Source organism: Paenarthrobacter sp. DKR-5 (assembly GCF_018531425.1).
Classification (GTDB): Bacteria; Actinomycetota; Actinomycetes; order Actinomycetales; family Micrococcaceae; genus DKR-5.
In genome coordinates this window covers 113,598-159,620 of record NZ_JAHBOI010000008.1, presented here as the reverse complement: position 1 = coordinate 159,620, position 46,023 = coordinate 113,598, and the positions used below count along the sequence as shown (strand labels likewise).

The window sequence follows — 46,023 nt, the reverse complement described above, 5'->3', positions numbered from 1 at the left end:
ACGGGCGCCTCGAACACCTCCGCGGCTCAGCCCTCGGATTCAGGAACCTCACCAACTACATCGCGAGATCACTCCTGGAATCCGGCGGCTTCCGATCCCGACTACACCCTTAATTACGATGAGCCAGATAAGGCAAGCGGATGGTCATGGTCGCCCCGCCGCCGGCCGTCTCGCTGTGCCGCACGGTGCCGCCGTGGGCTGCCACCAGGGCGGAGACGATGGCCAGGCCGAGGCCGCTGCCGCCGGTGTCCCTCGTCCGGGAGGAGTCGGCGCGGTAGAACCGCTCGAAGACGCGCGGGGCCTCCTCCTCGTCGATGCCGGGGCCGTGGTCCCGCACTTCGAGGACGGACTGGCGGCCCTCATCCGTCTCCTCGACCCCCACGGCGATTTCGATCGGGGAGCCGGCCGGCGTGTACCGCAGGCAGTTGCCGACCAGGTTGGAGACCACCTGCCGCAGCTTCGCCTGGTCGCCGGAGACGGGTGCGTTCCGGCCCGGGCCGCCGTCGAGCCCGATCACCTTGATGGGACGGTCCGGGGCCGACGCGCGGGTATCGACGAGGGCGTCGTGGCTGAGGAGCAGCAGGTCCACCGGCTGGAGCTGAAGCGGGCGCTGCTCGTCGATGCGGGCCAGCATCAGCAGGTCCTCGACGAGCTCGCCCATCCTTTTGGCTTCGCTCTCGATCCGGCCCATCGCCGTTCCGACGTCGTCCGGGGTGGCCAGCGCCCCGTGCCGGTACAACTCCGAAAAGCCGCGGATGGTCACCAGCGGCGTGCGAAGTTCGTGCGAGGCGTCGGCGACGAACCGGCGCATCCTCTTCTCCGAGGCCGTGCGGGCGGCGAAGGCGGCCTCGATGTGCGTGAGCATCGCGTTCAGCGACCCGGAGAGCCGGCCGATTTCGGTGGCAGGGTTTTCGACGTCCACGCGCCGGGAGAGGTCCCCGGCGGCAATGGCCGCAGCGGTCTTCTCCACCCTGGCGAGCGGCCGGAACGCGCGCGTCACCGTCCAGTACGCGGCCACAGTGGCGAGCACGATGGTGAGGAACCCGCCGCCGAACACGATCAGGCCCACCTGGTCCAGGGTCCGGTTCATCGGTTCCGTCGGCAGAGCGACGACGACGGAACCGACGAAGCGGGACTGCACGACGCCCCCGCGGTAGACCGAGACGTTGGCCGGCGCCGCGATCGCCACCCGCCAGTCGTCGCCGCCGTCGGTGCTGGAGGCATCGAAAGGCTTCCCGGTCCGCGCAGTGGCGTTCTCAAGGTCCATCGTGCCCAGCACCGGTTTGTCCGCAGTGTGCCGGTTTTCCGACACCAGCCGGCCCGAGCCGTCGTAGTAGGCCACGTAGAACTCGACCGGCGCCGGACCGCTGGCCTCCGACTGGGAGGTGCCGGTCTGCAGGATGGTGCGCTGCTGCTGCACCAGCTGGTTGTTGATCGTGTCCGAAAGGTAGGAGCGCAGGAGCGTGAGCGTGGCGAAGCCGATGGCCGCCAGCGAGGCCACCAGCAGGATCACGATGGTGGCCACCAGCTGCGAACGCAGCGAGGCGGACTTCCAGGCGCGCAGCAAGATCAGCGCTTCTCCGCCGTCCGCAGGACGTAGCCGACGCCGCGCTTGGTCTGGATAAGGGCGGGCGCCTCGGGGTCGATGTCGACCTTGCGCCGGAGGTAGGAAATGTAGGACTCGACGATGGAGGCGTCCCCGTTGAAGTCGTACTCCCAGACGTGGTCCAGGATCTGCGCCTTGGAAAGCACCCGGTTCGGGTTGAGCATCAGGTAGCGCAGCAGTTTGAACTCGGTCGGGGACAGGTCGATGGTGTGGCCGCCGCGGCGGACCTCGTGGGCGTCGTCGTCGAGCTCGAGGTCATCGACGCGGATGACGGCGTCGTCGTCGAGCAGGGGCTGGGTGCGGCGCAGGACGGCGCGGATCCGGGCCACGACCTCGTCGAGGCTGAAGGGCTTGGTGACATAGTCGTCCCCGCCGACGGTCAGGCCGGTGACCTTGTCCTCGGTGTCGTCGCGCGCGGTCAGGAACAGCACGGGGAAGTGCCGCCCTGCCGACCGCAGCCGGCGGGTTACAGTGAAGCCGTCCATGTCCGGAAGCATGACGTCCAGGACCGCGAGGTCCGGATTGTGTTCCTCGGCGGCCTGGAGGGCGTCGCGGCCGTTCGCTGCGGCGACGACGTCGAACCCGGCGAAGCGCAGCGAGGTGGAGAGAAGTTCGCGGATGTTGGGCTCGTCGTCGACAACGAGCAGCTTGGCTTCGGGTCCGTTCTTTTTCACCATTTCAGTGTCCGTCCGCAGGCTGGGAATTAGCTGGAGGAACCTTGTGAGTCTACTGTCAGCATACGCCCAGCTTGCGTACGGCGGGCCGCCAGGGCCGCGGGATTGCGGGCCGACGGCGCGGAAAGGCACCCTCCGGCTTGTATCGTGTGGACTGCGGGAACGCGGGCCCCGGACGGGCCGCGCCGGCTTGTGGCCGACGAACAGAGGAGAGAACCAGACTTGCTGCGCACGTCACTGATGCACGGGGTGCAAGCCTCCCACCTGCGGCGCATCAACGAGCGGGCCGTGCTCGAACACCTGCGGACGGGTGCCTTCACGGCTCCGGAGCTGGCGGACCGGACGGGGTTGTCCAAGCCGACCATCGGCACTGCTTTGCGCACACTGCAGTCCGCGGACCTGGTGCGTGACCGGGGGTTCCGGGTGGGCCGTTCGGGACAGGCGCCGGTCGAGTGGGGTATTAACGAAACAGCAGGCTTCGTCCTGGCGGTCGACGTCGGCACGCAGTGGGTCCGGCTCAAGCTTGGCAACCTCGCCGGCGAGACCGTCGCCGCTCGCCGCGCGGGCTCGGGTTCCGCAACCGCCGCAAGCATCCTCGCGGCGCTGGACCGCTCGCTTGCGGAGCTGCTGGCGGAGGCCGGCGTCGCCCGCAGTGCGATTGTGTTCACCGTGGTGGGAAGTCCCGGCGTCGTCGATCCGGTGACCGGCAGCATCAACCACGCTTCCAACCTGCCCGGCTGGGATGATCCGTCGACGCTCGGGGAGCTGCGGGCGCGGTTAGGGGACCGTTGCGTGATCATGAAGGACGTCTACCTCTCAGCGCTCGGGGAAACAGCCCGGCGCGGCGGACCGGCTGCGGAATTCGTGCTCTTCTCGATTGGCCGCGGCGTGGGGTCCGCCGTCGTCCACGAAGGGCGGCCGCTGACAGGCGCCCGCGGCGCCGCGGGGGAAATAGCGTTCCTGCCCATGACGAGCGGCACCGCGGGAGGGGCGCCGTCCGTCCGCGGTTCGTTCGAGGAGGCGACGTCGGCCGATGCGATGCTCGAGCGGGCGGCCGAGCTGGGGGGCGCCTTTTCGACCGTCGAGGAGCTGGTGGACGCCTGGGAGGCAGGCGACGGGACCGCCGAGGCTGTCATGCAGAGGGAAGTCGAGCTCACCACTTATGCGCTGAGCGCTTTGGTTGTCGTCGTGGATCCGCCGCTGGTGGTGCTCGCCGGCAGCGTGGGACTCCGCGGCGGCGCGCGCTTCGCCACGGCGGTGCGGCAGGCCCTCGGGCGCGTGCTTCCCTTCGGACTGCCTGCCGTGGAGCCCAGCCTGGCCGGGGAGGATGCGACACTCGACGGTGCGCTTGACCGGGCTCTGGACCTGGGATGGGCGCGGCTGCTCGATGTGCTCTGACTGAGCGGACCAGCCGCGGGCCCCGCCCCGCTTTGACCCGATCGGAAAAGTCTTTTACTATCGCTCTATCAAGCCGCGAGAGTGAACCTGATCACCTGCGCACGCAGCGGCCGAGCATCAAAGGATTTTCAATGGCGTCAATTCCCACGAACTCCCCGCAACTCCGCCGGAGGATCGGTTCTTTCCAAGCCACGGCCCTGAACATGTCGCAAATGGTCGGCATTGGGCCCTTCATCACGATTCCTGCCATGATCGTCGCCTTCGGCGGCCCCCAGGCCGTCGTCGGATGGATCGCCGGAGCGGTCCTGGCCCTCGCGGACGGCCTGATCTGGGCCGAACTTGGAGCCGCGATGCCGGGTTCGGGCGGAACGTACGTGTACCTGCGCGAGGCCTTCAAATACCGCACCGGCCGGCTCATGCCGTTCCTCTTCGTCTGGTCCGCCGTGCTGTTTATCCCCTTGGTGATGTCCACGGGCGTGATTGGCTTCGTGCAGTATCTGGGCTTCCTCGCCCCGGACCTGGACGGGACGGCCGGCACCTTCATCGGCCTCGGCCTCATCGCCCTCATCGTCGCGGTGCTCTGGCGCCGGATCGAATCCCTGGGCAAACTCACCGTCGTGCTGTGGGCCGTCATGATCCTCACCGTGCTGACGGTGATCATTGCCTGCTTCACTCACTTCAATGGCGGCCAGGTGGTGGACTTCCCGGCGGGTGCGTTCGACATAACTTCCGGCGGCTTCTGGGTGGCGTTCGTCGCCGGGCTGACCATCGGCATCTACGACTACCTCGGCTACAACACCTCCGCCTACATGGGGGCCGAGATGAAGAACGCCGGACGCACCATCCCGCGCTCGGTGGTCTTCTCCGTACTCGGCATCATGGTCATCTACCTGCTGACCCAAATCGGGGTGCTCGGAGTCGTGAAGTGGCAGGAGATGCTCTCCACTGACTCGCTGGCGTACACCTCCGTGGTCTCGCTCGTCCTGCAGCGCACCTGGGGCGCGGCCGCCGCGAACGTGGTAACGGTCTTCATCCTGGTGACAGCCTTCGCCTCGCTCATGGTCGGCCTCCTGGCCGGTTCGCGGGTGCCGTACGACGCCGCCCGGGACGGCGTGTTCTTCCGCGTGTTCGCCAAACTGCACCCGCGCAAGGAGTTCCCGGTTGCCGGGCTCGTGACGATGGGACTGATGACCGCTGCCGGCTTCCTCATCGGCCGTGCGACCAACATCGGCGCCCTGATCCAGCTGCTCACGGCCGTGATGGTGCTGGTTCAGGCGATTGGGCAGGTCGTCGCCGTCGTGGCGCTCCGCCGGCGCCGGCCGGACATGAAGCGTCCCTACAAGATGTGGCTCTACCCGGCTCCGCTCGCCGTGGCCGGCATTGGGTGGCTCGTCATCTATCTCTACTCGGACATCAACGCGCCCGGCCTGCACCCCATGGAACTCTCGCTCGCCTGGGTGGCGGCCGGAGTGGCATGCTTCCTGGTCTGGGCCAAGCGCGAGAAGACCTGGCCGTTCGGGCCGCTGCCGGTGGAACGCAACGAGGTCGACGAGGAGATTGCCGTCGAGGCGGCTGAAGAGGTCCACGTCTGATGCATCCCGCTACAACGGCGACGCCGGTGGCCGTCGGAGTGGACATCGGCGGCACCAAAGCCAAGGTGTGCGTCGCGGACCTGGACGGCACGGTTCTGTTCCTGGAACGTCTCTCCACGACGGAGGCGGCGACGACATCAGCCCTGCTGGGCGACGTGGCCGCTTCCGTCGAGCGGTTCCTGCGCTCCAGGGAGCGGCTCACCGGCGCCACCGCGGCCCTCGTCTGTGCAGGACTGGTGACGCCCGGGGTGGTGACGGACGGGCTGATCGGCCTGGCTCCGAACAACCCGGGGATGGAGGCGTCCAACCCGGCGCAGGAACTCGCCCGGCTGCTGGGGCTGCAGCGGGTTGCCTGGGCGAACGACGTCAAGGCCGCGGCCATGGCAGACCACCGCTGGGGCGAGCTGCGGGGCGCCCGCTGCGGCCTCTACATCAATCTGGGTACCGGCTTCTCGGCCGGCGCGGTGATCGACGGCGTCCCGCTTGGCGGGGCGCACGGGGCAGCGCTGGAGGTCGGGTATCTGCTGCCGTCGACCGCGCTCGGCCCCGGCCACCGCAGCGGAGCCGCGCCGCTGGAGGACCTCATCTCCGGGAGCGCGCTCAGCCAGCGTGCCAAGGACGTTGCCGGAACGGAGCTGAGCGCCTCGGACGTGCTCTCGCTCCTGCTGGAACCGGTGGCCGTTCCGCCCGGGGGACCCGCGCTGCGGGACCTGGCCGAGCAGGCTGTGGAACAGCTGTGCCGGGCGGTGGTGAATCTGGCAGTCACCCTGGACCCCGACACGATCTCCGTCGGCGGCGGCGTCTGCGCTGCGGCGCCCGCGTTCATTCCGGCCCTGCGCAGCGCGCTGGACGAGTACGTCCCGTACCCTCCCCGGCTGGTGCTCTCCAGCACTCCCGATGACCTGTCCATGCTCGGTGCCCTGCTGCTGGCCTACCGCGACGCAGGCGCCGACGTCGGCTCCCTGACATTTCCCGGAACCGATTTCCCGCACGCCGGGCTTCCGCTCGGCTCCCTTCCCGCCGCCTGATCGAGGTTTCTGTCCGTGGACATCATTCTTGTTGAAAATGCCGAGCAACTCGGGGCGCAGGCCGCAGCCCTGATCACCGCCCGGGTGCAGGACAAGCCGAACCTGGTGCTCGGCGTCGCGACCGGCTCCTCGCCAATGCCCGTCTACGCCCGGTTGGCTGCCGAGCGCTCGGCGGACTTCAGCTCCGTCTCCTGCTTCGCCCTGGATGAATATGTGGGCCTGGCGCCGGCGGACCCCAACAGCTACGCCGCGTTCGTGCGGCGGCTGGTGACGGAGCCGCTCGGGATCGGAAGCGCGAACACCCACCTCCCGGACGGCGCGGCGCCCGACGTGGCAGCGGCCTGCGCCGGCTATGAGGCCCGGATCAAGGATGCCGGCGGGATCGACCTGCAGATTCTGGGCATCGGGCGGAACGGACACCTCGCCTTCAACGAACCCTCCTCACCGCTGGACTCCCGCACGCGCGTGGTCGAGCTCACGGAGGACACGAGGACAGCCAACGCGCGCTTCTTCCGGGCTCCGGAGGACGTGCCCCGGCAGGCGATCACCCAGGGGCTGGGCACCATCCGTGAGGCGCGCGAACTTCTGCTCGTCGCCAGCGGGCGTGCCAAGGCGGCGGCTCTTCGCCAGGCGCTGTCCGGCCCGGTGGATGCGTCCTGCCCTGCGTCGCTCGTCCAGCTGCATCCGCGGGTGACGGTGATCGCGGACCAGGCGGCGGCGTCGCACCTGGACGCCGGCGGCTTCGGCCGCAGCAACGGCGGAGCCCTGCGCCGTACCCTGCGGACGCTCGCCGAATACCGTCAGGCCGCGGGCTTGATGTCCTTCGCGTCCAGGATCGTGTACGCGTAACCCTGCTCGGCGAGGAACCGCTGGCGCTTCGCCGCGAAGTCCTGGTCGAGCGTGTCCCGCGCCACCAGAGTGTAGAACCGGGCCGCGCGCCCGTCCTGCTTGGGCCGCAGCAGCCGGCCCAGCCGCTGCGCCTCCTCCTGGCGCGATCCGAACGAGCCGGACACCTGGATGGCCACGGAGGCCTCGGGCAGATCGATGGAGAAGTTCGCGACCTTGGACACCACGAGGGTGGTGATCTCACCGGCGCGGAACGCATCGAAGAGCTTCTGCCGCTGCTTCACGGAGGTCTCGCCCTTGATCACCGGGGCGTCCAGCCGTTCGCCGATTTCGTCCAGCTGGTCGATGTACTGGCCGATGACCAGCAGCTGCTCGCCGGCGTGCTGCCTCACCAGCTGCTCGACGACGCCGGACTTCGTCTCGCTGGTCGCGCAGAGCCGGTACTTGTCCGCGTCCTCCGCCATCGCGTAGGCGACCCGCTCGTCCTTGGGCAGGTCCACCCGGACCTCCACGCAGTCCGCGGGAGCGATGTAGCCCTGCGCCTCGATGTCCTTCCACGGGGCGTCGTAGCGCTTGGGGCCGATCAGCGAGAAGACCTCCCCTTCCCGCCCGTCCTCGCGGACGAGTGTGGCGGTCAGCCCCAGCCGGCGCCGGGCCTGCAGGTCCGCCGTCATCCGGAAGATCGGGGCCGGGAGCAGATGGACCTCGTCGTAGAGGATCAGGCCCCAGTCGTTCGCGTCCAGCAGCTCCAGGTGCGGGTAGAGGCCCCCGCGCTTCATCGTCAGCACCTGGTAGGTGGCGATCGTCACCGGCCGGATCTCCTTCACGGCGCCGGAGTACTCCCCGATCTCCTCCTCGGTCAGCGATGTGCGCTTGAGCAGTTCGTCCTTCCACTGCCGCGCCGAGACGGTGTTGGTGACCAGGATCAGCGTGGTGGTCGACGACGTCGCCATCGCCGCCGCGCCCACCAGCGTCTTTCCCGCGCCGCAGGGCAGCACGACGACGCCGCTGCCGCCGGCCCAGAAGTTCTCGGTGGCCACCTTCTGGTAGGGCCGCAGCGCCCAGCCGTCCTCGTTCAGGGCGATCGGATGCGGCTGGCCGTCGACGAACCCGGCGAGGTCCTCTGCCGGCCAGCCGATCTTCAGCAGCAGCTGCTTGAGCTGGCCGCGCTGCGAGGAGTGCACGACGACCGTCTCGCCGTCGATCCGCGGGCCGAGCAGCGGCTGGATCTTCTTGGCGCGGATGACCTCCTCGAGCACGGGGTAGTCGTCGGTGCGCATGACCAGGCCATGCTGCGGGTCCTTTTCCAGCCGCAGGCGGCCGTAGCGCGACATGGTTTCTTCGATGTCGATGAGCAGGGCGTGCGGAACCGGGAAGCGGGAGTACTTGAGCAGCGTGTCCAGCACCTGCTCGGCGTCGAGCCCGGCGGCGCGGGCGTTCCACAGGCCCAGCGGAGTCAGCCGGTAGCTGTGCACATGTTCGGGGGCGCGCTCCAGTTCGGCGAATGCCGCGATGGCATGCCGTGCCTCGGTGGCCAGGTCGTGGTCCACCTCCAGCAGGATGGTCTTGTCGCTTTGGACGATGAGCGGTCCGTCGTTCATTCTCTTGTCAGTTCCCTGGCTGTTCGTCGATCAGTTCCACGTCCATCACCCGGTGCACGGAGACGACGCGTTCGGTGTCCCTGCGCGGGTCGAACACCCGCACCCTTCCCCCGGCCACTGCTAAGGGAACAAGGACTTCCTGCCGGTGATTCCCCTGGCCGTCCACAATGCGCATCCTGACCTCCTTTTTCTGCCGGATCGCCCGGCGCAGGGTCTCGATGCCCAGTTGGGGGCCGCCCTCGGCCGAGGCGGGGCTGACGGCCGGCCGGCTGCGCAGCACCGCCAGCTGGGCTGCGACGGATTCGTCGTCGGGCACGCGCGGGCCGGCCGCCTGAAGGCTGGGCCGCAGGGCGGCGGCTGCTGCGGGACGGCGCAGCCGAAGCAGCTGCTCCTCGCCGTCCCGCAGGGCGGCGGCTGCTGCGGGACGGCGCAGCCGAAGCAGCTGCTCCTCGCCGTCCTCGAGCGCAGGGGAGTGCCCGAGTTCGCGCAGGACGGCGGCCACCTCCCGCGAGGCCGCCCGGGCAATGAGCACCGTCGGCGCCAGGCGGCGCAGGCCCAGCTGCGCGGAGCGGGGGTGGTGCAGCAGTTCCGCCAGGGCCGCTTCGTCGTCCCCCGCGAGGTAAGAGCCGGCCGCGCCCACATGCAGCCGTCCGTAGCGGCTGGCGGTGTCCTCGACCAGGTACGCCAGAGGCTGCGGAATGGCCGTGGCGGCGTGCCGGCCGAGGAAGTCGAGGATGCTGGCGGCGTCCCGGCCGGCGTCCAGCGCGCGCCTGATGGAGGCGGCCGAGAACCGATAGATCGTAGCCGGGCCCTGGCCTTCCGCGTCGGCCAGCGTCAACAGCTCGTTGCTCAGCTCCGGAGCCAGGTAGCCGGGGGCGACGGCGGTCAGGTCCGCCTGCAGCAGGACACGGTCCACGGCCGCGGGGAGGCTCTCCTCGAGCAGGCTCCGTGCCCGGCTGCCGTCGCCCTCCGCCACGGCCAGCCCCGCCGGCGTGAGCGCCCCGGAACCGGTGAGGCCGAGCAGTTCCGCCTCGGCCAGGATCCCGGGCACCAGCCGCCGGAACCGGCGCAGCAACCGCGGGTTGGACCATTCAGCGCGGGCCAGCACGGCCTCTGCGGTAAGGACCGGCGCCGTCGCCGCGTCGCCGCCGGCCTCCTCGGTGAGCTCCCGCATCAGTCCGAGGGTCTTCAGGCGGATCAGCGGGGCGTCCGGCCGCTGCGCCTCGCCGGCCAGCGGGTTGATCGTGGCGGGCGCCCCGCTGCGCACGGCCGGCAGCGGCTCGCCCACCAGGGACGGCGCGCGGTCGCTGCCAAGCCAGGCTGCCACGACCCAGAGCCACTGTTCCGGCCGGGGCAGGCCCCGCCACTCGTCGTCCTCGGCCACCCAGTGCGAGGTGTCCACATCCAGCCGGAGCAAACCGGCGAGGGCGGCTATTTCGAGCAGCACGGCCGCGGCCTGCGGTTCGATCCGGAGCCCGTCGCTGAGCCGGCGCAGCTCCCGCACGCCGACGCCACCCGCACGCAGGGTGGCCAGCGGGGCGGCACGGACGAGTTGCACAAGGTCCGTCAGCAGCCGCAGCGTCTCGGCGATCGATCCGAGGGCAGCGTTGCGGCGCAGCGACGCGCGGGTGAACGCCAGCTCGGCGCGCGGCGGGGTCAGCCGGAAGTCGGTGACGATCGCGCCGCGCAGGCCCACGCCGACGCCGAAGGGGAGCTCGACGTGCTCGCTGTCCAGCGGCACGAGCAGTCCGCGGGCCAGCAGCCAGTCCACCGGCGACTGCTCAGCGCTGTCGGAGAAGGACACGATGCGCTGGGCGTTGGGCAGCGCTCCCACCGCCCAGCTGCTGAAGCGGCGGAGCAGGTCTACCGTCTTCGGGGGTGCCCCGGCGAGCAAGGGCTCCAAGGCGCCGCCGGACCTCAGCCACTCCTCAAGGGCATCGGCAGCCTCCGCCGGCGAGGAAGCCGCGGCGAGGGGATGGCCCGCAGCCGCCAGCTGCGCCACCAGGGCAACGGAACGTTCCGCGAAGGCAGGCTGCGCCCGCACCAGCTCCGCGTAGCGCCGGCCCAGCCCTGCGGGATACAGCCCGATGACCTCCTTGAGCGTGCTCACCGGGTAATAGGATGCAGGGGCCGAGGTGCCCGCCCGGTAGAGCAGGGCCAGTGCCTGGAGCTTCTTCAGGATCGAATCCAGGGCGGTGAGGCTGCTGCCCGCGATCAGGGGCTTGAGGCTGCGGGAGGAGGCGGAGCGGCCGGCATCCTCGTCCGTGGTCAGATGGACCGCCTCAAGGACCTGCAGGGCGGGTTCGTCGAGGGTCTCCAGGGCCCGCTGCACGCTGACCCGGGCGCAGCTGCGCGCCGCGAGGGCGGCGAAATCCGGGACGGGCGGCTGCAGCAGATCCGGCCGGGCCGTGAAAAGCCCGCGCAACGACTCGTCGCTGCGCGCCGCCAGTTCGGCCGTCAAGGCGCGGATCGAGGACACTCTTCCTACGGTACCGCCTGCCGCGCCGCCGCCGGGGCGGTGGACCCGGGGGCGGCTCACGCTGTCAGCATAAGGGGTGCCGGCACCGCCTGTTTGGGGCAGGGGCACGATAATCTAATGGCAGCAGACCCTTCGCCGTGCGCCCGCCTGCCCTCCTGCAGGGCATCGGCGTGCGCGGCAGAATCCCAACGAGTGACGAGGTAAGTCCAGTGCCCATTGGCAAGGTCAAATGGTATGACAGCGAGAAAGGCTTCGGCTTCCTTGCTACCGAAGACGGGCAGGAAGTGTTCCTGCACGCGTCGGCACTCCCCGCCGGCACCACCGACGTCAAGGTCGGCACCCGGATGGAGTTCGGCGTTGCCGCCGGCCGGAAGGGCGCCCAGGCGCTTTCCGCCCGGATTCTCGACGCCGCTCCGTCCGTGGCCAAGGCGACGCGCAAGCCTGCCGAGGACATGGCACCCATCGTCGAGGACCTGATCAAGCTCCTTGACGGTATGTCGCAGTCCTTCCGCAAGGGCAAGTACCCGGATAAGGACAAGGGCGCCAAGGTGGCCGCCCTGCTGCGCAAGGTCGCGGACGACCTCGACGCGTGATGTCCGACCCCGTGATGTCCGATCCGGACCAGACCATTCCGGCCGCCGACGCAGTCCCGGACGCCGAGGAGCAGATTCCCGGCGCTCCCGCTCCCGTGCGCCGGCAGAAGCCGCCGGCGGGCGTTCCCGTCTGGCGGACCGGCCGGCCGGACGCCGTGCTGGCGGCCGCCGTCGACGCCGCGCGTGCGGGCGTGGAGACCATCGCCGAGCCCGCCCAGGTGGGCACGCATGTGGCAGCGAAAAGTGAAGGCGACCGGCTGGTGACGCACCTGTTCGAGTCGAAGCTGCCGGGCTACGGGGGCTGGCTGTGGTTCGCCACCGTCACCCGGCTGGCCCGCTCCAAGGCCGTGACGGTCAGCGAGGTCGGCCTGCTGCCCTCGGAGAAGTCACTGCTGGCTCCCGAGTGGGTGCCGTGGGCGGAGCGGGTGCGCCCGGAGGACGAGCAGCAGGCCACGGACCAGGACCAGCCGCAGGCCGAGGACCAGGACCAGCCGCAGGACGCGACCTCGGAGGAGGGTGCCGGCGCGGACAACACCGAGGCCGGGGAACCGTCCGGCAGCGGCGAGGACGAATAGCCAGTCCGGCTGGCCGCCTGGGCCTTACCGGAACCTGAACGGGAAATGGTCCGGCACTACCGCACCGCGGTAATGCCGGACCATTTGTTTGCCCCGGTGCCTCTCAGGAGGCCAGTTCGCCAATCACGTAGTCAATGCACTTCGTCAGGGCCGTGATGTCATCGGGCTCGATCGCGACGAAGGTGGCGACTCGCAACTGGTTGCGGCCAAGCTTGCGGTACGGCTCGACGTCGACCACGCCGTTGGCCCGCAGGACCTTCGCGACGTGGGCGGCGTCCACGGCGTCGTCGAAGTCGATCGTGACGATGACGTTGGAACGGTCCGCCGGATCCGCCACGAACGGCGTCGCCAGTTCGGAGGCCTCGGCCCAGCTGTACAGCCGGCCGGCGGACTCGGCGGTGCGCGCCGTCGCCCAGGCCAGGCCGCCGTTGCCGTTCAGCCACTTGATCTGCTCGTTGAGCGTGACCAGTGTGGATAGCGACGGCGTGTTGTAGGTCTGGTTCAGCTTCGAGTTCTCGATGGCCGTCTGCAGATCCAGGAAGTCCGGAATCCAGCGTCCGCCGGCTTTGATCCGCGCTGCCCGCTCGAGCGCCGCGGGGGAGAAGAGGCCCAGCCACAGGCCGCCGTCGGAGGCGAAGTTCTTCTGCGGGGCGAAGTAGTAGACGTCCGCCTGGCTCACGTCGACGTGCAGTCCGCCGGCCGCGGACGTAGCGTCGATGAGCACCAGGGCATCCTCATCGGCCCCGGCCACGCGCTCGACGGGCGCGGCGACGCCGGTTGACGTTTCGTTCTGCGGCCACGCGTACACATCCGTGCCCGCTTCGGCAGCGGCCACCGGCCGGGTGCCCGGCTCGCTCTTGATGATGGTCGAGTCCTGCAGGAACGGAGCCTTGTTGGTGGCAGCGGCAAATTTCGATCCGAACTCGCCGAAGGAGAGGTGCTGTGCCTTCTGCTCCACGAGCCCGAAGGCCGCCACATCCCAAAATGCGGTCGAGCCGCCGACGCCGAGCACCACCTCGTAGCCGTCCGGCGCCGCGAAGAAGGAGCTCAGGCCCTCGCGGACCTCTCCGACCAGGTTCTTCACCGGCGCCTGCCGGTGCGAGGTGCCCAGCAGGGTCAGGCCCGCGGCTGCCAGCGCGTCGATCTGCTCCTTGCGCACCTTGGAGGGCCCGGCGCCGAACCGGCCGTCACGGGGCAGCAGGTCGGCAGGGATGGTGATTTCTTGATCGCTCACGTCAGGCTCCAAATGTCATAGTTGCTACAGGCGTACGCTGGGGCTTGCTTTTATTCTGCCCGACGCCGTCCGGCGCCCCCAACCCGGCAGCGCGGATCCCAGGGAATGAGATGCCGGCGGTTCGCCGCCAGCAGCTGCGGCCGATTATCTGCACTCTGTACAAACAAGCTAGTCTTGAGGCCCGTGCAGAACGTCGCCGCCGGCCCGGGCGGAGAAGACAGCCCCGTGCTCAAGGAGAAGATTCGTGACCGATCTCATCGATACGACTGAGATGTACCTGCGCACCATCCTTGAGCTCGAAGAAGAGAAGATCGTGGCGCTGCGGGCGCGGATCGCCGAACGGCTGCGCCACTCCGGGCCGACCGTATCGCAGACCATCGGCAGGATGGAGCGGGACGGCCTCGTGGTGGTTTCGGGTGACCGGCACCTGGAGCTCACTCCGTACGGGCGCACCCGGGCCACCGAGGTGATGCGCAAGCACCGGCTGGCCGAACGGCTGCTGGCGGATGTGATCGGCCTGGAGTGGGCCTACGTCCACGATGAAGCGTGCCGATGGGAGCACGTGATGAGCGAGCGGGTCGAGCGCAGGCTGTTCGAACTGCTCGGCAGGCCGAATGTCTCGCCCTACGGCAATCCGATCCCGGGACTGGAAGCTCTTGGCGGGGAGTCGTCCGACGCGTTCACCGAGGGCGTGATGAACCTCCCGGCTGCGATGGCGCAGTACACGGAGGCTTCGGAGGTGGTGATTTGCCGCCTTGCCGAGCCGATCCAGGTGGAGCCGGAGCTGCTTGCCCAGCTGGACGAGGGCGGCCTGCGGCCCGGCGCGCGAATCCTGCTGGCCCAGGCCGGGGACTACATCTCGGTGCGGGTGCCGAACATCGACGGGGCGCTCGAGCTGCCGCCTGAGGTCGCCGCGCACGTGTTCGTTTCGGTGGGGTAAGAGCCCGAACCTCCCGCCGGCTGAAGCGGGCGGCTGAAGCGGGCCGCTGGCGGCGCAACGTCAGACATCCGATTCGCTGTCCACAGGGAACATCACGGATTCATATCACCCTGGGCGATCATTTATAGTGTTGTGCGGACGCTGATACCAAAGCGTTACCCGTTCCGATGCCGAGCCCTGCCAGCGGAACTGCGAAACAATCCCACCTGGCAGGGGCGGGGGACCCACCATCCGGCGGCTGCGCAAGCCGTCTTGGGGTGAAGCCCGGCAGTCTCGTCTGAAGTACCTCCGTGGAAGGCCCTGGGGCCGTCTGCGGGCCGGTGCGGCGGGCAACTCCCGGGCCGAGTCAGCATCTCTCCGACTCGAATCCGACAGCTAACTCCGCAGGCAGCCACAGAGAGGGAAAGCTGTTGTCCACGCACAAACTGCATGGGCGCCGCCGGGCTGCCGCACCGGCAGCCGTCGCCGCGCCCGTTCCGCAAGCGCGTCCCCGCGACGCCGTCCGCGCTGAGCGCCGCGGGCGCGGCCCCGTCCGTCAGGCCGCCGGCCTCGCCGGGGTAACCGGCGCCGGCCAGAAGGCCGGCATGGCCCTTGCGGCCACCGGGCTCGTGCTCGCCGTCGCCATCCCGACCACCGGCGCGGCGGTCGCGGAGGAGCCGGCGAAACCCGCCAAGGCGCCGTTGGCGCTGGTCAGCACGCCATTGTCCGCCAAAGTGGAATTCAGCCGCACCGGCTTCTCCACCACAGCGGACCCGGACGGCCGGCTCAAGCAGATCATGTCCACCGCGTCCGGGTCCGTGACTCCGGCCTCCGCCAAGGGCTCCCTTGCGGCTCCGCTGGCGCACATGACCGAGACATCGCCCTTCGGCCAGCGCATCAGTCCGATTACCGGCGAGCTCGGCGAGTTCCACCGTGGCGAAGACTTCGCCGCCGGTTGCGGCACCGATGTCCATGCGGCGGCTTCCGGCAAGGTCACTTTCGCCGGGTGGCACCCCTACGGCGGCGGCAACCGTGTGGTGATCGACCACGGCAACGGGCTCGAGACCACGTACAACCATCTCTCGTCGTTCAGCGTCCACGTGGGCCAGGAAGTCAGCCGCGGCGAACTCATCGCCCTCAGCGGCACGACCGGCGCCTCCACGGGCTGCCACCTCCATTTCGAAGTGATGGTCAACGGCGACGTCGTCGACCCGGCTGGCTGGCTCTAGGGGTGCAGGTCACATCCGAAAACGCCGGTCGTGATCGGAATGTGACATTGGGCCCTATCTCATGTACCGTCGTTTGTGCGCCAACTTTGTTCAAGTTGGCGTCCTCGAGTGGATTGCCTAGCTCTGCCACCGCTCGAGGTCCGTTCGCAACATTCGCATGGCAGGGGCGGGGGAACCAATTAGTTGGGCTTCGCAAGAAGTCCTAGGGGTTAAGTCGCAAGAAGTCCACGGATTCCGTGGAGGACGAGCGGCCGGGTGACTCCCATCCGAATCCGACAGCTCACCTCGCAGGCATTGGGAGAGGCTACAACTGTGTCTTCACACACGCTTGCCCGCCACCGCGCGGATGCGGTTCGCACGAACCCGCTCAATGTCATTTCCAAGGCCGTGTCGTCGAATGCCGGATCTGTCGGACGCCAGGCAGCCGTGCTCGCCGCAGCATCCGGCCTGATCGTCACGATGGGTCTTCCGGCCCAGGCTGCCGACACCCAGACCCCCAGCAAGGCCATCGAGGCCTCCGCCGACATGACCCCGGTCGCCGTCAGCACCCCGCAGGGCACGAACGTCAAGTTCGAGCGCCCCGCGGTGACCTCCACACCGGCTCCTGCCGTTGCCGCTCCGGCCGCGCAGGCTCCCGCGGCCGCCGCACCCGCGGCCGGTGTCACGGTCCAGGCCGAGACGATCACCGCGGCAGCCACTCCGGCTGCAGCCAAGACCGACAAGGTCTCCGGCGGCAACGCTGCCGTGGCCGCCGCGGCCTACGCCGGCATCGGCCACCCGTACGTGTGGGGCGGCACCAGCACCTCCGGCTGGGACTGCTCGGGCTTCGTCCAGTGGGCCTACGCCCAGGCCGGCATCAGCATCCCGCGCACCAACCAGTGGGTCGGCATGACGCAGACGTCCGCCCCCGCTCCTGGCGACCTCGTCGTCCAGAACGGTGGCGTGCACGTGGGCATCTACGTCGGCAACGGCATGATGATCAGCGCCCTCAACCCGTCACAGGGAACTTTGCTTCTTCCGGTCTCCGCGACCGGAAGCTCGGTGTTCTACACCCTTCGCTAGGCACCCCCAGCGGGCCGGCGGCTCGCGCAACAAAAACCGCCGAGCCCCCCGAAAGAAACCAAAGGGCCGAAATCCGGCTTGAGGAATTTGAAAGAGAGCAACCATGACTCAGCGTGCACCTATTGCACGACACCGCGCCGAGGTCACCAAGACCAACTCGCTTGCTGTCATCGCCAAGGCTGTCGGGTCGAACGCTGGTGGGATGGGCCGTCAGGCCGCCGTTATCGCCGCTGCTTCGGGCCTGGTCCTGACCTCCGGCATCGCGGCCAACGCGGCCGAGGCACCGGCCCAGCGCGACTCCTCCACCAACACGTCCACCCTTGAGGTCCAGAAGGCCGGATCGGTCGACGTCAGCACCGACTCGCACGTCGCGATCTCCTTCGAGCGTCCCGCCGTGAAGTCGGAGGCCGCCCCGGTCGTCGCCAAGCCGGTCGCCCAGCCCGTCGTGACGGTGCAGGACTCCAAGCCGGCCGCGCCGATCGCCGCACCGGCCGCCCCGGTGCAGGCCGCCGTCGCCACGCCGGTCGCGAACGTCACCGTGCAGTCTGCCCCGGCCGCTCCGGCTGTCGCCTCCGGTGCCGGCGCCAAGATCGTCGCTGCCGCTTACGCGCAGCTCGGCGTCCACCAGGACTGCACCGCCCTCGTCAGCAACTCGCTGGCCGCCGCGGGCATCTTCTTCCACGGCTGGCCGGCCGGCTACAAGTCGCTGGGCCACGCCGAGAGCGCAGCCGAGGCACAGCCCGGCGACGTGATCTACTACGACAACGCCGGCGCGGGCATGCCCCACGTTGCCATCTACATCGGCAACGGCCAGGCCATCCACGGCGGGTTCGACGGCGGCAACACCGTTGTCTTCAGCGCCTACCTCGGCTCCGGCCCGCAGTTCATCGCCATCGGTCACTGACCACCGGCAACGCGAAGGGCCCCCACCTTTCCCGGTGGGGGTCCTTCGCTTTAACCGCCCATCGGGCGGATACGACACGTACCACCCGGGGACCGGGATTCGCTGAAAAGCAAATCCGGCGTTTATCCTTCTCTTGTCGATCCAATGATCGGACCCGTTACAGCCTGTAACAGGACCGCGGTCAGGTGAAGAGGTACGTGCATGCGCACTCTCGTTCTGAATGCTGGATATGAACCGCTTGCGGTAGTGACCTTCCGCAGGGCGCTGGTGCTTGTGCTTACGGGCAAAGCGACGGTGGTCGCCGAGGGCGGGGAGCCTGTGGTCGGCCCCAACGACATCCTTGGCCGCCCGACGGTCATTCTGCTGCACCGCTACATCCGCCTGCCGTACAGCCAGGCGACGCCGGTGAGCCGCCGCGGAGTCCTCCGGCGGGACGGGCACAAATGCGCCTACTGCGGCAAGTCCGCCGAAACCGTTGACCATGTGCAGCCCAAGTCCCGCGGCGGGGCGGACAGCTGGGAGAACCTGGTGGCCTGCTGCCTGCGCTGCAACAACGTCAAGGGGGACCACACTCCGGCCGAGATGGGCTGGAAGCTGAGGATCGCGCCGTTGCCGCCGCGCGGCACGACCTGGCAGATCAAGGAGCTGGAGAAGCCCTTCCCGGACTGGGACCAGTACCTGGCCGGTTCGGCCGCCTGAGGCCGGCCCGCCCTGTTTGACGCCGCCCTGTTGCACGCCGCCCTGTTGCATCCGCCCCAACCATCGACGGGTTTCCCATGGATTACACCGCCATCATCCTCGCCGGCGGCCGCTCCTCGCGGCTTGGTGGTGTCCCCAAAGCCTCGCTGGCGGCGGCATCGGGCAGGACGCTGCTTGAGCACGCGCTCGACGCTGCCGCAGGAGCCTCGGCCCGGGTCGTGGTGGGCCCCCCGCCTGGGCGCCCGTTGCCGGACGGGGTACTGCTGGCACGGGAAGAGCCCGCGTTTGCGGGCCCGGCCGCAGCGCTGGCTGCGGGGCTCGCCGCAGTGCCGGCGGCGGAATTCACGCTCGTGCTCGCCTGCGACATGCCCCGCTCGGCGTCCGGCGTGGCGGCCCTCCTGGAGGCGGCGGCCGGTTCCGCGGGCGACGGAGTGATCCTGGCGGATGACGGCGGGAGGGTTCAGCCGCTGGCTGCGCTCTACCGCACGGACCCGCTTCGGCGGCAGGTTGCGCAGGCGGCGGCGCGCGGCCGGCTCGAAAACGGCTCGGTGTTCGCCCTCGTTGCTAGTCTTGAACTGGTGACGGTGCCGGCGCCCGCCGGATCCACCGACGACGTCGACACCTGGGCGGATGCGCAGGCCCTGGGCGTGGCTCCGCTGCCGGCGGAGCCGGGCACCGCGGCGAATGACCTGACGAAAGGACGCCTCATGAAGAGCCAGGAAGAGACGCTTGAGGAATGGTGCCGCGCTGTGCTGAAGACCCTCGAACTGGAGGACGTCGACGTTGACATCAACGCCGTCCTGAAGCTGGCCGGCGTGGCAGCCCATGCGGTGGTGCGGCCGGCCGCGCCGCTGACCACATTCCTCGCCGGCCTCGCTGCGGGGATGGCCGCCGGCAGCGGCCAGGCCGATGAGCACACCGCGATGCGCTCGGCAATTGCCGTCTGCCAGCAGCTCGCCCGCGATTACAGCGACGGCGAGGCCGCCCCGGCCGGACCCGGACCCCGGTAGTGTCCGGCCACCAGCTGGCGCACACCTGGGACGAAGCCCGCACGGTTTCCTTCGACAGTGCCCAGCCGGTCGCGGTCCAGCGCGTTCCGCTCGAGAAAGCCTCCGGCCGCACCCTCGCCGAGGACGTCGCGGCGGCCCAGGACCTGCCCCACTATGCCTCCTCCGCCATGGACGGCTGGGCGGTGGCGGGCAGCGCGCCCTGGATCCTGGCCGAGCCGGGGGAACGGCTCACTGCGCACCAGGCCAGCCCTGTCGTCACCGGAGGGGTGCTGCCGCCGGGCACGAAGGCCGTGCTGCGCAAGGAAAGCGGGCGGATCACCGAGGACGAAGACGGCTACCCGGTGCTGGTGCACAGCGAGAATGCCAAGCCCGGGGAGCCGCGCAACGGCCAGCACATCCGCCCGGCCGCGGAGGAAGCAGCGGCCGGCGATGTGCTGATCGCGGCGGGCACCACTCTCAACCCCGCGCATGTCGCCCTGGCGGCGCTGGCTGGCCGCGATGAGCTTACTGTGGTGGGCAGGCCGCAGGTCCGGCTGGTCTTCACCGGCGGTGAGGTGGTCACCTCCGGTCTCCCCGCCCCCGGGCAGGTGCGTGACACCTTCGGGCCGCAGCTGGGCACAGTGGTGGGCCTGCTCGGCGGTGAGGTCGCCGGCGCCGACCGGGTGGGGGACAGCTTGGCGGACTGGATGGAGGCCCTCGAGGCGCCCGGGCATGAGAGCGCCGACGTCGTCATCACCACCGGCGGAACAGGGCTCTCCGACGCGGACCACCTGCGCGAGGCGATCGACAAGCTTGGCGGCCGCCTGCTGGTGGATGGTGTCGCAATGCGCCCGGGGCACCCGGTGGTGCTCGCCGAACTTCCCGGCAGCCGTTTCCATATTGGGCTGCCCGGCAACCCGCTCGCCGCGATGATGGCCATCCTCACGATCGGCGGCCCGCTGCTGGCCAAACTCGCCTCGCGCCCGGCCCCCGCCACGGCCGAGGTGCCGTGCGGGGCCGTGCTCGAGGCGGATCCGGGCCGCACGCGGCTGGTCCCGTACCGGCTGGTCTACGGACTGGCTTCCCCGGCAAAGCACGCCGGCCCGGGCATGCTCCGGGGCCTCGCCGGAGCGGACGGGGTGATGGTGGTGCCCCCGCACGGGGTGCAGCTGGGCGAGCCCGTGCCGGCCATGGAACTGCCCTGGAAACCGGGCGCGTTCAAACCTCCGCCGCCCGTCCCGCGGACCGCGGGGCGCAGCCGGCGCTAGCTGGCCTTCACACAAGGACTACGACCTCGAAGGGGGCACACGATGGCAAGGATGACCCAGCGGCGGAAGGTGCACCGGTTCGGCTACGGCGACGACGGGACCTTGATTGAGCGTCTGCGGGAGGACGTACTGGCCGCGGAGGAGCCGCTGGAGATCCGGCTTGGGCACAAGCCCTTCACCGTCACCATGCGCACTCCGGGCGACGATTTCGACCTGGTGGCCGGCTTCCTTGTCTCCGAGGGAGTCCTCTGGCGCGACGACCAGCTGGTGTCCATGCGCTTCTGTGCGGGCGAGGACGAGGACGGCAGGCAGACCTACAACGTGGTCGAGGCGGCCCTCGGCGCCGGCGCCGTGCTGCCGGACACCTCGATGGAACGGCACGTCTACACCAGCAGCTCCTGCGGTATCTGCGGCACGGCCTCGATCGACGCCGTGCGCAAGTCCTCCCGGTTCGACGTCGCGGAGGACGCTGTGCAGCTTCCGCTGCGGCTTCTGCTGCAGCTGCCGGAGAAGCTGCGCGAAGCCCAGGCGGTCTTCGACCGCACCGGCGGCGTGCACGCGGCCGCGCTCTTCCGGGTGGCGGGCGACGACGTCGAACTGCTGTGCGTGCGCGAGGACGTCGGCCGGCACAACGCTGTGGACAAGGTGGTCGGCTGGGCGCTGCGCAACAAGATGCTGCCGCTGGAAGGGACAGTGCTGCAGGTCTCCGGCCGGGCGTCGTTCGAACTCGTCCAGAAGGCGGCGATGGCAGGCATCCCCGTGCTCTCCGCCGTCAGCGCGCCGTCCTCCCTCGCCGTCGAGCTGGCGCAGACCGCCGGGCTCACTTTGGCAGGGTTCAGCCGCGGCACTAGCCTGAATGTCTACAGCCACCCGCACCGCGTGCTTCGCTGACGGCCCCTGAGCCCGGCGGCAGCGCCGAACGTCAGGAGCCCGACAGTGCACGATGACCGCTTGCTCACCGAGGCGCGCCTGACCAGGTTCGTCCAGGACACCCTGCTCCCGGCCCGCTACGCGCGCACGGTCCCGCTCGCCGCCGAAGCATGGGATGCGCCCGGGGAGCCGGTCAGCTTCACGGAAGCGGCGGGGCAGACCTACGCCCCGGTGGCCGAGGGCGACCCGTGGGGCGCGGCCTGGGCCACCCGCTGGCTCCGGCTGACCGGGACTGTCCCCGAGGGCTGGGGCGAGGCCGAGGCGCGCTCGGTTGAACTGCTGGTGGATCTGGGATTCACGGGGGAGTGGCCCGGCTTCCAGTGCGAGGGCCTCGCCTACAGCGGCACCGGCCGGATCCTCAAGGCGGTCTCCCCGCGCAACCGGCACGTGCCGCTGAAGCTGCTCGGCGCGGAACGGGACGTGCTGTTCTACGTGGAGGCCGCCGCGAACCCGGACATCGCGCAGGACTTCAGCTTCGCGCCCACGCCCCTGGGCGAGCGCTCGACAGCCGGACCGGCCCCGCTGTACCGGCTCGGGCCCATCGTGATTGCCGAGCTGGACGAGCACGTCCAGGGCTTGATCCAGGACGTGGTCGCGCTCAGCGGCCTGATGCAGGAGCTGCCGGAGGACCAGCCGCGGCGCTACAACATCCTCGCCGCCCTCGAGCGCATGATGGACCGGGTGGACCCCGACGACGTCGCGGCCCACGCCGCGGCCGGGCGGCAGGAGCTCGCGGAGGTCCTTGCGCGGCCGGCCAATGCCTCCGCGCACCGGATTGTGGCCACCGGCCATGCGCACATCGACTCGGCCTGGCTCTGGCCGGTGCGCGAGACCATCCGCAAGTGCGCCCGGACCTTCGCCAACGTGCTGCAGCTGATGGAGGAGCGCCCCGACTTCGTGTTCGCCTGCTCCTCGGCGCAGCAGCTGCTGTGGATGAAGGAGCACTATCCGGAGCTCTTCGGCCGGATCAAGGAGCGGGCCGGACAGGGCCGGTTCGTCCCGGTCGGCGGGATGTGGGTCGAATCGGACACCAACATGCCCGGCGGGGAGGCGATGGCCCGGCAGTTCGTCGAGGGCAAAACCTTCTTCCAGGAGGAGTTCGGGGTGGATTGCCGGGAAGCGTGGCTGCCAGATTCCTTCGGCTATTCGGCTGCCCTGCCGCAGATCGCCCGCTCGGCAGGCATCGGCTGGTTCCTGACGCAGAAGCTGTCCTGGAACCAGGTCAACCGGCTGCCCTCGCACACCTTCCTCTGGGAGGGCATCGACGGCTCACGCCTCTTCACGCACTTCCCGCCGGCGGACACGTACAACGCGGAGATGACGGGGGCGGAGCTGGCCAAGGCGGAGCGCAGCTACCGCGACCACGGCCGGGGCAACGTGTCCCTGCTGCCCTTCGGCTACGGCGACGGCGGCGGGGGTCCCACCCGCGAGATGATCGCCGCCGCCGAGCGGACCGCGGACCTCGAAGGGTCCCCGAAGGTGCGCCTGGGCAGCCCGCGCAGCTTCTTCGAAGAAGCCGAAGCCGAATATGCGGCCCCCGCGGTCTGGGTGGGCGAACTCTACCTGGAGCTGCACCGGGGCACCTACACCAGCCAGGCCCGCACCAAGCAGGGCAACCGGCGCAGTGAGCACCTGCTCCGTGAGGCCGAGCTGTGGGCGGCGACAGCTGCGGTGCGCACCGGCGCCTCCTATCCGGCCGAGGCGCTGCAGCGGCTGTGGCGGCTGGTGCTGCTGCAGCAGTTCCACGACATCCTCCCCGGCAGCGCCATCGCCTGGGTGCACCGGGACGCCGAACGCAACTATGCCGCCATCGGCCGCGAACTGGAGGAGCTGATCGGCTCAGCCCAGTCGGTGCTCGCCGGCGAGGGCACGGCCGACCTCGTGTTCAACGCCGCCCCGCACGAGAGGGCCGGGGTGCCGGCCCTCGGCGCGGCGCCGGCCTCGGCCGCGGAGGCTCCCGTCGAGGTCAGCGAACATGACGGCGGCTACATCCTGGACAACGGCATCCTCCGGGTCCGGATCACGGCCGACGGGCTGATCGATTCGCTCATCGACTACGCGAGCGGCCGCGACGCGATTGCGCCCGGCGAGTTCGGGAACGTGCTCGAACTGTTCCGCGACACCCCCATTGCCTGGGACGCCTGGGACATCGACGAGTTCTACCGCCGCAACGTCACGGTGCTGGGCGAAGCGCGCTCGGTCACGCTCGAACGCGGCGGGTGGGACGCCGTCGTCGTGGTCGAACGGCTCGCCGGCGGCTCCCCGGTGACACAGCGCCTCGAACTGGCTGCCGGTGCCGACGCACTGACCATTCACACCAGCGTGGACTGGCAGGAGAAGCGCAAGCTGCTCAAACTCGGCTTCGCGCTGGATGTGCACGCTGACAGGTCCGCCTCCGAAACCCAGTTCGGGCACGTCTTCCGCCCCACGCACGTGAACACCTCCTGGGAGTGGGCCAAGTTCGAAATCTGCGCACACCGCTGGATTCACGTGGGCGAGCCGGGCTACGGCGTCGCCATCGCCAATGACTCAACCTACGGCCACGACGTGACCCGCGCCGTCCGCCCCGGACGCGGCACGACGACGAAGGTGCGGCTGTCGTTGCTGCGCTCGCCCACGTTCCCGGATCCGGCCGCGGACCGCGGCGTGCACGAGTTCACCGTGTCCGTCCGGCCCGGCAGCGGGATCGCCGGCGCGGTCGAGGAAGGGTACCGGACCAACGTGGCCCCCCGGCGGCGGCGCGGGTCCGGGCCGGTGGAACCGCTGGTGTCCGTCTTCAACCCGGCGCTTGTGGTGGAAGCGGTGAAGCTGGCGGCGGACGGCAGCGGCGACGTCGTCGTGCGCCTGTACGAGTCCCTCGGGGAGCGCTCGACCGGCATCGTGAAGGCGAATTTCGACGCCGTGGAGGTGGCGGCGGTCGACCTGCTGGAACGTGAGCCGGACCCCGCGGTGGACCTGGTGCCCGGCACGGACTCCGCAGAGCTCACGCTCCGGCCGTTCCAGCTGGTCACCCTGCGCTTCCGCCGGGTCTGAACCTTCCGGTTCCCCTCCGAACGGCCAGTTGTGGCGGCCTCCCGCCGGAAAAGCCCGCCGCAACTGGCCGTTCGGGAGGAACGCGGCGCCGCAGGGAATATGCATACGCATCTACAGGTTGGGCCGGGTATGGAACTAGGCATCTTCAGCTTCGGCGACATTCACCGCAATCCGGTGACGGGGGAGCAGGTCTCTCCCGCGCAGAACACCGCGGACCTGCTGGAGCGCGCCCGGCTCGCGGACGAGGTCGGGCTGGCGTACTTCGGCGTGGGCGAGCACCACCGGCCGGACTACTCGGTCAGCTCGCCGTCGACGATCCTCGCGGCCGCGGCGGCGCAGACGACGAACATCCATGTCGGCAGCGCCGTGACAGTGCTCAGCACCGAGGACCCGGTGCGCGTGTTCCAGCAGTTCGCCACGATCGACCTCATCTCGCAGGGCCGGGCGGAACTGACGGCCGGCCGCGGCTCGTTCATCGAGTCCTACCCGCTGTTCGGAGCCCGGCTGGAGGACTATGACGCCTTGTACGAGGAGAAGATCGGGCTGCTCCTGCAGCTGAACCGGCAGGAGCGCATCACCTGGCAGGGCAACTTCCGGCCCTCGCTGATGGACGCGCAGGTGCTGCCGCGGCCGTTCGGCAAGGAACTGGACATCTGGATCGCGACCGGCGGAACGCCGCAGTCCACGGTGCGCGCGGCGCGGCTGGGGCGGAACGTGATGTACGCCGTGCTCGGCGGAGCGGTGGACGGCTTCGCCCGGCATGCCGCGCTCTACCGGCAAAGCGCCGCCGAGGCCGGCCATGACCCGGCCGCGCTCCGGGTGGGGGTGAGCACGCCCGGGCTGGTGTTGCGGCGGAACGCCAAGGACACCTACCAGCCGTACTGGATGGATTCGATGACGCGCATCGCGGAGGAGCGCGGATTCCACAAACCGGGCAAGGTCAGCTACGACGCGCAGGTGGCCCCCGCCGGCGGACTGTTTGTGGGCAACGCGGAGCAGGTCGCGGAAAAAGTGGTTCGGATGCACGCGGCGCTCGGCCACGACCGGCAGATCTTCCAGCTGGACTTCTCGTCCGTCCCGCAGCAGCTGGTGCTCGAGGCGATCGAACTGCTCGGCACGGAGGTCCTCCCGCTGGTGCAGCAGGAGCTGGGGCAGCAGCCGGCCTAGAACGGGTTCAGCAGCCGGTGCACGAACTGGCGGGTGCGTTCCTCCGCGGGGTCCCGCAGCACCGTGTCCGGGTGCCCGCGTTCGACGACGACGCCGCCGTCCATGAAGATCACCTCGTCCGCCACCTGGCGCGCGAAGGCGAGCTCGTGCGTGACGATCACCATCGTCCAGGCCTCGTCCGCCAGCTCCTTGATGACCGTCAGCACGTCCCCGACCAGTTCCGGGTCGAGGGCCGAGGTTGGCTCGTCGAACAGCAGCAGCTGCGGCTTCAGCGCCAGCGCCCGGACGATCCCCACGCGCTGCTGCTGGCCGCCCGAGAGCTCGAACGGGTAGCTGCCGCTGCGTCCCTCGAGGCCGACGCGGGCGAGCAGCTGCTCGGCTTCGGCAATGACCTCCGCGCGCGGCCGCTTCTGCACCTGGACCGGCCCTTCGATGACGTTCTGCAGCACGGTCATGTGCGGGAACAGGTTGTAGTGCTGGAACACCATGGCGCTGCGGTCCCGCAGGGCGGCGAGTTCCTTCCGGGACACCTTCGCGCCGAAGTCCACGCTCAACCCGCCGCCCACCGCGACCGTTCCGCCGTCGGGGGTCTCCAGACCGTTCAGGCAGCGCAGCACCGTGGTCTTGCCGGAGCCGGACGGGCCGATCAGAGCGAGCACCGAACCGCGGCGCACGGTCAGATCGATGTCCTTGAGCACCTCGTGGCCCCCGAAGGCCTTGCGCAGGCCGCGGACTTCCAGCAGGGCGGCGTCCTCAGTGGGCGACATAGCGGTCAAGCCTCTTTTCCAGTGCTGACTGGCCGGCGGAGAGGATGGTGCAGAACACCCAGTAGACCACCGCGGCCTCGACGTAGAGGACCATGAACTCCTGGCTGAACGCGGCCACCTGCTGCGCCTGGCGGAACAGTTCGGTCACCAGGATCAGCGACGCCAGCGAGGTGTCCTTGACCAGGCTGATGAAGGTGTTGGACAGCGGCGGGACGGACACCCGGGCCGCCTGCGGCAGCACGATCCGCCGCAGCGTCTGGCTCCCGGACATCCCGATGGTGTGCGCAGCCTCCCATTGGCCCTTGGGCACCGAGAGGATGGCGGCCCGGATGATCTCCGCCGCGTAGCCGCCCACGTTGAGCGAGAAGGCGATGATCGCGCTCGGCCACGGATCCAGCTGGATGCCCACGGAGGGAAGGCCGAAGAAGATCACGAACAGCTGAACCAGCAGCGGGGTGCCTCTGATCACGGAGACATAGAACCGGCCGACGGCGGAGAGCACCCGGTTGCGGTTCAGTCGCATCAGGGCCACCGCCAGTGCGATCACCAAACCGATCACGAAGGAGGCCAGCGCCAGCGGCACCGTTCCGGTGAGCCCGCCCTGCACGATGGGCCAGAGCGAGGACCACACCAGGTCCCACTTGTTGTCCATGTTCCTCGAGCCTATCCGTTGGGGTTCGGGTCCGCTGCGGGCGGCCGGCTACTTGGTGACGCCGTTACTTGGTGACGTCGGCCGCGAAGTACTTCTGCGAGATCTTCGCCAGCGTGCCGTCGGCGCGCAGCGACTCGAGGGCCTTGTTCACGGCCGTCTCCAAGGCAGTGGCCCCCTTGCGCATCGCGAACGCGCTGGAGGACTTGTCCTTCGTTTCGGCAGCGATCTTGATGCTGCTGTCATTGGAGGTCTTCTGGTAGTCCAGATAGGTGAGCTTGTCGTTGATCGTGGCATCCACGCGGCCCTGCTTCAGCAGCGTCACAGCCTGCGCCCACCCCTCGACCGCCTGCACGTTGGCACCCGACTGCTGGGCCAGCTTGTACCAGTTGCTGGTCAGGGACTGTGCCGTGGTCTTGCCCTTGAGCGTGTCAAAGGAGGTGATGCTGTTGTTGTCCGCCTTGGTCACGATGACGCCGGGGCTCACCGTGTAGGGGGCGGAGAAGTCGTACTTGGCCTTGCGCTCATCGGTGATGGAGACCTGGTTCGCGATCAGGTCGAAGCGCTTGGACTCCAGCCCCGCGAAGATCGCGTCCCACTGGGTCTCCTGGAACTTGACCTTCACACCCATCTTGGCGGCGACGGCGTTGATGATGTCGATGTCGTAGCCGGTCAGCGGGCCGTTGCCGGCGCTGTGGAAGCTGAACGGCCGGTAGGTGCCCTCGGTGCCGACTGTCAGGGTGCCGGAGGACTGCACGTCGCTTAGCGAGGTGTCCGCCCCGCCGGAGCCCTGCGCGCTTCCCGACGACCCGGAAGCACCACATCCGGTGACGGCCAGCACTGCTGCAGTGGCGGCGCCGAGGAGGGCAAGGCGGATGTGCTTCATGGAATTCCTAACTAGCGACAGGGAGGCGCTTCGCCGCTTCAGCGGGCGGGCCGTGGGTCAACAGGAATTACAACACGGCCTCTTCGGCGGGTTATTCCCCGGCGCAACACGGCGAAACATTGTGGCGCACGCCGCAGAAGTGTGCTTAAACGTGCGTGGTGGCGGGCCTTGGCCCGCCACCACGCATCCCCCAAAAGAATGCTCCCCTCGACCCCCGCACAGCCACCGCAGGGGTGCTGCCCGGTCCTTCGGCCGTGCCCCTCGCCGGTTCCCCGACCGAGCCGGGGAATGACTCGAGGATGCCGGCCGGCGTCGTCGGTTCACATAATCATCATTGTGCCACGAGCTAATGAATTTGTGAAAGGGTGGATTCGCAGATTACGGGAAACGTCTCCTGCGGGGGCTCGCGCGGCGGGACGGAACCGGGAAGACCGGGAAGAATTGGTGCCGAGGGGAGGAACCGGATGACTCCGACAGGCAGCGCGGCGGCGGCGCGGCGGCTCGCCCGTGCCGTCACCGAGGTGTGTGCGCCGGCGGTGCTGCTTTCGCTCCTGCTGGTCGGTGTGGCGCTGGGGGAGGGCGGCTGGCCCGCAGGCGTGCTCCCGGCTGTGGTCTGCCTGGTCTTCGTCACCGGCGGTCCCTTCGCGGCCCTGGAAGTGCTCAGCCGGTCCGGAAGGATCAGCGACCATCATGTTGGCAACCGGGCACAGCGCCGGCCCGTGTTCGCGGGGGCTTTGGTATCGGTGCTCGCCGGGACAGGGCTGCTGGCGCTGCTCGGGGCGGGGCCGCAGCTCGCGGCGGTTCTCTGGGCGACACTGTTCGGCCTGGTCCTCGTCGGGGCGGTCAATCTCGGCTGGAAGCTCTCCGCGCACGCCGCCGTCGCCACCTTTGTCGTGCTCGCCGTGGTCCGCTTTGCCGGCGACGGATGGCTGCCGCTGCTGCTGCTGGTGCCGCTGGTGTGCTGGTCCCGGGTCGAGCTGGGGGACCACACCACCGCCCAGGTCGTCGCGGGCGCGGCTGCCGGGGCCCTGACGGCCGGGGTGCTGGTGCTACTGCTCGGAGCGCAGAGGGTTTGAGCGGCGCCGCCGGTTAAGCCGCTGGTCGAACCGGACCAGCGTCAGGCCCACGGCGACCGACAGCAGGGCCCCGTAGTTGAGGCGGGCAAACATCGGGCCGAAGCAGGTCGTGAAAGCCATGCCGGTGCTGACAAGGACGAGGACGAAACCGATGCCGAGGAGCGCGCCGGCGGCCCGGCTGAGCGGCCGGCCGGGGCGGAACGGGGCGGCGGCCACGGGCCCGAGCAGCACGGCGGCGACGTAGGCGGGGTAGAGCAGCGCGGCCTGGGAGTACAGCTGCACCATGCGCTGGCCGGCGAAGCGGCCCAGGCCCACGGACGACGTCGGCACGTCGCTGGCGAAGAAGAATGCCGTCATCACCGCGGCCAGGACGGCCAGCACCACCATGCCGGCCGGACCCCTGGTGAGCCTGGAGCCCAGCCGCGAACGGTAGGCCGCTGCGACCTTGAAGCCGAGGATCACAAACACCCCGTACAGCATCAGGTGGAGCAGGAGGTTCGCGTAGTTGCGGCCGCCGAGGACTGCGTCAACCGCACCGTACGCGGAGCCGATGTTCAGTGCCACAGTCGCCGCGACCAGCAGGAAACCGGTGAACAGCGCGCGGGAACCGCCGCGCCGGACCGCTTGGAAACGGCTCGCCGCCAGCGCCAGGCACAAGGCGAAGACCGCCCACTTGAGACCGTCCGTCATCCGAGGTTCTCCCACAGTGCGTTGGTCTGCTCATCGTCCTGCTCCCGGCGCCGCAGCAGCTTGCTCAGCGCGTCGAGGCGGTCGCGGGCCACGTTGACCAGCTCGGCGTCGGTGAGGTCCTCGATCGCCCTCGCCCGCGCTCCGGCGGCCCAGCCGGCTTCCTCCGGCGTCAGCAGCCCGGTGGCGACCAGGCCCCCGGTGAGCCCCGCGCCGGCGAGCCGGGCCGCCTCGACGGCGAGGTCGGGGTTGAGCCGGTTGGCGGTGAGCTGTGCGGAGATATTCTGCGGGGCTACCCCGCTCGCGGCCGAAAGCGACTGCCGCAGGTCCCCTGCCTGGTCAATCGCGTCGATCCAGTTGCGCACCGAGGACGCGTGCGGCACCGGGTCCAGCGCCGTGAGCGGCTGGCGTTCGGGTGCGCTGCGGCCAAGGAGGGCGCGGAGCAGGTCCTGGTAGGACACCTGGCTCACCAGCTCCCAGTGAGTGGGAGGTTTGACGCCTCCGGCGAGGTCCTGGAAAGGATGGAAGTTGGCCAGGGCCGCGACCGGGTCCACCCCGTAGGCGCGCGCCACGCTGACCACTGACGATTCGGCGACCTTGCCGCGCACGAGCTGCTGGGCGAGCGTGCTGCGCTTGATACCCGACTGCCGGCACACATCCGCAATGCTCGCTCCAGCAGCGACGCCGCCGAGCCACAGCTGGAAGGCCTTGGCTGCTACAGGCATGCGGTCCTCTCGGCGGCAGGAGTGCGGAGACTAAATCATATGCGGCAGCGATTCCCCCCTGCCCTGAAAACAGGTTATAGTAATACCCGCTGGTCCCCTGCTGTGCGAATCCCCCAAACGCACAGCAGGGGACCAGTTGCATGAGAGGGCCCTGCCGTTGCGCGCCTCCGCCCAGGCGGACGGCTGCGGGAGCGGGCTGGGGGCACAACGAGGCGGTGGAGGTACTGGCATGAGCATGGAACACGCGGCGATGAATTCGATGTGGCGCCTCAGCGGCGCCCAGCGGAGCAGGTCCGGCATTTCCAAGGCGACCGTGAAGCGGGTGATGGCGTTCGCCCGCCCGTACCGCGGGCGCCTGGCGGTGTTCGTGCTGCTGTCCGTGTTTGCCGCGGTGCTCGCCGTCGTGACGCCGGTGCTTGCCGGCCGCGTCGTGGACGCGATCGTGGGCCGCACCGACCTCGCCCTCGTCATCGGCCTGGCCGTGCTGATCGCCGTCGCCGCGGTGTTCGACGCCGTGCTGAGCATGCTCACGCGCTGGCTGTCCTCCTCGCTGGGCGAGGACGTCATCCTTGACCTCCGCAGCGCCGTCTTCGACCACGTCCAGCGGATGCCTGTCGCGTTCTTCACGCGCACCCGCACCGGCGCACTGGTTAGCCGGCTCAACAGCGACGTCATCGGTGCCCAGCAGGCCTTCAGCGGCACTCTTTCGGGCGTTGTCAGCAATTTCGTGGCCCTGGTGCTCACGATGGGCTACATGCTCAGCGTGTCCTGGCAGGTGACCCTGCTGGCGCTGGTGCTGCTGCCGATCTTCCTCATCCCGGCCCGCCGGATGGGCTCGAAGCTGGCCGCCCTGCGGCACGAAGCGGCCAACCTCAACGCCGCGATGAGCACCCAGATGACCGAGCGCTTCTCCGCACCCGGGGCAACCCTGGTCAAACTGTTCGGTCGGCCGGCCGACGAATCCCGCGAGTTCGGCTCGCGGGCGCGCCGCGTGCGGGACATCGGGGTCAAGACCGCCGTCCGGCAGTGGGTGTTCGTGACCGCCTTGATGCTGGTCTCCTCCCTGGCGCTGGCCTTGGTCTACGGACTTGGCGGCTACTTCGCCATCCAGGGCAGCCTGGCCCCGGGCCAGGTCGTGACGCTGGCGCTGCTGCTTACCCGTCTCTATGCCCCGCTGACCGCGCTGGCCAACGCCCGCGTGGACATCATGTCCGCCCTGGTCAGCTTCGACCGCGTTTTCGAGGTCCTGGATCTGAAGCCGCTGATCGCCGAAAAGGCCGACGCCGGAGAGGTCCCGGACGGACCAGTGCAGGTGGAGTTCGACAACGTGCGCTTCTCCTACCCGTCCGCCGACAAGGTGTCCCTCGCCTCGCTCGAGGATGTCGCGGTGCTGGACACCCGCGGCGGCGAGGAAGTCCTGCATGGCGTCAGCTTCACGGTCGAGCCCGGGCAGACCGTTGCCCTCGTCGGCTCCTCCGGCGCCGGAAAATCGACGATCGTGCAGCTGCTGTCCCGCCTCTACGACGTGGATTCGGGCGCCATCCGGCTCGCCGGAACCGATGTGCGGGACGTGACCTTCGAGTCGCTGCGCGGCACCATGGGCATGGTCACCCAGGACGGGCACCTCTTCCACGAGTCGATCCGCTCGAACCTGCAGCTGGCCCGGCCCGACGCGACCGACGAGCAGATCTGGAGCGTGCTCGAACGGGCGCGGCTGCAGGACCTGGCCCGGTCGCTCCCGGACGGGCTCGACACCGTGGTCGGCGAACGCGGCTACCGGCTCTCCGGCGGCGAACGCCAGCGGCTGACCATCGCGCGCCTGCTGCTGGCGCAGCCGCGCGTCGTCATCCTGGACGAGGCGACCGCAGCCTTGGATTCGACCAGCGAGGCAGCGGTCCAGGCGGCGCTGGCCGAGGCGCTGCGGGACCGGACCGCCGTCGTGATCGCCCACCGGCTCTCCACCATCCGTGCCGCGGACGCCATCCTGGTCGTGGAGGAAGGCCGGATCGTCGAGCGCGGCACGCACTCCGAACTGCTGGCCGCCGAGGGCCGGTACGCCGAGCTGTACCGCACCCAGTTCGCCACCGAGGACTCGGCGCCGGTCCTGTAGCGCCAGTCCTTTAGCGCCGGTCCTGTAGCGCGCGGCCTGTAGCGCGCGGCCTGTAGCGCCCGGGGTCGCCCGGCTTGCTGCAGAGCCGGGCCCGGGCGGCCTACAGGCCGGCGGCCAGGGCCGGGATCACGTGCCGCACCAGCAGCGGGGCGAGATCGCTGCGGGCCGGGACACCAAGGTCGAGCCAGCAGATCTCCTCGATTTCGGCCGCCGGCGCCGCGTCCCAGACGCCCGGCGCCACGAAGACGGTCGCCTCGATGTCGGTGGCGGGCTCGTTGGCGGCTTCGACCACCCACGCCCCGAGCAGTTCCAGTTCGGACGCCGCCACCTGGATTCCGACCTCTTCCTGCAGTTCCCGGGCGGCAGCCTCCGCCGGACTCTCGCCGGGCTCGAGCTTGCCGCCCGGATGCATGAACATGCCGGTTCCGCGCTTGCGGACGGTCAGCAGCCGCCCCTGGGCATCGAAAACACAGACGGCGGCCACCACGAGGGTCTCCCGCACGGTAATCACTCGGCAATACCTTTCCTGGTTAGAACGCTGCGCAGCAGCAGGTCCTTGTGCGGACCGTTGACGGACCACTCGATGTGCAGTTCGTCCGCGCCGGCGGCCCGGTAGTGGACGTCGTAGGTGTCGGGGGAGCACAGGTGCTGCGCCGTCCAGCTGCCGGCTGCGAGGTCCAGCGGGTGGAAGGGCCGGCCGTCCGGGAAAACGACCAGCGCGGACGCCGGATCCGTCCCGGGAGCAAGGAAATAGTCGCGGGTTGCCGTGCCATCGTGGCCGGCCCAGCTGATCCGGCCCTCTTCGTGCCAGCTCAGCCGGGCGCCGTCGGGCCCGACAATAGTCATGCCGGTGAAGGTTCCTGTGGTGCCGGTGGCCCGGTCCAGCAGGCTGCGCGTAGTGCGCCACGTTCCGCGGAGGTAGCAGAAGAGGTCCCTGACGGGATGGACAGGAAGTCGTTCCAAGTGCCCCCGACCGGAATCGAACCGATGGCCTGCCCTTTAGGAGAGGGCCGCTCTATCCTACTGAGCTACGGGGGCTCCTGCTGCCGAAGCAACAGCCACCAGCTTACCTGCTCCGCGCCGGTGCGCCGCCTTCCGGACCGGCGGCCCGGGCACGCCGGGAGAGCCGCCGCGACAGCAGCGGAGCAACGGCCGCGGCGAGCAGGCACAGCGCGAACAGCGCGAACTTGAGCACGGTGAGGACCGATGCCGTGCCGGCCAGCCCGGCGTCGAAGGGTGCCGAACGCATCACCGCGTCCAGGACACCGTTTTCGGCCAGGTCCGCCGCGGCGTACAGCACCGGCAGGACGAAGAACGCCAGGCGCAGCCGTCCGGCAGGTAGCAGCTGGTTGAGCAGCAGCAGCCAGGTGAACGCGAAGAGCAGGGGGAAAAGCGTGTCCGCCGTGCTGTGGAAATGCTGGTAGACATTCAGTGCCGGTTCGTTCATTGCCGCCCGAAGGTCCTGCAGGTAGCCGCTGCCGTAGCCGAAGACCAAGGTCTCTGGCATCGCGCGGCCGCCGGCCAGTCCGGCAAGCTCGGGCAGGCCGACGAAGAGCTCGTAGGCGTACAGCAGGACGCTCGCCACCGCCGCGGCGATCAGGATCATGCTCGCGTTGCCGCGCGCCTGCTCGGGCGTCCGCGCCGTCGTGGGGTTCGCCGGAGCGCCCGGCCGGCGGGACGTTCCGGCCCGCGCGGAGGCGCCGGACGCCGTGGATGCTGCGTTGGGACCGTGCTTCGCGGCACGCTGGGCCGGGGTTTTGGACATGCACCCATTATCCGGCCTCGCCCGCTCCGGCGCCCGAGCAACCGCCCACGCGGTTGCTGGTGGGCCGGCGTCGGAGGCGCGGCCTAAAATGGAAGCACCATGGATTTCCTTTTTGACACGGACCTCTCACCCAAGCCCGCTGTTCCGGTTCTGGATGCGCGCGAGCTGCTGTCCGGCCTGAACCCGCAGCAGGAGGAGGCCGTCAAGCACGCCGGCTCCCCGCTGCTGATCGTGGCCGGGGCAGGGTCCGGCAAGACCAGGGTGCTCAGCCACCGCATTGCCTACCTGCTGGCCACCAAGCGGGCCCATCCCGGGCAGATCCTGGCCATCACGTTCACGAACAAGGCCGCTGCGGAGATGCGCGAGCGGATCGAGGCGCTGGTGGGGGACCCTGCCGGCAGGATGTGGATCTCCACGTTCCACTCGTCCTGCGTGCGCATCCTGCGCCGCGAAGCATCCTCGGTCGGCCTCAACTCAAGCTTCTCGATCTACGACGCGGCGGATTCACTGCGGCTGATCACGATGGTGGCCAAAAACCTGGACCTGGACCCGAAGAAGTTCGCGCCCAAGGCGATCCAGCACAAGATTTCTTCGCTGAAGAACGAGCTGATCGACGACGACGCCTTCGCGGCGTCAGCGAACCACAACGACCCGTTCGAATCCGCCGTGGCCGAGGTGTACAAGGGATACACCCAGCGGATGCGCCAGGCCAACGCGATGGACTTCGATGACCTGATATCGCAGACCGTGTTCCTGCTCCGCGCCTTCCCTGGCGTGGCCGACTACTACCGCCGGCGCTTCCGGCACATCCTGGTGGACGAGTACCAGGACACCAACCACGCCCAGTACGCACTGGTGCGCGAACTGACCGGCGTCGCCGGGGAGCCCGGACCGGACGGCGCCGTCGTCGAACCCGCGGAGCTGACAGTGGTGGGGGACTCGGACCAGTCCATCTACGCGTTCCGCGGCGCGGACGTGCGTAACATCGTCGAGTTCGAAAAGGACTACCCGAACGCCCGGACCATTTTGCTGGAGCAGAACTACCGCTCCACGCAGACCATCCTCAGCGCCGCCAACGCGGTGATCTCGCGCAACCCCAACCGCCCCGCGAAGCGGCTCTGGACCGCGGAAGGCAACGGCGAGAAGATCATCGGCTACGTGGGCGAGAACGAACACGAGGAAGCGCGGTTCATCGCCGAGGAAATCGACAGACTCCAGGACGACGAAGGCCTGCGTCCCGGCGACGTCGCCATTTTCTACCGGACCAACGCCCAGTCCCGGTCCATCGAGGAAATCCTGATGCGGGTCGGCCTGCCCTACAAGGTGGTCGGCGGCACCCGGTTCTACGAACGCAAGGAAATCAAGGACGCGCTGGCCTACCTGCGCGTGCTGGTCAACCCGGAAGACGACGTGAACCTGCGCCGCGTGCTCAACGAGCCCAAGCGCGGCATCGGCGATCGCGCCGAGGGAGCCGTGGCCGCGCTGGCGGAACGGGAGCGGATCTCCTTCATGGCTGCGCTGCGGCAGGCCGAGAACGCGCCTGCCATGGCCACGCGGTCGCTGAACGCCGTCAACGGGTTCGTGAAGCTGATCGACGACCTCAAGGACGTCGCCGACGGCTCGGGCGCCTCGGCCGCGCTGGAGGCCGTGCTCGAACAGACCGGGTACCTGGCCGCCCTCCGGACCAGCAACGACCCGCAGGACGAATCCCGCGTGGAAAACCTGGCCGAGCTCGTCGCGGTGGTGCGCGAGTACGAGCGCGACAACCCGGAGGGCTCGCTGCGGGAGTTCCTCGAGCAGGTCTCGCTGGTGGCGGATGCGGACCAGATCCCGGAGGCGCCTGAGGATGTGGCCGAGGCCGTCGCCGAGGCGAAGCGCCAGGGCGTCGTGACGCTGATGACCCTGCACACGGCCAAGGGGCTGGAGTTCCCGGTGGTCTTCCTGACCGGCCTGGAGCATGGGATCTTCCCGCACGCCCGGTCCGCGTCGGACCCGGCCGAACTGGCAGAGGAGCGGCGGCTGGCATATGTCGGGCTCACCCGGGCCCGCAAGCGCCTTTACCTGACCCGCTCGGAGGTGCGCAGCCTCTGGGGCCAGTCGCAGTACAACCCGGCGAGCCAGTTCATCGAGGAGGTTCCCGGCGAGCTGATCGACTGGAAGCGCGAGGGGACCGCCCGCAAGGCGTTCATCACCTCGGGGGACAGCTGGGGCAACAAGTTCAGCGGCTCCTACTGGGGTGCCGGAACGGCGTCGTCGCTTCCCACCGCCCCCCGCGCGACGGTCGCCGGCCGGGTGCAGCCGCAGAAGGAAGTCATCTCGGTGGCGGTGGGGGACAAGGTGAACCACGCCAGCTTCGGCAACGGGACAGTGCTGTCGGTGGAGGGTGCCGGGGACAAAACGGTGGCCAAGGTGAAGTTCGACGCCGGCGAGAAGCGGCTGCTGCTGCGCTACGCCCCGCTGACCAAGATCGCCTAGACCGGCGCCGAACGGCCGCTAACGGCGGGTTTCCGTGGGCGGAGCCCGCCGTTAGCGGCCGTTCGGCCACACCGTTGCCTAGCGCAGCGGCTCCAGCACCCAGCTGCGGATGTCCTCCGGATCCTCGCCGTGGGAGCGGGTGTGCGCCCGGGCCGCGAACCGTCGGTCCTGCAGCTCCTGCCGCAGCCCGGCGTAACGCACGGCCAAATCCGGCACCCTGTCGATCACGTCGATGGCGAGCCGGTAACGGTCCACATCGTTCACCATCGCCATGTCGAACGGCGTGGTGGTCGTCCCCTCCTCCTTGTAGCCGCGCACGTGCACGTTGGCATGGTTGGTGCGCCGGTAGGTGAGCCGGTGGATCAGCCACGGGTAGCCGTGGTAGGCGAAGACGACCGGCTTGTCCGCCGTGAAGAGCCCGTCGAAGTCGCGGCCTGACAGGCCGTGCGGGTGCTCCTGCTGGTCCATGCAGGCGCATCAGGTCCACGACGTTCACCACCCTGATCCTCAGCTCCGGGATGCGCCGCCGCAGCAGGTCCGCTGCCGCCACGGTTTCCACGGTGGGGACGTCTCCGGCGCAGGCCATCACGACGTCGGGCTCCTCCCCGGGGACCTCGCTGCCGGCGAAGCCGAAGAGCCCGATGCCGCGGGCGCAATGCGCGGCTGCCTCGTCCGGGCCCAGCCAGCCGGGCGACGGCTGTTTGCCCGCGATGACGACGTTCACCAGGTCCTTGGAGGCCAGGCAATGCTCCATCGTCGCGAGCAGGGTGTTCGCGTCCGGCGGCAGGTACACCCGGATCACTTCCGCCTTCTTGTTCACCACATGGTCGATGAACCCCGGGTCCTGGTGCGAGAAACCGTTGTGGTCCTGCTGCCAGACGTGGCTGGAGAGCACGTAATTCAGGGAGGCGATCGGCATCCGCCACGGCAGGGCGCGGGAGACTTTCAACCACTTGGCGTGCTGGTTGAACATGGAGTCCACGATGTGCACGAAGGCTTCGTAACAGTTGAAGATGCCGTGCCGTCCGGTGAGAAGGTATCCCTCCAGCCAGCCCTGGCACAGGTGCTCGCTGAGGACTTCCATCACCCGGCCGGCCCTTGCCAGGTGCTCATCCACCGGCAGCAGGGAGCTCTCCCACACCTTGCCGGTCACCTCGTAGACCGCCTGCAGGCGGTTGGAAGCCGTCTCATCCGGGCCGAACAACCGGAAGTTCGAGGGGTTGGCCCGGATCAGGTCCCGGACCCAGCCGCCGAGCGTCAGCATCGGACTGACCCGGTCCCGGCCCGGCAGGTCGACGTCGACGGCGTGGTCCGCGTAGGCGGGCAGCCGCAGGTCCTGCAGCAGCCGGCCGCCGTTCGCGAACGGGGTGGCGCTCATCCGGGCGTCCCCCGCCGGGGAATGCGCGCGCACCTCGCCACGGAGCCTGCCGTCGTCGTCGAACAGCTCCTCGGGCCGGTAGGAGTGCATCCACCCGCGCAGCTGCTCGCGGTGCTCGGCATTCGTGGCCACCTCGGCCAGTGGCACCTGGTGTGCGCGCCAGGTGCCCTCCACCTGCAGGCCGTCCACGATGGCCGGCCCGGTCCAGCCCTTCGGGGAGCGCAGGACGATCATCGGCCACGGCGGCACGTCGTCGCCGGCGTCCGCACCGGGCGCTCCGCCGCTGCGCGCCTTGAGCTGGATGGCCCGGATCTCGGTCAGGCACTCGTCGAGAGCCCGGGCCATGTCCTCGTGCGCCCGGGCGGTGTCGGCCGGCTCGGCGACAGTGACGAACTGCGGGGCATAGCCGTGGCCTTCGAGGAGCTTCCGCAGCCGGCTCTCGGGCATCCGGGCCAGCACGGTGGGGTTCGCGATCTTGTACCCGTTCAGGTGCAGGATCGGCAGCACGGCGCCGTCGCGCGCAGGGTCGAGGAAGGTGCTCGACTGCCAGCTGGCCGAGAGCGGGCCAGTCTCGGCTTCCCCGTCGCCGATCACGACGGCGGCGACCAGGTCCGGGTTGTCGAAGACGGCGCCAAAGGCGTGCGCCAGTGAATACCCCAGCTCCCCGCCTTCATTGATGGATCCGGGGGTTTCCGGGGCGGCGTGGCTGGGAATGCCGCCCGGGAAGGAGAACTGCCGGAACAGTTCCTTGAGCCCGTCCTCGTCCTCGCCCACATGCGAGAACACCTCGGAGTACGTCCCCTCCAGCCAGGCGTTGGCCACCGTGGCCGGGCCGCCGTGGCCCGGGCCGGCCACGAAGAGCATGGACGTGCCCTGCTCGCGGATCAGCCTGTTCAGATGCGCCCAGATGAAGTTCAGCCCGGGTGTGGTGCCCCAATGGCCCAGCAGGCGGACCTTGACGTCCCCCGCCTCCAGCGGGCGGCGCAGCAGCGGGTTGTCCCGCAGGTAGATCTGGCCCACGGAGAGGTAGTTCGCTGCCCGCCACCACGCATCAACCAGCTTCAGGTTGGTCCCGTCAAGGGCGCGGGAGGCCGGCTCGGCGGCCGTGGGGATCGTGCTCGGGTCACTTCGATCTGTTGGCATCCGTTCAGTCTGTCGGTTGTGCAGGAAGTTGGCCAGAGACAGGCGCCCACTAACCATCAGTGTGCTTATAATCAGTGTACTGAGGAGAGCAGGGCCCGTGGCGGACCGTGCCTTCCACGACCAAGAATCAGGTGGTGATCGACGATGACTGCTTCCGTCCACGGCCGTCCGGCGGCAAAGAAACCGCTCGTTGCCGGCGAGTCCATCCGCTCCGCGGCGACCCCGCGGTGCGGGCATTGCGGTACGGACGCGTTCCTCATTTACGAGGAGTACGTCCCGCTGAGGGTCAATCCGCAGGGCCGGCGCACCAGCCCCGCCTCGGCAAGTTATGTGTGCTCGCGGTGCGGCGAAGTTGGTGGCCACGACGTTCCGGGAGACTGGGCGCCCCCCGGCTGGCTCTGGTATTCCTGACCGCCCCGGCACTTCGGTAGCGAGTCAACAGCCATGGGCAAGGAACAGGAGCGGCCCGACGTCTTCAACCGCTTCACCCGCCGCGTGTCAGTAATCCTCGGGCACGCCTGGGTGTTTTCGGCCGCCGTCATCATCCTGCTGGTCTGGGGTGTCTCCGGATTCTTCCTGGGGTTCTCCGACACCTGGCAGCTGGTCATCAACACGGGGACCACGATCGTGACGTTCCTGATGGTGTTCATCATCCAGAACACCCAGAACCGGGACACTGCCGCGATGAATGTGAAGCTCGACGCCGTCATGCGCGAGCTGCAGGTGAGCAACGCCAAGCTCTACGGAGCGGAGGACGAGGGCGAAGAGGAACTCAAGCGCCAGCGCCGCCAGATCGAGCGGGACGCCGAACAGAACTCCGGCACCGGGGCCCGTTGACGGCTCCCTTACGGTGCGCGAAGGCCTGTCTTTCGCGGGTCGGGGGTGCCGTGTGTCCTTCCTCACTAAACCTGTAGTCTGGGAACGGCGCCTGTCGCCGCTGGACTAGAGTTCCCCATGGGGTACTGGGCGGGCCGGCTTCGTGTCGATCAGTCCCCGAGTGCTCCGCAGTCTCCGGACTGGAAGACAAACTACTTCGAAGTAGAAGGACGCGAACCGTGGACCTGTTTGAATATCAGGCGCGCGATCTGTTTGAGGCGCACGGTGTTCCCGTGCTCGCCGGCATCGTGGCGCACACTCCCGAAGAAGCAAAAGCAGCAGCCGAAAAGATTGGCGGCGTCGTCGTCGTCAAGGCCCAGGTCAAGGTTGGCGGCCGCGGAAAGGCCGGCGGCGTCAAGGTCGCGAAGACCCCGGATGAGGCGTTCGAGCACGCCCGGAACATCCTCGGGATGGACATCAAGGGCCACACCGTCCACCGGGTCATGATCGCGCAAGGCGCCGACATCGCCGAGGAGTTCTACTTCTCCGTGCTGCTGGACCGCGCGAACCGCAACTACCTGGCCATGTGCTCGGTTGAGGGCGGCATGGAAATCGAGCAGCTCGCCGTTGAGCGCCCGGAGGCCCTCGCCCGCGTCGCCGTCGACCCCGCCGTCGGAATCGACCAGGCCAAGGCCGAGGAAATTGTCGACACCGCCGGGTTCGCCCCGGAACTGCGTGAGAAGGTCGTCGCTGCCATCCTGAAGCTGTGGGACGTCTTCAAGGGTGAAGACGCCACGCTGGTCGAGGTCAACCCGCTGGTCAAGACCGGTGCCGGTGACATCCTCGCCCTCGACGGCAAGGTCAGCCTGGACGAAAACGCCTCCTTCCGCCACCCCGAGCACGCACAGCTCGAGGACAAGGACGCCGCGGACCCGCTCGAGGCCAAGGCCAAGGAGCTGGACCTGAACTACGTCAAGCTCGACGGCGAAGTCGGCATCATCGGCAACGGCGCCGGACTGGTCATGTCCACCCTCGACGTCGTCGCCTACGCGGGCGAGAAGCACGGCAACGTCAAGCCGGCCAACTTCCTGGACATTGGCGGTGGAGCGTCCGCCGAGGTCATGGCCAACGGCCTGGACATCATCCTCAACGACGCGCAGGTCAAGAGCGTGTTCGTGAACGTCTTCGGCGGCATCACCGCCTGCGACGCCGTCGCCAACGGCATCGTCAAGGCCCTGGAGATCCTGGGCGAGAAGGCCACCAAGCCGCTCGTGGTCCGCCTCGACGGCAACAATGTCGACGAAGGCCGCCGCATCCTGGCCGAGGCCAACCACCCGCTGGTCACCCTGGCGCTCGGCATGGACGAAGGCGCCGACAAGGCCGCCGCGCTGGCGAACGCCTAAGGATCGAGGAAAAAGAACATGTCTATCTTCATCAACAAGGACTCCAAGGTCATCGTCCAGGGCATCACCGGCGGCGAAGGCTCCAAGCACACCGCCCGCATGCTGCACGCCGGCACCAACGTGGTCGGCGGCGTCAACGCCCGCAAGGCCGGCACCACCGTTACCCACGGCAGCAAGACGCTGCCGGTGTTCGGCACCGTCAAGGAAGCCATCTCCGAGACCGGCGCGGACGTCTCCATCGTCTTCGTCCCGCCGGCCTTTACGAAGGACGCCGTGGTGGAAGCGATCGAAGCCGGCATCGGCCTCGTCGTCGTCATCACCGAGGGTGTGCCCGTCCAGGACTCGGCGGAATTCTGGGCCCTCGCCCAGTCCAAGGTCGACGCCGACGGCAAGCAGATCACCCGCATCATCGGCCCGAACTGCCCCGGTATCATCACCCCGGGTGAGTCGCTCGTCGGCATCACCCCGGCGAACATCACCGGCAAGGGCGGCGTGGGCCTCGTCTCCAAGTCCGGCACCCTGACCTACCAGATGATGTACGAACTGCGCGACCTGGGCTTCTCCTCCGCGATCGGCATCGGCGGCGACCCGGTCATCGGCACTACGCACATCGACGCACTCGCGGCGTTCGAAGCTGACCCGGAGACCAAGGCGATCGTCATGATCGGCGAAATCGGCGGCGACGCCGAAGAGCGCGCGGCCGACTACATCAAGGCCCACGTCACCAAGCCGGTCGTCGGCTACGTGGCCGGCTTCACCGCTCCCGAGGGCAAGACCATGGGCCACGCCGGCGCCATCGTGTCCGGCTCCGCAGGCACCGCACAGGCCAAGAAGGAGGCCCTCGAGGCCGCAGGCGTGAAGGTCGGCAAGACGCCGTCCGAGACCGCCCACCTGCTGCGCGAGGTCTACCCGGAGCACGAGGAACCCTCGGGCCTCTGATCCTGCTCCTGCGCCACGTCGGCCCGTCTTCCCTGTGGAAGGCGGGCCGACGTCGTATTACCTCCTGCGCCGGGAACCCGGGCGGCGGTCTAGTAGTGTTCTAGGAAGGACAAGGGCGCTTCGGCTGCGCCCGGACAAGGGGAACATCGATGGCAGAGGCACGTCGGACGCTGGTCGACGTCGTCGTCGACAAGGTCCTCGAACACATCCTCAGCGGGGAGATCAAGGCCGACGACGCGCTGCCGCCGGAGGCCGACATCGCCAAGGATTCGTCCGTCAGCCGGCTCACGGCGCGCGAAGCGATGAAGGTCCTGAAGGCGCAGAACATCGTCTACGTCAAGCGCGGTCTGGGCACCTTCGTGAACCCGCCGGAACGCTGGACCGGGCTGGAAGCCATCATGCGCGCAGCCTCACGCGGTGTCGCCTCGGACCAGGTGGCCCTGCGCCTGCTCGAGGTGCGCCGCATGGTGGAGACCGGTGCGGCGGAACTGGCCGCCAGCCGCCACCAGCCCGCTGATCTGGCCGCGATGGAACAGAGCATCACCGCGATGGAATCAGCGCACCACAGCGCCGACGTCGAGGCCCTCACGGCGGCGGATATCGCCTTCCACGACACGGTGCTGCAGGCCTCCGGCAACCCTTTCGTGCCGGCACTCCTGGGCCAGTTGACGACTCTGCTGTACGCCATGCGCCGCGAGACGTCGGCTTTCCCCGAGGTCCAGCGGCACGCCATCCATCACCACAAGCTGGTGCTGGCAGCCATCGCATCGGGCGAGCCCGGCGCTGCGCGTTCGGCCATGGACGCCCACATCCAGCAGACCTTCGAGGACTACGAGCACTACCTGCTGGCGTCCCAGAGCGACGGAGCGGCAGCAGTCTGATCCCCGGTTGACGCCGGCAGGTCCCTGTGACTAACATCGCTATTCGAGACATCAGACATCTGATGTAGTTCGCACCTAGCCGGGAATTCACGCCTCCCGGCCCCGTCATCACCCGCGTTGGCCAAAGGAGTCTTAATGCGCGCGCACGTCCCCACCCTGGGCACCCTCACCACCCACGGAGGCCAGCGATGACCTCCTCGACTGTCGCCCGGCCGCTGAGCGCGCTGGGGGAGACCACCCTCCGCAAGGTTCGCCGGCGGCTCATGCCGCTGATCGTCCTGCTCTACTTCGTCGCCTACCTGGACCGCAACAATGTCGGCTTCGCCAAGCTCGGCATGCAGGGCGACATCGGCCTCACTGAAGCCGCCTACGGCCTGGGCGCCGGCATCTTCTTCCTCGGCTACGCCGTGCTGGAGATCCCGAGCAACGGCGGCATGTACAAGTTCGGCGCCCGGAAATGGATCGCCCGGATCCTGATCACCTGGGGCATCTTCGCCACCGCGATGTTCCTGGTGAACGGCGAGGCCACCTTCTACATCATCCGGTTCCTGCTCGGCGCCGCCGAGGCCGGCTTCTTCCCCGCCGTGCTCTTCTACCTCACCCTTTGGTTCCCGGCCGCACAGCGCGTGACAGTGCTGGGCATCTTCATTCTGGCGCAGCCGATCTCCAACGCCCTGGGCGCCCCGGTCTCCGGCCTGCTGCTGGGCATGGAAGGCGTTGCCGGTCTGCACGGCTGGCAGTGGCTCTACATCTTCGAAGGCATCCCCGCCATCATCCTGGGCATCATCACACCCTTCGTCATGACCGACCGCCCGTCGCACGCCAAGTGGCTGGCTCCGGAAGAGCGTGAATGGCTCACGACCACGATGGACCAGGAACTGGCCCAGAAGCAGAAGACGGGCAACCACGACTTCCTGGCGGGCCTGAAGGACCCGCGCACCATCGCGTATTCGGCCCTGTACTTCGGGCTGGTCTGCGGCATCTACGGCCTGGGCCTGTGGCTGCCGACGATCGTGAAGGCGCTCGGCAAGTTCAATACCACCGAGGTCGGCTTCATCGTCTTCATCCCCTACGCCATCGCGGCCGTCTTCGTCTACTTCTGGAGCAAGCGCTCGGACCGCACCGGCAACCGTGTCTGGCACGCCAGCATGGCCATGGTGCTGGCCGCCGTCGGCCTGCTCGGCGCCGGCTTCCTGCTGCCGGTCAACGCCGTGCTGGCCATGGTCTTCCTGACCATCTCCGCAATGGGCATTTACGCCGCAATCGCACCCTTCCTGGCCATGCCGTCCGCCGCGCTGACCGGCGCCGCTGCGGCGGCCGGCCTGGCGATGGTGAACTCCCTCGGTAACCTCGGCGGCTTCGTCGCGCCGTACATCGTCGGCATCCTCAAGGACGCCACGGGCAACAGCCAGACCGGCCTCGTGTTCCTGGCGGCCTGCCTTGCGATCACCGCCCTGGCCACCTACCTCTACGCCCGGAAGCGCCCGGAAGGCGTCTCCGCTCCCGGAGCGACACTTCCCGTCGCTGAAACCCACTAGGGCCCGGACGCCAGAACCCCGGAACCCGAATCCCAGAAGGAAGTACTCCCATGACTGAAGTAACCCCGTTCCCCGCCGAACGCACCGCCGTCCTGACCGGGGCAGCCTCCGCCCGCGGCATCGGCCGCGCCACCGCGGACCGCCTCGCCAGCCAGGGATGGGCCATCGCCATCCTGGACATCAACGCCGAGGACGCACGGGCGGCTGCCGCCGAAATCGGCGCCAACCGTGCCGTCAAGGCGATCGGCGTCGGCGCGGACGTGTCCGACGCAGCGTCCGTGGACCGGGCGATCACCGAGATCGAGGAATCCCTGCCTCCGATCGTCGGCCTGGCCAACCTGGCCGGCATCAGCTCCCCGACGCCCTTCATGGAGACCACCGTGGAGGAATGGGACAAGGTGTTCGCCATCAACATGCGCGGCACCTACCTGGTCTCGCAGCGGGTGCTGAAGGGCATGATCGAGCGCCGGCTCGGCCGCATCGTCAGCGTCTCCTCCATCTCGGCGCAGCGCGGCGGCGGCACCTACTCCAAGGTCGCCTACAGTGCCTCCAAGGCCGGCATCCTGGGCTTCACCCGGGCACTGGCCCGCGAAGTCGGCGAATTCGGGGTGACGGTCAACGCCGTCGCGCCGGGACCGATCGACACCGACATCATGGGCGGCACCCTGACCGAGGAACGCAAGGCTGCCATGAGCGAAGGCATCATGATGGGCCGGGTGGGCACCCGCGAAGAGGTGGCGGCGCTGATCGCGTTCCTCCTCGGGGAGGACGCCGGCTACATCACCGCCGCCACGTACGACATCAACGGCGGCCTGCAGGTCTCCTGACCGAAGCACCGCGGCGCCGCCCGGCCCCCGGGCCGGGCGGCACTCGGAAGGAATCACAGCATGACCAACGAAACCCAGCAGAGCGGCGGCCGCCCTGGCGCGGCCGCCGGCCCCGGGCAGGCTCCCGCGCCG

Annotated in this window: 39 protein-coding genes, 1 tRNA gene, 1 pseudogene and 2 riboswitches (1 of these 43 cut by a window edge); of the genes and pseudogenes, 26 read left to right on the top strand and 15 right to left on the bottom strand. The window is 69.1% G+C overall.

The features are described 5' to 3' along the window. Positions 1 to 109 precede the first annotated feature (109 nt). Positions 110 to 1,567, bottom strand: coding sequence for a HAMP domain-containing sensor histidine kinase (locus KIH31_RS16470; protein WP_214428218.1), 1,458 nt, complete (start codon positions 1,565 to 1,567; stop codon positions 110 to 112). 2 nt (positions 1,568 to 1,569) lie between these two features. Continuing rightward, positions 1,570 to 2,280 carry a response regulator transcription factor gene (locus tag KIH31_RS16465; RefSeq protein ID WP_307857687.1) on the bottom strand — a complete coding sequence of 237 codons (711 nt, stop codon included), beginning with the start codon at positions 2,278 to 2,280 and terminating at the stop codon, positions 1,570 to 1,572. A 222-nt stretch (positions 2,281 to 2,502) separates the two neighbouring features. Here KIH31_RS16465 and KIH31_RS16460 point away from each other — a divergent pair, with 222 nt between their 5' ends. The 4 genes from KIH31_RS16460 to nagB all read left to right on the top strand — a co-directional run bounded on the left by KIH31_RS16460 (position 2,503) and on the right by nagB (position 7,147). Beyond that, positions 2,503 to 3,678 carry an ROK family protein gene (locus KIH31_RS16460; protein ID WP_214428216.1) on the top strand — a complete coding sequence of 392 codons (1,176 nt, stop codon included), beginning with the start codon at positions 2,503 to 2,505 and terminating at the stop codon, positions 3,676 to 3,678. 131 nt (positions 3,679 to 3,809) lie between these two features. Continuing rightward, positions 3,810 to 5,270, top strand: a complete 1,461-nt coding sequence (locus KIH31_RS16455; RefSeq protein WP_214428215.1) for an APC family permease — start codon at positions 3,810 to 3,812, stop codon at positions 5,268 to 5,270. Then, entirely contained in the window at positions 5,270 to 6,298 is a 1,029-nt protein-coding gene (locus KIH31_RS16450; RefSeq protein WP_214428214.1) for an ROK family protein, read from the top strand. The genes KIH31_RS16455 and KIH31_RS16450 overlap by 1 nt, the downstream gene beginning before the upstream one ends. Positions 6,299 to 6,313: 15 nt before the next feature. Further along, a complete protein-coding gene (gene nagB, locus KIH31_RS16445) occupies positions 6,314 to 7,147 on the top strand; it encodes a glucosamine-6-phosphate deaminase (protein WP_214428213.1) in 834 nt (277 codons plus the stop codon). On the opposite strand, the gene KIH31_RS16440 is transcribed toward nagB, so the two are convergent. After that, positions 7,099 to 8,745 carry a DNA repair helicase XPB gene (locus tag KIH31_RS16440; RefSeq protein ID WP_214428212.1) on the bottom strand — a complete coding sequence of 549 codons (1,647 nt, stop codon included), beginning with the start codon at positions 8,743 to 8,745 and terminating at the stop codon, positions 7,099 to 7,101. The two genes, nagB and KIH31_RS16440, sit on opposite strands and share 49 nt — an antisense overlap. A gap of 7 nt (positions 8,746 to 8,752) precedes the next feature. Next, positions 8,753 to 11,224: a helicase-associated domain-containing protein gene (locus KIH31_RS16435; protein WP_214428234.1), complete on the bottom strand. Its 2,472-nt coding sequence runs from the start codon at positions 11,222 to 11,224 to the stop codon at positions 8,753 to 8,755. Positions 11,225 to 11,433: 209 nt separating this feature from the next. Here KIH31_RS16435 and KIH31_RS16430 point away from each other — a divergent pair, with 209 nt between their 5' ends. Both KIH31_RS16430 and KIH31_RS16425 read left to right on the top strand, forming a co-directional pair. Continuing rightward, entirely contained in the window at positions 11,434 to 11,817 is a 384-nt protein-coding gene (locus tag KIH31_RS16430; protein WP_214428211.1) for a cold-shock protein, read from the top strand. After that, positions 11,817 to 12,392 carry a DUF3027 domain-containing protein gene (locus KIH31_RS16425; protein WP_250546138.1) on the top strand — a complete coding sequence of 192 codons (576 nt, stop codon included), beginning with the start codon at positions 11,817 to 11,819 and terminating at the stop codon, positions 12,390 to 12,392. Before KIH31_RS16430 ends, KIH31_RS16425 begins: the two co-directional genes overlap by 1 nt. Before the next feature lie 103 nt (positions 12,393 to 12,495). Here the strand turns inward: KIH31_RS16425 and serC are convergent, their stop codons facing one another. Continuing rightward, entirely contained in the window at positions 12,496 to 13,626 is a 1,131-nt protein-coding gene (gene serC, locus KIH31_RS16420) for a phosphoserine transaminase (protein WP_214428210.1), read from the bottom strand. A 244-nt stretch (positions 13,627 to 13,870) separates the two neighbouring features. On the opposite strand from serC, the gene KIH31_RS16415 reads away from it, so the two are divergent. The 10 genes from KIH31_RS16415 to KIH31_RS16370 all read left to right on the top strand — a co-directional run bounded on the left by KIH31_RS16415 (position 13,871) and on the right by KIH31_RS16370 (position 25,826). After that, complete coding sequence (locus KIH31_RS16415) at positions 13,871 to 14,566, top strand: metal-dependent transcriptional regulator (protein WP_214428209.1); 696 nt, start codon at positions 13,871 to 13,873, stop codon at positions 14,564 to 14,566. A 158-nt stretch (positions 14,567 to 14,724) separates the two neighbouring features. After that, positions 14,725 to 14,972, top strand: a riboswitch (cyclic di-AMP (ydaO/yuaA leader). Positions 14,973 to 14,976: 4 nt separating this feature from the next. Further along, positions 14,977 to 15,774 (top strand): M23 family metallopeptidase, encoded by a 798-nt coding sequence (locus tag KIH31_RS16410; protein WP_214428208.1) that lies wholly within the window; start codon positions 14,977 to 14,979, stop codon positions 15,772 to 15,774. 114 nt (positions 15,775 to 15,888) lie between these two features. After that, positions 15,889 to 16,082, top strand: a riboswitch (cyclic di-AMP (ydaO/yuaA leader). A 67-nt stretch (positions 16,083 to 16,149) separates the two neighbouring features. Then, positions 16,150 to 16,836 (top strand): C40 family peptidase, encoded by a 687-nt coding sequence (locus KIH31_RS16405; RefSeq protein ID WP_214428232.1) that lies wholly within the window; start codon positions 16,150 to 16,152, stop codon positions 16,834 to 16,836. Between the two features lie 103 nt (positions 16,837 to 16,939). Next, positions 16,940 to 17,740: an NlpC/P60 family protein gene (locus tag KIH31_RS16400; RefSeq protein ID WP_214428207.1), complete on the top strand. Its 801-nt coding sequence runs from the start codon at positions 16,940 to 16,942 to the stop codon at positions 17,738 to 17,740. Between the two features lie 201 nt (positions 17,741 to 17,941). Further along, positions 17,942 to 18,439, top strand: coding sequence for an HNH endonuclease (locus KIH31_RS16395; RefSeq protein ID WP_214428206.1), 498 nt, complete (start codon positions 17,942 to 17,944; stop codon positions 18,437 to 18,439). Between the two features lie 77 nt (positions 18,440 to 18,516). Beyond that, positions 18,517 to 19,449 carry an NTP transferase domain-containing protein gene (locus tag KIH31_RS16390; protein ID WP_214428205.1) on the top strand — a complete coding sequence of 311 codons (933 nt, stop codon included), beginning with the start codon at positions 18,517 to 18,519 and terminating at the stop codon, positions 19,447 to 19,449. Continuing rightward, positions 19,449 to 20,696 (top strand): molybdopterin molybdotransferase MoeA, encoded by a 1,248-nt coding sequence (locus KIH31_RS16385; RefSeq protein ID WP_307857684.1) that lies wholly within the window; start codon positions 19,449 to 19,451, stop codon positions 20,694 to 20,696. The genes KIH31_RS16390 and KIH31_RS16385 overlap by 1 nt, the downstream gene beginning before the upstream one ends. Positions 20,697 to 20,738: 42 nt before the next feature. Further along, positions 20,739 to 21,587, top strand: a complete 849-nt coding sequence (fdhD, locus tag KIH31_RS16380; protein WP_214428204.1) for a formate dehydrogenase accessory sulfurtransferase FdhD — start codon at positions 20,739 to 20,741, stop codon at positions 21,585 to 21,587. A gap of 45 nt (positions 21,588 to 21,632) precedes the next feature. Further along, the gene (locus KIH31_RS16375; protein WP_214428203.1) at positions 21,633 to 24,659 is read left to right on the top strand and encodes a glycoside hydrolase family 38 C-terminal domain-containing protein; all 3,027 of its coding nucleotides are present in this window, start codon (positions 21,633 to 21,635) and stop codon (positions 24,657 to 24,659) included. Positions 24,660 to 24,788: 129 nt separating this feature from the next. Further along, positions 24,789 to 25,826 (top strand): LLM class flavin-dependent oxidoreductase, encoded by a 1,038-nt coding sequence (locus KIH31_RS16370; RefSeq protein WP_214428202.1) that lies wholly within the window; start codon positions 24,789 to 24,791, stop codon positions 25,824 to 25,826. On the opposite strand, the gene KIH31_RS16365 is transcribed toward KIH31_RS16370, so the two are convergent. The 3 genes from KIH31_RS16365 to KIH31_RS16355 form a co-directional block, all read right to left on the bottom strand. After that, positions 25,823 to 26,593, bottom strand: coding sequence for an amino acid ABC transporter ATP-binding protein (locus KIH31_RS16365; RefSeq protein ID WP_284676039.1), 771 nt, complete (start codon positions 26,591 to 26,593; stop codon positions 25,823 to 25,825). The genes KIH31_RS16370 and KIH31_RS16365 overlap by 4 nt on opposite strands. Continuing rightward, positions 26,580 to 27,245, bottom strand: coding sequence for an amino acid ABC transporter permease (locus tag KIH31_RS16360; RefSeq protein ID WP_214428201.1), 666 nt, complete (start codon positions 27,243 to 27,245; stop codon positions 26,580 to 26,582). Before KIH31_RS16360 ends, KIH31_RS16365 begins: the two co-directional genes overlap by 14 nt. Before the next feature lie 64 nt (positions 27,246 to 27,309). After that, on the bottom strand, positions 27,310 to 28,128 hold the full coding sequence (locus KIH31_RS16355; protein ID WP_214428200.1) for an amino acid ABC transporter substrate-binding protein: 819 nt from the start codon (positions 28,126 to 28,128) through the stop codon (positions 27,310 to 27,312). A gap of 464 nt (positions 28,129 to 28,592) precedes the next feature. Between KIH31_RS16355 and KIH31_RS16350 the strand changes: the two genes are divergently transcribed. Continuing rightward, positions 28,593 to 29,204 carry a phosphatase PAP2 family protein gene (locus KIH31_RS16350; RefSeq protein WP_214428199.1) on the top strand — a complete coding sequence of 204 codons (612 nt, stop codon included), beginning with the start codon at positions 28,593 to 28,595 and terminating at the stop codon, positions 29,202 to 29,204. On the opposite strand, the gene KIH31_RS16345 is transcribed toward KIH31_RS16350, so the two are convergent. After that, a complete protein-coding gene (locus tag KIH31_RS16345) occupies positions 29,178 to 29,894 on the bottom strand; it encodes a hypothetical protein (RefSeq protein WP_214428198.1) in 717 nt (238 codons plus the stop codon). The genes KIH31_RS16350 and KIH31_RS16345 overlap by 27 nt on opposite strands. Further along, complete coding sequence (locus tag KIH31_RS16340; protein WP_214428197.1) at positions 29,891 to 30,616, bottom strand: hypothetical protein; 726 nt, start codon at positions 30,614 to 30,616, stop codon at positions 29,891 to 29,893. Before KIH31_RS16340 ends, KIH31_RS16345 begins: the two co-directional genes overlap by 4 nt. 250 nt (positions 30,617 to 30,866) lie before the next feature. Here KIH31_RS16340 and KIH31_RS16335 point away from each other — a divergent pair, with 250 nt between their 5' ends. Next, on the top strand, positions 30,867 to 32,726 hold the full coding sequence (locus tag KIH31_RS16335) for an ABC transporter ATP-binding protein (protein ID WP_374224896.1): 1,860 nt from the start codon (positions 30,867 to 30,869) through the stop codon (positions 32,724 to 32,726). Positions 32,727 to 32,826: 100 nt separating this feature from the next. Here the strand turns inward: KIH31_RS16335 and KIH31_RS16330 are convergent, their stop codons facing one another. From KIH31_RS16330 to KIH31_RS16315, 4 genes are all read right to left on the bottom strand, one after another. Next, positions 32,827 to 33,228 carry an NUDIX domain-containing protein gene (locus KIH31_RS16330; protein ID WP_214428229.1) on the bottom strand — a complete coding sequence of 134 codons (402 nt, stop codon included), beginning with the start codon at positions 33,226 to 33,228 and terminating at the stop codon, positions 32,827 to 32,829. A 5-nt stretch (positions 33,229 to 33,233) separates the two neighbouring features. Then, a complete protein-coding gene (locus KIH31_RS16325) occupies positions 33,234 to 33,689 on the bottom strand; it encodes a DUF6314 family protein (RefSeq protein WP_250546113.1) in 456 nt (151 codons plus the stop codon). Between the two features lies 1 nt (position 33,690). Beyond that, a tRNA-Arg gene (locus KIH31_RS16320) sits at positions 33,691 to 33,764 on the bottom strand. Positions 33,765 to 33,792: 28 nt separating this feature from the next. After that, entirely contained in the window at positions 33,793 to 34,491 is a 699-nt protein-coding gene (locus tag KIH31_RS16315) for a hypothetical protein (protein ID WP_214428194.1), read from the bottom strand. Between the two features lie 99 nt (positions 34,492 to 34,590). On the opposite strand from KIH31_RS16315, the gene pcrA reads away from it, so the two are divergent. Then, a complete protein-coding gene (pcrA, locus tag KIH31_RS16310; RefSeq protein ID WP_214428193.1) occupies positions 34,591 to 36,966 on the top strand; it encodes a DNA helicase PcrA in 2,376 nt (791 codons plus the stop codon). A gap of 78 nt (positions 36,967 to 37,044) precedes the next feature. Here pcrA and KIH31_RS16305 read toward each other — a convergent pair. Further along, a pseudogene (locus KIH31_RS16305) lies at positions 37,045 to 39,487 on the bottom strand (phosphoketolase). Positions 39,488 to 39,931: 444 nt separating this feature from the next. On the opposite strand from KIH31_RS16305, the gene KIH31_RS16300 reads away from it, so the two are divergent. The 7 genes from KIH31_RS16300 to KIH31_RS16270 form a co-directional block, all read left to right on the top strand. Continuing rightward, positions 39,932 to 40,324 (top strand): low affinity iron permease family protein, encoded by a 393-nt coding sequence (locus KIH31_RS16300; RefSeq protein ID WP_214428192.1) that lies wholly within the window; start codon positions 39,932 to 39,934, stop codon positions 40,322 to 40,324. Positions 40,325 to 40,542: 218 nt separating this feature from the next. After that, entirely contained in the window at positions 40,543 to 41,706 is a 1,164-nt protein-coding gene (gene sucC, locus KIH31_RS16295) for an ADP-forming succinate--CoA ligase subunit beta (RefSeq protein WP_214428191.1), read from the top strand. A gap of 18 nt (positions 41,707 to 41,724) precedes the next feature. Then, positions 41,725 to 42,645 carry a succinate--CoA ligase subunit alpha gene (gene sucD / locus KIH31_RS16290; protein WP_214428190.1) on the top strand — a complete coding sequence of 307 codons (921 nt, stop codon included), beginning with the start codon at positions 41,725 to 41,727 and terminating at the stop codon, positions 42,643 to 42,645. A gap of 149 nt (positions 42,646 to 42,794) precedes the next feature. Further along, complete coding sequence (locus KIH31_RS16285) at positions 42,795 to 43,526, top strand: FadR/GntR family transcriptional regulator (RefSeq protein WP_214428189.1); 732 nt, start codon at positions 42,795 to 42,797, stop codon at positions 43,524 to 43,526. Between the two features lie 188 nt (positions 43,527 to 43,714). Then, positions 43,715 to 45,064 carry an MFS transporter gene (locus tag KIH31_RS16280; protein ID WP_214428188.1) on the top strand — a complete coding sequence of 450 codons (1,350 nt, stop codon included), beginning with the start codon at positions 43,715 to 43,717 and terminating at the stop codon, positions 45,062 to 45,064. Positions 45,065 to 45,114: 50 nt separating this feature from the next. Continuing rightward, a complete protein-coding gene (locus KIH31_RS16275; RefSeq protein WP_214428187.1) occupies positions 45,115 to 45,891 on the top strand; it encodes an SDR family NAD(P)-dependent oxidoreductase in 777 nt (258 codons plus the stop codon). 60 nt (positions 45,892 to 45,951) lie between these two features. Continuing rightward, positions 45,952 to 46,023 carry the start of a four-carbon acid sugar kinase family protein gene (locus KIH31_RS16270; RefSeq protein WP_214428186.1) on the top strand. It continues 1,428 nt past the right edge of the window, so 72 of the gene's 1,500 nt are visible here — the first part of the coding sequence; its start codon is at positions 45,952 to 45,954; its stop codon lies beyond the right edge, outside the window.

Bases quoted from the DNA above. Each gene is read 5' to 3' on its own strand.
- KIH31_RS16275 (WP_214428187.1), top strand. From the start codon at position 45,115: ATGACTGAAGTAACCCCGTTCCCCGCCGAACGCACCGCCGTCCTGACC.
- KIH31_RS16355 (WP_214428200.1), bottom strand. From the start codon at position 28,128: ATGAAGCACATCCGCCTTGCCCTCCTCGGCGCCGCCACTGCAGCAGTG.
- KIH31_RS16425 (WP_250546138.1), top strand. From the start codon at position 11,817: ATGTCCGACCCCGTGATGTCCGATCCGGACCAGACCATTCCGGCCGCC.
- KIH31_RS16340 (WP_214428197.1), bottom strand. From the start codon at position 30,616: ATGCCTGTAGCAGCCAAGGCCTTCCAGCTGTGGCTCGGCGGCGTCGCT.
- KIH31_RS16335 (WP_374224896.1), top strand. From the start codon at position 30,867: ATGAATTCGATGTGGCGCCTCAGCGGCGCCCAGCGGAGCAGGTCCGGC.
- KIH31_RS16440 (WP_214428212.1), bottom strand. From the start codon at position 8,745: ATGAACGACGGACCGCTCATCGTCCAAAGCGACAAGACCATCCTGCTG.
- KIH31_RS16360 (WP_214428201.1), bottom strand. From the start codon at position 27,245: ATGGACAACAAGTGGGACCTGGTGTGGTCCTCGCTCTGGCCCATCGTG.
- KIH31_RS16315 (WP_214428194.1), bottom strand. From the start codon at position 34,491: ATGTCCAAAACCCCGGCCCAGCGTGCCGCGAAGCACGGTCCCAACGCA.
- sucD (WP_214428190.1), top strand. From the start codon at position 41,725: ATGTCTATCTTCATCAACAAGGACTCCAAGGTCATCGTCCAGGGCATC.
- KIH31_RS16390 (WP_214428205.1), top strand. From the start codon at position 18,517: ATGGATTACACCGCCATCATCCTCGCCGGCGGCCGCTCCTCGCGGCTT.
- KIH31_RS16370 (WP_214428202.1), top strand. From the start codon at position 24,789: ATGGAACTAGGCATCTTCAGCTTCGGCGACATTCACCGCAATCCGGTG.
- KIH31_RS16285 (WP_214428189.1), top strand. From the start codon at position 42,795: ATGGCAGAGGCACGTCGGACGCTGGTCGACGTCGTCGTCGACAAGGTC.
- KIH31_RS16365 (WP_284676039.1), bottom strand. From the start codon at position 26,593: ATGTCGCCCACTGAGGACGCCGCCCTGCTGGAAGTCCGCGGCCTGCGC.
- KIH31_RS16395 (WP_214428206.1), top strand. From the start codon at position 17,942: ATGCGCACTCTCGTTCTGAATGCTGGATATGAACCGCTTGCGGTAGTG.
- KIH31_RS16300 (WP_214428192.1), top strand. From the start codon at position 39,932: ATGGGCAAGGAACAGGAGCGGCCCGACGTCTTCAACCGCTTCACCCGC.
- fdhD (WP_214428204.1), top strand. From the start codon at position 20,739: ATGGCAAGGATGACCCAGCGGCGGAAGGTGCACCGGTTCGGCTACGGC.
- pcrA (WP_214428193.1), top strand. From the start codon at position 34,591: ATGGATTTCCTTTTTGACACGGACCTCTCACCCAAGCCCGCTGTTCCG.
- KIH31_RS16280 (WP_214428188.1), top strand. From the start codon at position 43,715: ATGACCTCCTCGACTGTCGCCCGGCCGCTGAGCGCGCTGGGGGAGACC.
- KIH31_RS16400 (WP_214428207.1), top strand. From the start codon at position 16,940: ATGACTCAGCGTGCACCTATTGCACGACACCGCGCCGAGGTCACCAAG.
- KIH31_RS16455 (WP_214428215.1), top strand. From the start codon at position 3,810: ATGGCGTCAATTCCCACGAACTCCCCGCAACTCCGCCGGAGGATCGGT.
- KIH31_RS16350 (WP_214428199.1), top strand. From the start codon at position 28,593: ATGACTCCGACAGGCAGCGCGGCGGCGGCGCGGCGGCTCGCCCGTGCC.
- KIH31_RS16345 (WP_214428198.1), bottom strand. From the start codon at position 29,894: ATGACGGACGGTCTCAAGTGGGCGGTCTTCGCCTTGTGCCTGGCGCTG.
- KIH31_RS16450 (WP_214428214.1), top strand. From the start codon at position 5,270: ATGCATCCCGCTACAACGGCGACGCCGGTGGCCGTCGGAGTGGACATC.